Here is a 56919-nt window from a genome sequence, read left to right on the forward strand (position 1 = left end):
AGCCGGTAACAGCTTTCAACGAGTCCAAGGGAATTGCAGAAAACTGCCCCGGTATGGTCCCTTGGATCTGTCGAGATGTTGTTGGTCGCTATCATTGTTGGTCCGACCGTACACCAGCCTATTGGTTCGAAGCATTACCTGCCCACGGCAGCAAGCTTGTTGGTACTCCCACTGCTGCGCCAAATTCAATGCCGCACAGCGGCTTCGTTCAATCGCAAAAATGAAATTGCAAGATTTCGGGCCTTCAAACCCAAAAAGCTTGCAATCTCAAACCTCGCTCCGCTCCCAAAATCGACTCCCGCTCAACGGCTTGGGAGGTACTTCACTGTCGACTACCTAAATTTAATCCGGAACCGCACTACAGGCGACATGGAACCGGCTTACATCTTTGAGCGCGCTTTCCAAGAGAAGCCGCTGGAGACAGACCATGAACCCGCAAGAACGCCAATTGGTTGACGAACTTTTCAACCGGCTCGCCCAGCTCGAGAGCGCGCCGCGTGATCCCGACGCTTCGGCTGCCATCGCAGAAGGCTTGCGAAAGGCGCCGAATGCCATCTACCCCCTCGTGCAAACGGTGCTGCTGCAGGATGAAGCCTTGAAGCGCGCCAACGCGCACATCGAGCAATTGGAAGCGGCGCACGCGCAGCAACAGCAGCCATCCGGCGGCAGTTTTCTGGATTCTATGCGCGATGCCATTTTTGGACCGGGCAGTTCCGGCCAGGCCGATCAGGCCCAGCAGCGCGGTTCGGTGCCCAATGTGCCGCCGCCTGCAAGCCGCCCGGTATGGAATAGCGGCCAGGTGGCGCAGCAGGCGCAAGCGCCAGGCTACGGCCAGCCGGGCTATGGCGCACCGCCCTACGGCGCGTCTTCCTATGGCGCTCCTCCGTTCGGCGGTGCCGGCGGCTCCTTCCTCGGTACCGCAGCGGCAGCCGCGGCAGGCATGGTCGGCGGTTCGCTGCTGATGAGCGGCATCCGCAACATGATGGGCGGCTCGCATTACGGCTTCGGCGCGCCGACGACGGTGGTCGAGCCGACAACCGTGGTCGAGGACCGCGGCAGCCCGTGGGGCAATCAGCCGGACAATTCGCTGGCGCGTGATGCCGGCATCAACGACATCGGCTCCTCGCGCGAGGGTCGCGACGACAATTCGCGCTCCTCCCTGTTCGACCAGACCTCGAACGATCAGACGGACTACGGCGACGATCGCGACAACACGGACAATGACGATTTCGCCGATAATGGCGACTTCGGCGACGATGACGGCGGCAACGACTACGCCTGAGCGCCGATGATATCTTGAACACGGAAGCGGCCGCTCTTCTGGGTGGCCGCTTCTGCTTTTCCTGACGGACCCCAATCCAGGCCCGTCACCCTTAAGGCGCGAGCGCAGCCAGCCTCGAAGGGCGACGGCCGGCTGCCGCTTCAGGGGCCGCTCATCCTTCGAGCCTCGCTTTGCGAGCACCTCCAGCGACAAACGGCGGAGCCGTTTGCGCGGGGATGACGGTTTGAGATGGGCGCCCGCGTCAGTCCAAAACGATCACGCTCCAGGCGCTCACAGCACGATGACCTTGGCGCCAACATTGACGCGGCCGTAGAGATCGATCACGTCCTCATTGCGCATGCGGATGCAGCCTGAGGACACATTGGTGCCGATGGTCCAGGGTTCGTTAGAACCGTGGATGCGATAGAGAGTCGAGCCCAGATACATCGCGCGGGCGCCGAGCGGGTTTTCCGGCCCGCCTGCCATGTGGCGCGGCAGGTCGGGGCGGCGCGCCAGCATCTCCACCGGCGGCGTCCAATCCGGCCATTCGCGCTTGGCGGTGATCGTCTTGACGCCGGACCAGGTAAATCCGGGACGGCCGACGCCGATACCATAGCGCAACGCCTTGCCGTTGCCCTCGACGAGAAACAGGAACTTGTTCGGCGTATCGATCACGATGGTGCCGGGACCTTCCTTGCCGTCATATTCGACCTCCTGCTTTTCATATTTCGGATCGAACGGAGGCTGCGTCGGATAATAGCCTTGATCCTGCGGATAGAGCTGCTGCTGCGGCTGCGCCGGCGCATAAGCCGGCACGTAGTAAGAGGGCTGCTGTTGATAAATCGGCTGCTGCGGCTGGTAGCGCGGGTCCTGTACCGGCCGGTCGCCGAACAGGAATTCGATGAAGCCGCCGCCCAGGTTTGAGCGCTCGGCATAAGCCGTGCGTATCGGCGCAGTCGGCTGAGGCGGATGGGCGTAGATGACGGTGGGGCCGGGAGGGCTTGCGGCGTCGATCGCCATTGCATGATCAATGCCTGTGCCGAGAAGGGACGCGCCGGCAAGAAGCGCGAGAGAAGTTCTTTTCAACATCGACGTACCCTGTACTGGTTCGTCTGCTCGACTTCGCGGCAAGCGGGAACGCGCTCCGCGCCGCTATGACTGGAGAATTAGATTCAAAACCGCCTCGGTTTGGTAAACGAAAGCCGCCTTTGGATTCACCACGTCCGCAACGAACGGCGGATTCAATCGCTAGCGTTTATTTTCGATGAACGCGGCGCGGCCATGGTTAATTGCGTTCTTAATTGCCGGTTTGCCAAACGATCAGTCCGTCTTTTGCGAGAAGTTCCGGCGTGAACCCGATGTTAAAGAGCGTCTGCATAAGACTTGCGAGGAAGAAAGGTTGGGGGAGCCGTGATGGCTATTCATCGCAAGCGGTATCGGATTGAAGAAGCTATCGGCATCGACGTGCCGACAGTCGAGGAAGTCGAAGGCGGCGACGTCGGTCCGATGCACCGCGAAATCATGGCCGAACTGCGCGCGATCCGCGCCCAGATGGCAGGCCCGAGCAAAAGCGCAGCCGCCTCGGTGCTGGCAGACACGGCCTCGCGCGAAATGGCGGAGACGCAGGCCTTGCTGGAAACCTACCGCGCGCAGATCGAGCAATGCGAGAAGCTCAAGGTCGAGCTCGATCTGATCCACGATGCCATCAGTCGCACCAAGCGCGAGATCGCCGCGATCCACGGCAAGAGCTTTGACGGCCAGGAGATGGCCCGTGTCAATGGCGAACTCGGCGCGGTCGCCAACGGCACCGAGCAGGCGACGCAGCGGATCCTCGAGGCTGCCGAGTTCATCGACCAGGCGGCAAGTGCGCTGGCCAAGGTGAACTCGCCGGACCAGCAGAAGATTCTCAGCGAGGATATCCAGGAGCGCGTGGTCTCGATCTTCGAAGCCTGCAACTTCCAGGACCTGACCGGACAGCGCATCAATAAAGTGATGAACACGATGAAGTTCATCGAGCACCACATCAATGAGATGATGGAGATCTGGGGCGGCGTCGACGCCATCAAGGCGCATGCTCCGCCGATCATCGACACCCGGGCAGAGGATGAAAAATTGCTGAACGGGCCGAAGCTCGAGGGCGAGGCTGGCCACGCCTCTCAGGACGATATCGACGCCCTGTTCGACTGAGCAAGATCGAAATCGCAATCAAAACAAAACGCCGGCCCAGTGCCGGCGTTTTTTTGCGCCGTCATTCCGGGGCGCTGGCGACGCGAGCGAACCCGGAATCTGGAGGTTGTGGCGCGCCATTCCGGGTTCGATGCTGTCGCATCGCCCCGGAATGACGTGCCATGGGACCCAATCAAGCCCGCGGAGCGCAGCGGACATAGACCATGTTGCCGTAGCGGTTGGCGGCGTCCGCGTCGACGAAGCGCGTGATCAGCACGCGGCCGTCGAAGGAAATGACCTCGCGGTCCTGCTCGCCGCCAGGCGGACCGGCCGGGCCGATATAATTCTTGCCGCCGCGGCTGCCCTTCAGCCGCAGTTCCTGCGGGGTCGCCTGGTCGGCCAGATGCATGACCACGCCGCCCGAGGTGCCGGCGCCGATCACATAGGGCTGCTTGCACTGCGCCTTCGCCTGCGCCTCGGTGCGGGCTCGGTCACTGGGATTCTGGTAGGACGCCAGCCCCCATTTGCCGACCAACTCGTCGGGGCGGATGGACGCCGGCAGTTCCGGCTCAACCCCCGGCTCAGGCGCGGGCCCCGGCGTGGAGGTGCCGAGGCTGAAGCTCGAGCACGCTCCCAGAAATATCGACAATGCCGCGACGATCGACAGGTTTCGAACCGGCCGCGCGCACCCCAAACTGACCATGGTATTCCCCCGAACTGGATGGCGGTCGCACCCGCCACCAACCAAGCCTAAAACCGCCGTGGGAGCAACCACTACCGTTCCGTGTTCCGAATTGGTCTCGTTCAACAATATCCTCACTCGTCGTCAAGAAGGGCTTGAGGCCGTTTGCTTGACAGGATCGGCGCCAGGCCATATTTCGGGCGCACAATTAGCACTCCGAGAGCACGACTGCCAACGATACGGCCTAAACAGCGCGAGCGAAGCGCGCAAGAGACGGCCGGTCACTGTTGCACTTTCGAACCGACCTGAGCTGCGAATCAACCTGACCTGCAAAGCGAGCCTGCAAAGGGAAATGCCATGGCTAAATCCAAATTTCGTCCGCTGCATGACCGCGTCGTCGTGAAACGCATCGACGCCGAGGAAAAGACCAAAGGCGGGATCATCATTCCCGATACCGCCAAGGAAAAGCCCTCCCAGGGCGAGATCATTGCGGTGGGACCCGGCGGACGCGACGAGTCCGGCAAGCTGATTCCGATCGACGTCAAGGTCGGCGATCGCGTGCTGTTCGGCAAATGGTCGGGCACCGAGGTCAAGATCGACAATGAGGAACTCCTGATCATGAAGGAGTCCGACATCATGGGCGTGCTGACCTAAGCTTCACGTCCGCGAAATCTACGCCTTCCACTTATCATGCCCGGGCTGGACCCGGGCATCCATCGTTCTCAAGAAAGCTGCATTGCCGGGCCCACGCCGTGCCGAAACGGCTTCGGCCTCGCAGGCGGGTTCAGGCCCGGCAATGATGTGTCGGCAAGCACAAACCTTCCGAATACTGAGGAGTTCAAACCAATGGCTGCCAAGGACGTAAAATTTGCCGGCGATGCCCGCGAGCGCATGCTGCGCGGCGTCGACATTCTCGCCAATGCCGTCAAGGTGACGCTGGGTCCGAAGGGCCGTAACGTCGTCATCGAGAAGAGCTTCGGCGCGCCCCGCATCACCAAGGACGGCGTCACTGTCGCCAAGGAGATCGAGCTGGAGGATAAGTTCGAGAACATGGGCGCGCAGATGCTGCGCGAAGTCGCCTCCAAGACCAACGACACCGCGGGCGACGGCACCACCACGGCGACCGTGCTGGCACAAGCGATCGTCCGCGAGGGCGGCAAGTCGGTGGCCGCCGGCATGAACCCGATGGATCTGAAGCGCGGCATCGACATCGCGGTCGCGGCCGTGGTCAAGGACCTTGAGAAGCGGGCCAAGCCGGTTGCCTCCTCCTCCGAGGTCGCCCAGGTCGGCACCATCTCCGCCAACGGCGATGCGGCGATCGGCAAGATGATCGCGCAGGCGATGCAGAAGGTCGGCAATGAGGGCGTCATCACGGTCGAGGAGAACAAGTCGCTCGAGACCGAGGTCGACATCGTCGAGGGCATGAAATTCGACCGCGGCTATCTCTCGCCCTACTTCGTCACCAATGCCGAGAAGATGACCGCGGAGCTGGAGGACGTCTACGTGCTGCTGCACGAGAAGAAGCTCTCCGGCCTGCAGGCGATGCTGCCGGTGCTGGAAGCGGTGGTGCAGTCGGGCAAGCCGCTCGTGATCATCGCCGAGGACGTCGAAGGCGAGGCACTGGCTACGCTCGTGGTCAACCGCCTGCGCGGCGGCCTCAAGGTCGCGGCGGTCAAGGCGCCGGGCTTCGGCGATCGCCGCAAGGCCATGCTGGAAGACATCGCGATCCTGACTGGCGGCCAGCTCATCTCCGATGAGCTCGGCATGAAACTTGAGAATGTCACCGTCAAGATGCTCGGCCGCGCCCGCAAGGTTGTGATCGACAAGGAGAACACCACGATCGTCAACGGCGCCGGCAAGAAGCCCGACATCGAGGCGCGCGTCGCCCAGATCAAGGCGCAGATCGAGGAGACCACCTCCGATTACGACCGTGAGAAGCTGCAGGAGCGTCTTGCCAAGCTCGCGGGCGGTGTCGCGGTGATCCGCGTCGGCGGCGCCACCGAGGTCGAAGTGAAGGAGAAGAAGGATCGTGTCGAGGACGCGCTGAACGCGACCCGCGCGGCGGTGCAGGAAGGCATCGTCCCGGGCGGCGGCGTGGCGCTGCTGCGCGCCAAGAAGGCGGTCGGCCGCATCCACAACGATAACCCCGACGTGCAGGCCGGCATCAACATCGTGCTCAAGGCCCTGGAAGCGCCGGTCCGTCAGATCTCCGAAAACGCCGGCCTCGAAGGCTCGATCGTGGTCGGCAAGATTCTGGAGGACAAGTCCGAGACCTTCGGCTTCGACGCCCAGACCGAGGACTATGTCGACCTGGTTGCCAAGGGCATCATCGATCCCGCCAAGGTGGTGCGCACCGCGCTGCAGGACGCCTCCTCCGTCGCCGGCCTTCTGGTGACGACGGAAGCCATGGTTGCCGAACTGCCGAAGGAGCCGGCGCCGGCCGTGCCCGGCGGTGGCGGCATGGGCGGAATGGGCGGCATGGGCTTCTGACCCGGACCTGCCAAAAAATGAAATCGAAGGCCGCGGGCGGCCTTCTTTTTTAGGCACGTCGCTCTTAAAACATCACCTGCTGACCTGCCCGGAATCGATGGAACAGGAACGTCACATGCGCGCGCTATTGCTTGGCCTGAGCGGCCTATTGATCACGTGGTCGGGTATTGCTCTTGCGGATACGAAGCTCCCCGCCAAGATCACTCCCGGCGCGAACGAGATCAGATATTTCACTTCGATCGACGGGCTGATGGAAGGCAATGCCGACGCGATCCTGAAGGAGACGCGGCAGGGTAAGGCGGTCAGCGCCGCCGTGCTCGACGTCTGCTATCCCGTGGACAAGAATTCCGATCGCAAGGACCGGTTCGTCGTCAATCTTGCCGTCAACGGACCGACGCTGTCGGGCACGACGCAGAGCCTCGTGGATAAGGCGCCCGTGACGGTCAAGCTGACGCGCAGGCCGACCGGCGACACCTTCGAATTCCGCGGCCAGATCGCCATCGGCCAAGATGTGACCGAGGTCGCCTCGACCGACAATTCCGACATCAGCGAGCGCGAGTTCCAGGACAGCCAGTCCACCGACGACGGCATCACGCCGCAGCCGAAGGACTTCACCGAAGTGTCGCCGGAGTCGGTCGGGGTGCGGGTCAAGCTGGATGCGGCGCTGGATTTCTTAAAGAGCCTGAAAGGCCAGGACGTCGAGGTCGGCGTGAGCAGCCTCGCCGTCACCTGCGACGCCATGCGTGCGGGTCAGCAGACCATCAATCTTTCTGTCGACCCCGAGCGCGCGCCAGGCCTGATCGAGAAGGCCAGGTCCTTTCCCGGCGTGACCGCCGCCGGATGGACGACCGGCATGGTCGAGATGGATCGTGCGATCCGTATTTCCGCCGCGGACTGGCGCGACGGCGGCAAGCTGAACAAGGACAAGCTCGCAAATGCGATCGCCAATGTCCTTTCGAAGACGCTTGCGGCGAAGCTCTCCGCGTCGAACTGGAACAGCACCACCGGCAAGCTGAAGCTGAGCTTCAAGCGGCCGAGCCAGCTCTATCCTGCCCTCGGCCTCACCGAGACGGTCGACGTGGTCGGCCTTGTCGCGCCGGACCGGCCCGGCGCGTCGGACCGGCTGATGCTGTGGATCGGCACTCCCGCGATCTCGACCAACGATGAAAACGCCGGCGCCAAGCTCATCCTGTCGGACGATTCCTCCGGCGAGGAGGAAGGCGATCAAAAGGACGATTCCGGCTCGATCGAAGCGCTGGCCAAGGAATTGAAGGGCCAACGCTGGGATGCCGATAAATCGACGTGGAAATAGGCGAGGCGGCTGAGGCGTGATCGCAACGAAATCTCAAACCGATCCGTATCCAGCCACATCTCAATTCGTGTTGATCCGGAAGCGCAGCGTTTTCGGGCCGATGAAGGACACCAGGTCGCCCTCGCGCTTCCAATTGGTGACCTGGCTCAAGGCGGCGATCAGCTCATCGTCGGCCTGAGCGCGATCGGGTGGGCAGGCACGATCCTGCATCGCGCCGGCGACGAAGATCACGGTGTTGCCGGCGATCGAGAACTGGCCCTTGCCGCCCTTGCACCACAATTCGAGAACGGTTTCGCCATTGTCGCCGATATCGAGATCGGGAATCCGTTTCGAGCCGGGCTGAGGCAACGCATCGAGTTGCATTTCCATTCCGAAGGGAAAGCTGTTGTCAGCGCGCGCCGAGACAAGAGTTGCTGTGGACGCGAGCAGGGCCAACGCCGCGCTCGCTTGGACAAGAGCTGACTTCACCAAAACCATACGACCTCGCGAATCCTTTCCGCTATGCTTGGTCATTCCGGCGCGCCCGCAAAACGCGAGCGAACCCGCAATCTCGAGGTTCCCCGATGCGCGATTGGGCATCAGGTTCGCGCTTTGCGCGCCCCCGAACGACGCATGAGAGATTGCGCCCTTCTATTGGATGGATGAGGCGTTGAACAGGCTTCAAAAAGCGAAACCCAACAAACAGATCCCCGCGGCACCGGCGGCACCGCGGGGATTGTTGTTACGACATTCGTCGCTTGTGCTCGCAACGACGCCCTGACGCCTCAGAGCTTGGCGATGCCTGGGAAGAAAAGATAGCAGGCGACGCTGATCACGATCAGGTAACAGAGCAGCACCAGAGTCCACATAAAATTGTGCCTGATGACTTCACCTTCATTGCGCACGAAGCGTGTGGTCGACACGCCGACGCTCGCGGTTTGTGGCGCGATCGGCTTGCCGATCTCCGAGCCAACGGAGTTGACGGTCGGCAGCAGCAGCGGCGGAAAGCCCAGGATCTGCCCGACCAGCGCCTGGAACTTGCCGAACATCGCATTGGTGGACGTGTTGCTGCCTGACAGAGCGACGCCGATAAACCCGAGAATCGGAGCGACGACGATGAAAGCGGAGCCGATAGACGAGAACGCCTTCGCGAGCGAAGCCGCCATGCCGGAAAAATTGTACACATAGGCCAGGCCGAAGATAAACACGCCCACAAGCAAGGCGCCCCACATCTGCGTCCAGGTCTTGTTCCAGATTTCGGCAAGCTGCTGTCTGTTCACGCGCAGCAGCAGTGCGACGACAATCCATGATGCAAGGATGGCCGAGCCCCCGACAAACGGCGTCCAGTTGAAGATCGCCGCGATCGTCGCTCCCTCGGCGATCGAGGATGCCGCGGTGACCTGCGTGTGGAACAGCACGATGCTTGGCAGCTTGGACCACGGGCCTGTCCAGGCGACCACGATGATGATCAGCACGGCGATCGGCAGCCAGGCCTGAACGACGTCGCCGCCGGAAAGACCATGGCCGGCCCCCGTGCCAGTGCTCGTCAACGGCGCACCGCCATAGCCTCGCATCTGACTGGGCTGCCAGACCTTGAGCAGGAGCAACAGGCAAACAAAGCACACGATCGCCCCCGCCACGTCAGGCAGATAGGGACCGAGATAGGAGCCGACAGGCAATTGGCCGGCGATATAGGCGAGCGACCCGACCACGGCCAGCGGCCATGCCTCCCACATGCCTTTCTTGCCCGATACGAGATAAAGCAGGATCCACGGCGGCAGCAGCGCCAGGATCGCGACGATCTTGCTGATCGAAGCAGACAGCGCGAGCAATGGATAACCAGTGACGGCCGCGAGCGCGATGATCGGTGCACCGAGTGCCCCGTAGGAGACAGGTGCGTTGTTAGCAATGGCTGCAACCCGGATCGCATCGAGATCGGGAATGCCGAGGGCGATCAGGATTGGCGCGACAAATGCCCATGGATAACCGAAGCCGACAAGGCCCTCCAGGAGCGCGCCGAATGCCCAGGCAAACAGGATGGTTTGCACGCGGATATCCTGCGTTGCCTGCGCGATCAGCCAACGTCGCAGCTTGTCGAACGTGCCGGTGACGACCAGCGTGTTGAAGAGCATCACGCCCCAGAACGTGATCCAGTTGACGTTCCATACACCTGTCGCGGCGCCGTAGAGATAGGCGCGGATGCCCTCATCGAGGGGCATGCGCCAGACCCAGAGCCCGAGCGCAAGCGTAATAAGCGAACCGACGAGCGTCGCAATCCAGGCCGACCAGCGAAGCGCCGCCAGCATGAAGAGCAGCGCCGCGACGGGAACCAAGGCGACGAGCCAAGTGATGAACATATTGCCGGTAGGATCGAGAATTTGCTTGAACATTGCGCTTCCTCCCCACGCCACTATGAGCGCCCGGCCGGCGTGGACGGACCGGGCGGCCTGGCGTGGTTTGCGGAGGGCCTTGGTAATGTGCGACGTGAGCTTAAGAATTCGGCACACGGCCAAACTCTGCTCAAAAGCTCGCGAAATATGAAGGCGCGCCACCCCTCGCCGTGAAGGCCATGCTAGGGTTGACTCCAAGGCCCGGACAAGCCAACGCGAACCGCGATACTTACGACTTTAGTCTAGGCAGAGCCCCGTTGGGCCGAATTCAGCCTGTCTTTCAGGTCCTTAAATCCGCACCCCAGGAGATGCTGATCTGTGAAGAAAATCCGCTCGACACTTGCGATCGTGTGGCGCATCGCCGCCCCCTATTTCCGCTCCGAGGACAAGCTGGCCGGTCTTACGCTGCTCGTAGCCGTGATTGCGATCGAACTCTCGCTGGTGGCAATCGATGTGGTGCTGAACCAATGGTACAATAGATTTTATAACGATCTTCAGGAACGGAACTGGAATGGCTTCGTCTGGGAGATCGGCTTCTTCATCGTTCTCGCCTCGCTCAACGTCGCCCTCTCGATCTATCAGCTCTATCTCAATCAATGGCTCCAGATCCGCTGGCGGCGCTGGATGACCAGCCGCTATCTTGGCAGATGGCTGCACGAGGCCAATCACTATCGCATGCAACTCACCGGCGATGCCGCTGACAACCCGGACCAGCGTATTTCCGACGACGTGAAGATGTTCGTCGAGCAGACCATCGGCATCGTCGTGGGCCTGCTCAGCGCGGTCGTGACGCTCGCCTCGTTCGTCGTCATTCTGTGGGGCCTGTCGAACGCGGCGCCCTTGCATTTGGCCGGCCAGGACTGGGCGATTCCCGGCTATCTCGTGTGGTGCGCGCTGATCTACGCCGTGTTCGGCACGGCGCTGACGCAATGGATCGGCTCCCCGCTGGTGAACCTCTCGTTCGAACAGCAACGCTATGAGGCCGACTTCCGCTTCAACCTGGTACGGGTACGCGAAAACTCCGAACAAATCGCGTTGTTGCGTGGCGAGGGCGCCGAGCGCGAACGGCTGTCGGAGCGCTTCGGACGCGTCGTCCACAACTGGTACCAGATCATGAGCCGCACCAAACGGCTCACGGCCTTCACTACGAGCTACTCGCAGGCCGCGGTAATCTTCCCCTACGTGCTCGTTGCACCAGCCTATTTCGCCGAGAAGATTCAGCTCGGTGGCCTGATGCAGACGGCCTCCGCCTTCGGCAGCGTGCAGAAAGCACTGTCGTTCTTCGTATCGATCTACCGCTCGCTGGCCGAATGGCGTGCCGTGGTCGCCCGTCTCGACGGCTTCGAAATGTCGATCGAGAGCGCAGCAACGCTGCCGTCTAGGCCGCCCTCGATCGACGTGGTCCCGTCGGGCAGCGATACGATCGACGTGGCACAACTGATGGTCCGCCTGCCGAACGGCCTGCCGCTGATCTCGGCTGACAGCTTCAGCATCGCAGCGAACGAGCGCACGCTGGTGACCGGGCCCTCGGGCGCCGGCAAGTCGACCCTGTTCCGCGCCATTGCCGGTGTCTGGCCGTTCGGCAGCGGCTCGATTGCAGTCCCGGCGCATGCGAGTCTCATGATGCTGCCGCAGCGGCCGTATTTCCCTGTCGGCACGCTTCGGGCCGCGATCGTCTACCCGGCACAGCCGGGCGAGTTCAGCACCGAGCAGATCACCGATATCTTGGCCGCGGTCGGCCTTTCAAAGCTCGAGCCGCGCTTGGACGAGGAGGAACACTGGAATCGGATGCTCTCGCTCGGCGAGCAGCAGCGGCTGGGGTTGGCGCGGGCGCTGCTGCACGCGCCGCAATACCTGTTCCTGGACGAGGCGACGGCTTCCCTCGACGAAGCCGCCGAGGCACGGCTCTACCGGATGCTGGAGGAGCGCTTGCCGGCGACCACGATCGTCTCGATCGGCCACCGCTCCACGCTTGCGGCATTCCACGAGCGCAACGTGGTGCTGACCCGCGAGGGCGACAGGTACGCGCTGCAAAGCCCAAGCAAGGAAGAAGTGAAGCCCTCTTTGGCCGAATAGCCCCCTCACCGCGCGGCCGAAGTCAAGGCTGCGGCGCGCGCATCTCCGGGGCCAGTCAAACGAGGAAAGCAAAGGGGCGGCAGATCTCTCTGCCGCCCCTTCCACAATCTTTCGGTGAAAGCTTACTTTAGGTTGGTGATCGCCGTCAGGTCGGCGGAGAGCTTGGCCACGCCGGCCGCGCCGCACCAGTTGGAGCCGAAGCCACCCGGATTGATCGCGGTGATGAAGGCCGGGTTGAAGTCCTTGGTCTGGAAGTCGCTGGTGAAGGCGTTGCAGGAAGCCTTCGACAGGTCGGTGTCGTAGTAGCGCAGATCCAGCGTAAACACCTTCCAGGTGAAGCCGACGCCGACGTTCCAGGTGTTGTAGCTGGGCTCAGGAATACCGGCGGAGTAATTGGCCAGCACGCTGGTCACACCATAGAAGGCGTCCGACGTTCCGAGCCACTGGCGGCCGAACTCGCCGGAGACGTACATGCCGACGCCGCTGCTGCCGAAGATCGTGCCCGGCGCGGTCCACTTGGCGGTCACCGAGGAGTAGTTGCCCCAGGCGCCCAAGTTGAGGAAGTTGGGCGAGTAGTACTCGTTGAAGCCTACCGACCACTGGTCGTTGATGGCGATATTCAGCTTGCCGTAGCCTTCGAAGAAGCTCGCATCGCGCTTGGCGACGTTGCCGTTCGGCAGACTGCCGTTGAGCACGCAGTTCAGCTCGGAGCCCGGGATGCCCGAGCCTGGGAAAGCGCCGGCGTTGAAGCACTGTCCACCCGGATAGAGGTAGCCCCACACGCCGAAGTCGAAGGCGAAGATGCCGAAGGTCGGACGGATACCGCCATAGACATCGATTTCGGCCGCCGCGCGGTTCGGGAACGAGATGCTCTCACCCGACACGCCCAAGTAGAGCTGCAGGTCCTTGTTCACGTTGTACCGGGGCTCGAAATAGGCCGCCACGGAGGCCTGGTGGTTCGACTGGGTGATACCGCGGAAAATGTAGTCGTTCATGATGGCACTGCCGAAAGCAATGTCCCATGGTTCAAATGCCGGCGGCGGCGGCGCCTTGAGCGCCTTCGTTGGCAAATCGGCCGCGAAGGCCGAGCCGGAAACCATTGCTAGCGCCGTTGCTAACAAAGCGACTTTCTTCATGACAATCCCCATCACAGTCCAAGTTCAGCCCGACCTTGGCGGCGCCCCCCGGGGGCAAGCGGTATCCGGCTGCGGCCCAAAATCTCAGTGCTCGGCACTGTGGAACGGAGCATCTTTACCGTGAAGCCAAAAACGCAAGCATCTGCCGACTTTTTAGGCGTTCCGCTGAATCTAGCGCAGGTTGTTTTCATGTGTGGCATTCCGACAACAGCTTTGAGCGTCACCGTCCGGAAAATCACGGAGATCGATCGCGCCTCAGCCCGGACAAGCCACTCGCATTCGCCGCTGCGAATCAGCCATCGCGAATCATGCGCAAGGTGAGAAGAGCTATCGGACAAGTGAAAAGGCCGCGGCGAAGACCGCGGCCCCGGGATCGCAAGTTGCATCGCAAAGCCTGAGCTCAAATGCCGGCTCGCGCCTGAGTTGAGCCGATCCGATTGACCGCACCTGGCCCTTTCGAAAAAAAATCGGCTCAATCTCGCAAGACAGGATCTCGCAAGACCCGGAGCGCGACGGCGATTCGACTGAAGCACCTCGCGCTCCGGCATACGTGCGTCGGGCGCTGCGAGCGACTGCAGCTATTGGCCCTGGTCCTCTCCACCCGTCGAAGCACCGTCGCCCCATGATTGCGCGGGGCTTTGGCTCGGCGTGGCCCAGCTCGGGGCCGGCTCTTCCGACTCGGGAGCCGGGGCAGGAGCAGGCTTCGGAGCAGCCGATCTCTTCTTGGCCGCGCTCTTCTTCGGAGCAGCTTTCTTTGCAGCCTTCTTGGCGGATTTCTTCGGCGCCGCCTTCTTTGCCGCGGCTTTCTTTGCCGACTTCGCCTTTTTCGCCGACTTCTTCGAAGCCCTCTTCGCCGCCTTCGCAGCTACAACCTTCTTCTTTTTCGCCTTCTTACCCTTCTTGGCCTTTTTCCCTTTAGCCATCGTGGTCCTCCTATTGCCGCCGATCAATGTGCAATCGGGCGCTTCAAGTCGTCCGCATCTTTGGCCGGGCCAATTCGATCATTCCGATCCTGGCCGGGGACCGCCTGTCGCCCAATCGAGAAGCTCAATGGTGTGGACGACAGGAACTGACGTGCCGCCGGCAATCTGCACCATGCACCCAATATTGCCCGCCGCAATCATGTCCGGCTTGACGCTTGCGATGTTGGCGATCTTGCGATCACGCAGTTGGCTCGCAATGTCAGGCTGGAGAATGTTGTAAGTCCCCGCCGAGCCGCAACACAAATGGCTCTCAGGCACATCTTTCACCACGAATCCATTCTTGGAAAGCAAATCTTTCGGAAGAGCTGTGATTTTCTGTCCATGCTGCAGCGAACATGCCGAGTGATAGGCGACGACGACGCCGCTTTGTTGCTGGCAAGGCCTGAGCTCAAGGCCGGCAAGATACTCGGTGATGTCCTTGGCGAGCGCCGAGACCTTCGCGGCAGGCGCGGCAAAATCGCGATCGGTGCGCAGCATATGCCCATAGTCCTTGATCACCGTGCCGCATCCGGAGGTCGTGATCACGATGGCATCGAGCCCGCCGCGCTCGGCCTCGGCGGTCCAGGCCGCGACATTGGCGCGCGCCCGCGCCAATGCATCGTCGTCGCGGCCCATGTGATGGGTCAGCGCGCCGCAGCATTGTTCGTCGGCGACCAGCACGACTTCAATGCCGTGGCGGGTCAAAACATTGATGGCGGCCTGGTTGATTCGCGGTGCCAGCACCTGTTGCGCGCAGCCCTGCAGCAGCGCGACGCGTCCGCGCTTCTCTCCTTGGGCCGGAAATACGCTGCCTGCGGCCGGTCCCGGCGCCGGCAGATGGCTCGGCGAGAGCGCCAGCATCGCCCTGATGCGACGCAGCAAGGTCGGGTTCGCCTGGCGTCCTTTGGGGGCCGGCAACAGCGCCAGAAGCGGACGTGCGAGCCGTCCCAGCCGAGTGGCGGCGCGGAAGGCGGCGGGCCGGGGCAGCACGAAGCCAAGCACCTCGCGCAGCAGCCGCTCGGTCAGCGGCCGCTTGTACTGCTTTTCGATTCGCACCCGCGCCTGGTCGACCAGATGCATGTAGTGCACCCCCGACGGACAGGTGGTCATGCAGGCAAGGCAGGAGAGGCAACGGTCGATGTGCTTGACCACCTCGTGGGTCGGCGGCTTCTCCTTCTCCAGCATCTCGCGGATCAGGTAGATTCGCCCGCGCGGGCTATCGAGCTCGTCCCCGAGCAGCACGTAGGTCGGGCAGGTCGCGGTGCAGAAGCCGCAATGCACGCAGGCCCGCAGGATCTTGTCGGCTTCCGCGACATCGGGATCGGCGAGCTGGGCAAGGCTGAACTCGGTTTTCATGCGCCCTCCCGCGTGAGCCGGCCGCGATTGAAGATGCGCTTCGGATCGAAGCTGTTGCGGATCCGCTCGCTCAAACTCGCAAGCCCTGATGGTTGCGGGTGGAACACGTCGATCGCGCGACGGACCTGCTCGGACCCGCGGATCAGGGTCGCGTGCCCGCCGCCCGCCTCGGCGCGCCGACGCACCACCGCGGCCTGCGCGTCCGGCTTGGGCGGCAAGGCCGCCCAGATCAGGCCCCCGCCCCAATCGTAGATGACCTCGCCCCCGGTCTCGCGGGCAAGCGCCTGGCCAAGCGCGCCACCGGAAGCCGGCGGGCAGACGATCCGCCAGACCGGCCACACCCCAAGCGGCCCGTTTGCGGCGAAGGGGCGCACGTCGCGGATGGAATTCCAGACCTCCGCGGAGGCCTCATCCTCCAGGATCTGCGCCGTTCCGAACGGCTTCAGCGCGTCGGCAAGGGACCTCGCACGATGACTGGCCGAGACCAGGATGCCTTCGAGCCGCAGCAAGGTCACGGCCTCCTTGGGCGAGCCGACGCCATTAAGGCCTGGCGCCTCGCCGCGCAGCGCCGAGGCGGGCAGATGTGCCGCCGCCGAGACGTCAAAGGGCGAGCCCAGCGCCGTCGTCATCGCGCGATTTGCCCCGAGATCGTCAAGCGCGCGCAGCACCAGCGTGCGCTCGGCCTCCGGCCGCGGCATAACCTTCAAGGTTACCTCGGTCATGACCGCGAGCGTGCCCCAGGAGCCCGCAAGCAGCTTGCAGAGATCGTAGCCGGTGACGTTCTTCACTACTTTGCCGCCGGTCTTGAAGCTGTCGCCGAAGCCGGACACGGCATGCGCGCCCAGCAGGTGGTCGCGCACGCCGCCGGCCTTGATGCGGCGCGGCCCCGCAAGTCCGGCACCGATCATGCCTCCAATGGTTCCACGTTCCGGCGTTCCCAGCAGAAAGGCGGTATTGACCGGCTCGAAGGCGAATTGCTGGCTCTTGGAATCGAGCAGCGACATGACATCCGAAAGCGGCGCGCCGGCCTGGATTGTGATGATCAGCTCGTTCGGCTCATAGGAGGTCACGGCATTGAGTGGTGACAGGTCGAGCACCGCATTGGTAGCCATCGCCTGCCCGATCAGCCGCTTGGAGCCATGGCCGATGATTTCCAGCGGCTGCTCGCCGGCAATCGCCGCGCGCACCGCATCTTCGACGTCCTTGGCGTCTCTTATTTTCAGCGTGTCCACGGCCTAAGCGCGTAGCGAAATTCTCCGCCGAAATCAAATGGAAGGCTCGGCCGCTCGGGTCGCCCGCCTCCCGGGGACGCCGCACCATTACTTCGATCGGCATCGAATCATCTTCGATGATAATTCGCCATATATCGAATTGTATCCGCCGGAACGGGCCATTCGGCCTGTAACCGTCCGGGACGGATCAACAGGAGAAACCGCCATGGATCGATATGCAATCGAGGACAGAACCATCAGCGAGGCCGTCAGCGACGGCGGGGTGCTGGTGGTCGCACAATGGGAAGCAAAGGAGGATCAGGCGGACAAGGTCGCCGAGATTCTGGACCGTTTCCTCCCGCAGGCACAGGCTGAGCCTGGGGCAAAACTGTTCCTGATCAGCAGGGCCAAGGACAACCCGGCGCAGTTCCTGTTCTACGAATTGTTCCGCGATGAAGCCGCCTTAAAGGCTCACCAGGAAAGCCCGCACTTCAAATCGTATATTGCGGGTCAGGCACTTCCGCTGCTGACAAGACGCGAACGCACGCAATACGCGCTGCTGTGAGGCTAACGTAAGTCCTGGGATATCGAACGTCCGGGGGCTCGAAATAGACGAAATAGAGAGGGCTGGCCATGATCGCCTTGGCTTGGGGCGCGGCTTGAGCCCTCTCGCTTGTCGCGGAACCCGATAAACCACCTGTGCCGACCTGTCTTCGCACTTCGACCACCGTCGAAGCGTAGCGAGAAACCGATACTTCGTCTTGCGAGTTGGGCCGACGAGCGCAGACGAACCACGCAAAGGAGAGAAGATCCAGATGACGGATGCGCCGAAACTTGACCCGCGTGAACAGCATTTCCGCATTCGGGGCCCGCGCGAGGGGTTGTCGCTCTTCCTGCGGTTCCTGCCGGCAGCGAGCACGCAATTTCAGCCGCGGCGCGCAGTGCTCTATGTTCACGGCGCAACCTTTCCGTCGGCCCTGTCGATCGCGCATCGCTTCGATGGTCGATCCTGGCGCGACGCGCTGAATGCCGCGGGCTTCGACGTCTGGGGTCTCGACTTCTATGGTTTCGGTCACTCCGACAGCTATCCGGAGATGGATCGGCCGCCGTCCGACAACCCTCCCCTCTGTGTGGCGGAAGACGCCGCAAGGCAGCTCGAAGCGGCGGCGCGCTTCATCCTCGCCCATCAGGACATTGGCCGGCTATCGCTGATCTCGCACTCCTGGGGCTCGATGCCGGCCGCCCTGTTCGCGGGCGTCCACCCGGCGCTGGTCGAGCGTATCGTGATGTTTGCGCCGATCGCGCAGCGTGGTCCGCGCCGCTATGAGACCCCGCCCCGCTTTCCGGCCTGGCGCATCGTGACCCGCGAGGATCAATGGAATCGCTTCATCGAGGACGTGCCCGCCCATGAGCCGCCAGTGTTATCCCGCCGCCACTTCGAGGAGTGGGGCGAGCGCTATCTCGACAGCGATCCGATGAGCCGCTCCCGCGACCCCGCGGGCGTGAAGACGCCGCTCGGTCCGTTCAGCGAGATCATCAAGGCGTGGCATGGCCAGCTTGCCTACGATCCCTCGCAGGTGCGCGCGCCCGTTGCGATCATTCGTGGCGAATGGGACGGATTGATGCTTGATGACGATGCCCGCTGGCTGTTCAATGCCTTCACGCAGAGCCCGGTCAAACGCGATATCAAGATCAGCCGGGGCACCCATCTGATGCATCTGGAAGCGATGCGACCGACGCTTTGGCGCGAGAGCATCGACTTCCTGCGCGGCGAGGATGTCGCGCCGGTCCCTCCTGAAACCGAAGAACCGGTCCCCTCCTGAAACAGAAGAAAAGGAGACGACAATGTTTTCCGTGATTTTCGAAGTCCTCCCCGCCAAGGGCCAGAAGGACGGATATCTAGAGCTCGCGAAACACTTAAAGCCGATCCTGGAGTCGATCGACGGCTTCATCGACAACGAACGATTCGAGAGCCGCCGCAGGCCCGGCTGGGTGTTGTCGCACTCGACCTGGCGCGATGAAAAATCCGTCGTGCGCTGGCGCACGCAGGGCGAGCACCACATGGTCCAGGAGAAGGGCCGCTTCGAGATTTTCGAGGACTATCATTTGCGCGTCGGCGAAGTGACTTTCGACAGCAATCCGCCGCCGCAATCTGGGATCCAGGAGCTGCGCTTCGACCAGACGGAGATCGGCCTCGCAAAGGTCGCGACGCTCACGGAGATCACGCCGGCCAAGGACGCAACCTTCGCGGCGCAAACCGATCTCTTGCCCGCCCATCTCGGGCTCGACCTGAAAGGCGCCGCCGTCGTTGAATATGACATCTTCGAAAGCATCTACAATCCGGGCAAGCTCGCGCTGCTGGTCGGATGGAAGGACGCCGAGGCCGCCAGCGCCTGGTCACCGACCAATATCAATGGCATCGAGAAACTGCGCCATCGCCGCATTCGCATCGTCCGCGACTATGGCCGCTTCGATCGCCGTGAAGCGCCGCAGTTCTATCCTGATGTCAAGGGCGCACAGACCCAGCACGCCGAGCCCGCGCATTGAGGGCGTGGTCGGAGGGCACCGATGGCCTCGTCCCGATTGTGAAGATATGAAGTCGACTAGTCTTAGTGCGTCGGTAAACCCTCGTGGTGAGGAGGCGTGAATGCGCCGTCTCCGGACGATGCTGCGCATTGCCTGGAGAACCACGAGGCCCGATGCCGGCCTCATCCTTCGAAGATGCTTGGCTCGCGCAAGCTCCTCGGGATGAGGGGATAGAGCCGCTTATGACGCTGTTAACTCAGAACCGCGGAATATCGGGAAACGCCAGCTTGCCGCCATGCACATGCATGCGGCCAAGCTCGGCGCAGCGGTGCAGGGTCGGGAATACTTTTCCCGGATTGAGCAGACCCTGCGCGTCGAAAGCGCATTTGAGCCGCTGCTGCTGGTTGAGGTCGACTTCCGAAAACATCTCGCCCATCAGGTCGCGCTTTTCGATGCCGACCCCGTGCTCGCCTGTGAGCACGCCGCCGAGCTCGACGCAAGCCCGCAGGATGTCGGCGCCAAAGGCTTCGGCGCGCTCCATCTCGCCAGGCTGGTTGGCATCGTACAGGATCAACGGATGCAGATTGCCATCGCCGGCATGAAAGACGTTGGCCACCTGCAGACCGTATTTCGCCGAGAGGTCGCGGATGCGCGAAAGCGCCTGCGGCAGCTTGCCGCGCGGGATGGTGCCGTCCATGCAGAGATAGTCGGGCGAGATCCGTCCCACGGCAGGGAACGCCGCCTTGCGGCCGGCCCAGAACAGGTTGCGTTCGGCCTCCGAATTTGAAATCCGGCAAGAGGTCGAGCCGCAACCGACCGCGATCGCCTCCACTCGCTTGATCAGCTCGTCGACCTCGATCGCGGGACCATCGAGCTCGATGATGAGGAGCGCTTCGACGTCGAGCGGATAGCCGGCATGGACAAAGGCCTCGGCGGCGTGAATCGCGGGCTTGTCCATCATTTCCATGCCGCCCGGGATGATTCCGGCACCGATGATCCGCGCCACGCATTCGCCGGCCGCCTCCACTTGCGCGAAGCCGACCATCAGCGCGCGCGCCGTCTCCGGCTTCTGCAGGATGCGCACGGTGACCTCGGTGACGACCCCGAGCAGGCCTTCGGAGCCGGTGATGATGCCCATCACGTCGTAGCCGGCATTCTCGGCCGCCTTGCCGCCGATGCGCAGGACTTCGCCCGTCATCAGGACGATCTCGCAACCAAGCACGTTGTTGGTGGTCATGCCGTATTTCAGGCAATGCACGCCGCCGGAATTTTCCGCGATATTGCCGCCGATCGAGCAGGCGATCTGCGAGGACGGATCGGGTGCGTAGTAGAAGCCGGCATGCGCGACCGCCTGGCTGATCGCGAGATTGGTGACGCCGGGCTCCGTTACCACCACGCGGTTATCGAAATCGATCTCGCGGATGCGCTTGAATTTGCCCAAGCCCAACAGCACGCCATCGGCAAGCGGCAGCGCGCCACCGGAGAGCGAGGTGCCGGAGCCGCGCGGCACCACCTTGATGCCCTGTTCGTGACAATATTTCAGCACGCGCGACACCTGCTCGGTGGTCTCGGGCAGCACCACCACCATTGGGGGCTGCCGGTACGCCATTAGGCCATCGGACTCGTAAGGCAGCATCTCGGGTGCGGAGGAGATCACGCCTTCGCCGGGCACGATCGCGCGCAAGCTCGCCACGATCTCATCGCGCCTTGCGATGATCGCGGCATCCGGTTGCGGCATCATGATGGACATCGAACTCTCCGCGCGTTGAAATTTAGCTCACTGAATCAAGCATATCCGTGCCGCCTTGAACAGGCCACGAAACGCTGCGAATGCTGCAACTGCTCACAGTCCGCCCTAAGGATGAGTCGCGATGCGGTTTGACGGACTTGTCGCGACCATCGCCCCTATGCAAGAAGGGCGCGCGGAAATCCTCCCCCTATAACCCTCCTGGAAACCTCAAAGAGCCCATGCCATGAAGAAATTGACCTCGAGTGCTTTGGTGGTCATCGCGTCGGCAGCGACCGCCTCGGCGGCGCTGGCGCAGGACGCCGCGGCCGGCAAGACCTCATTCAACAAGTGCTTGCCGTGCCACTCGATCGGTGAAGGCGCCAAGAACAAGGTCGGACCGGAGCTCAACGGGCTCGACGGCCGCAAGACCGGCACCGCACCGGATTACAATTACTCCGACGCGAACAAGAACTCTGGCATCACCTGGAGCAAGGAGACCTTCCTCGAGTACATCAAGGACCCCAAGGCGAAGATTCCGGGCACCAAGATGACCTTCGCGGGGATCAAGAACGAGAAGGAAGCCGAGAACCTCTGGGCCTATCTTTCATCCTTCGACAAGGACGGAAAGCAGAAGCAGTAACGTCGGCTTCGTCCAAACCAAAAGCCCCGAGCGCGCCCGGGGCTTTTTTGTTGGCGCAAGAACTAAGCTCGGCGGGCACGGCGCTGCCCGCGCTCTCGCCCACCCTACGATTTGGATCCGACCTGCTCGATCATCGCCTCCACCTCGGCCATCACGACATCGGGCGCCGCCTGCTGCACCATGTGGCCGACGCCGTCCAGCACGATCAATCGCGTATGCGGCACCGCACGGGCGAAGGCGCGCGAATGAATATCGGTGGATACCGTCTTGTCGACGTCGCCCGATATCACCGTGATCGGCACCTCGATATCGCCGTAGCGCGGCATTTGCTCGATGACCGCCGCCTTCAACGTGATGAGGTCGCGCGCATTGGCCAGGAATTCGCGCGGCCGCAGCAGCAGCGGTATCGCCGTGTCCCTGATAAATCCGCCCGGCATCGCCTGGGGCAGAAACACATTGCGCGCACCTGGGCCGGTCAGGAACAGGCCCAGCGGCAGGGTGATCGTGTAGGCAAGCAGCGGCCCGATCAGCGGCGTCGTGACCATCCTGTTGTACCAGCCGACGCCGCCGCGCCAGGGATGCGTCACCGGCGCCAGCATGACGAGGCCGGCGAGCCGCTCAGGCGCGTCCAGCGCCATCCGCGCGCCCAACGCGCCGCTCCAGGAATGCACGACCAGGATGACGCGGCCGATTCCCATTTTCTTCAGCGCCTGTCCGATCATCCGGGCCTGGATCGCCGGGGTCGAGTCGGCGGCGCGGGCGCGGCTGCTCCAGCCGTGCCCGGGACGATCGATCAGGAGCACGCGGTGGCGCCTTGCCAGGAGGTCGCCGAGCGGGCGGCGCATCACTTCGAGGTTCGAGCTCGCGCCATGAACCATCACGATCGGAGGCGCGGACGCCTCGCGCGGCCCCAGATCGAGCACATTCAGCCGCGCGTCCCCGACATCCACTATCGTCCCGCGCTGTGGATAAGTCTGCTGCAGGAGCCATACGCCGGCCTGTGTGAACAGCGCCAATAGCAACAGCGCTCCGATAACAACTATTGATATCATTGAGCTTATCCGGACCATCCGCGCTGCAGGCCAACGCCGCGGCGAAGCGGAGCCGGCTTCGCGGCGAACGCATCTGGGCGTCTCGTTTCAGTGCCCCGTCATACAGGCGTCGTCGGCCTTTTTATAACCATGGTCGGCACTATTTCTGACGGCGGGCGCAGACCATTCGAGACGATCACCGCCACGCATTTTCCACGTCATCCACAGGAACACCAAATCCGCGCCGGTGATTGGTTCTCAGGCAAATGGGAGGGAGTATTCATGAGTTTCCGATCGAGCGACGCCACCATCGACGAGATCGTGGCTAACTGCAACGGCGATCTCCGCGGTGCGGTCAGAGCCTTGCTGCTGGTCAACGAGCACCTGGAGGCAGAGCTGGCGCAGCTCTACGCCGCGGCCGCTCACAGCGGTCTGACGGAGCGGCGCAATAACGTTCTGCACTAGAGCATGATCCGGAAAAGTGGAAGCCGGTTTTCCGAAAACATCATGCTCAAACAAAGAGATGAGATCATGATCCGATTCCGTCTAATCGGATCATGATCTGAATGGCCACGGTTCACTTCCCGGCGGAGTCCTGCTGAGGCGTGGGCTCCTCTTTTTCCGGTGGACAGGCATTGATGGTCGAGCGGGCCAGCTTCGCATCGCTTTGCGACCTGTAAGGGCCGTCCGCGAACCAGATGTTGCCGCCATCCACGACCGGATTGCGGGTGACGATCTCACATTTGCTGGTGGCGTGGCTTCCGACCACCCAGAACATGTTATCGGCGTAGGCAGCCGTCGCAGACGCGACCATCAGGCCCGCCGCCAGCATCACGCGTGTCATGGCTTGGCTCCCTGTGGAGACCGAGAGGTTCATTGGCTAGCGGGAAACAGCGCCGCTGACAATCAATGGCTATGCGGCAGGTTAACGCGGCGCGGCTAAAGCATCACCCGGAAAAGCGTGCAGCGGTTTTCCGAACAGACCTGCTCAAACAGCAAATCCAGAAGCGCGATGACGATTCAGCCTGATCTCGTCGCGCTCTAGATATCGCGGCCTTCGACCTTTTCACTGAGTTGCTTGACGAGTTCGGGCACCTTTTCCAGATGCGGGTTGATATCCAGCGCCTTGCGGAAGGCATCAAGCGCCCGCTTGTCGTCGCCAAGGTCCTGCATGATCATGCCGAGCCCCGCGAGCGCACCGAAATGACGGGGCTCGCGGATCAACACCTGTCCGATATCGGCCAGCGCGTGGCCGTAGTCGTTCTTGAGATAATAGAGCGTGGCCCGCCGGTTCCAGGCCTCGACATAGTCGGGGCGCAGCTTGATCACGGCATCGAGCAGTTTGATCGCGACCTGAGGCTGCTGTTCGTCCGTCGCGACCTTGGCGCGCGCCATCAACAGCGCCGCGGTGTCACTTGGCGTCTGCATCCAGAGCGCCCAGATCCGGGCCTCGACATGTTTGGCGCTGATCTCGTCCGGCGCGGCCTTGAGCGCGCCGAACAGGAAATCGAGTCCTTTGGACCGGTCGGCGGGAACGTTGGGGAGCTTGGCCGGCGCTTCCGGCGGTTTTTTCTTGGCCGGATTAAGCTGGTCCTGCGCAAGCGCGGAGATCGGCAGCGCAGCCATCGCGGCGGCAAGTCCGATGGCGGTGACGTAGCGACGAGGCCCCAAGTCTCTCTTCAAGTCTCTCTTTAGGAATCTCATCGCAAAAGTGTAGACGCAGCCAAGCCGCCTTGCAAAGCGGCAAGGCGTCAAAGAGCCGTGAGAAAGGGCTATTTTACCGCTGGAACCGGGCTACGTCGGTTCGGCCTTGTCAGCCCTGGCGCGCCTTGAAGCGGCGCTGGACCTTGTTGATCACATAGACCCGGCCCTTGCGGCGAACCAGGCGGTTGGCGCGATGGCGGCCACGCAGCGATTTGAGCGAGTTACGGACCTTCATGGCAAAATCCTGATGCTTCCAAAGGCCGTGTTCGACAGGCCGGATTTGGCAAAATAGGGATTATCCCGCCGACGGACGGCCGCCCGGGATGGCGCGGTTTCTAAGCCATGACCGGGCCAAATGTCAATCCAAATGGGCCGGCTTGCAAAATGGGTCGGTTTGACGCGGCTCCGCACCGGCGGCCGGCCGCCTTGCCAAATTGATTATATGGTATAATCAATTTGCGGAACGCGAAAATCAAGCCGCCCGGGACGGAAAGCCAATGCCCAAACTGACGCTGCCCAATATCGACGAGGTCGTGGCGATCGACATCCACACCCATGCCGAGGAGCCCTGCGGGCTGCACGGCGACGATGGCTACGACGATTTCCAGGCCAGGATGGCGGAGTACTTCAAGTCGCCGCACAAGCATCCGCCGACGGTGCCGGAGACCGCCGCCTATTATCGCGAAAAGAAAATCGCCGCCGTAATCTTCCCGGTCGATGCCGAGCGCGAGACCGGTTTCCGCCGCTACAACAATTACGAGATGCTCGAGGTCGCCTCGCAAAATCTTGACGTCCTGATCCCGTTCGCCAGCATCGATCCGCACAAGGGCAAGCTCGGCGTGCGCGAGGCGAAGAAGCTGATGGAGGATTACGGCGTCCGCGGCTTCAAGTTCCACCCGACCATGCAGGGCTTTTATCCCAATGACCGCCTCGCCTACCCGCTCTATGAGGCCATCAATGACGGCGGCGCGATCGCGCTGTTTCACACCGGGCAGACCGGGGTTGGCAGCGGCATGCCCGGCGGCATGGGGATGCGGCTGAAATATTCCAACCCGATGTACATGGACGACGTGGCGGCGGACTTCCCCGACCTGAAGATCATCCTCGCCCATCCGTCCTTCCCCTGGCAGGAGGAGGCGCTGTCGGTCGCGACCCACAAGCCGAACGTCTACATCGACCTCTCCGGCTGGTCGCCGAAATACTTCCCGCCGATCCTGGTGCGCTACATCAATTCGATCCTGCAGGACAAAATGCTGTTCGGCTCGGATTGGCCGGTGATCACGCCGGACCGCTGGCTCGCGGACTTCGCAAAGCTCGACATCCGCGAGGAGATCCGGCCGAAGGTGCTGAAGGCCAACGCGAGGAAACTGCTCGGCATCTGAAGCGATGCCGGGTTGGTGATGGCCGGAGCGGCGGCTGGCCCTTGCCGAAGCCTGCCAAGCCTAGCATCCTTTCCGCGCGCTCCTGCCGGGAAAGCCCGGCGATGGCCCCGCCGCAAACGGCGGGTCACATCGACAAGATATCGGTGAGGAAAGATGAGTATCGAAGCTGTCGTGTTCGACGCCTACGGCACGCTGTACGACACCCAGTCAGTCGCGGCGGTCACCGAAGACACCTTTCCGGGCTATGGCGACCTCATCACGCAGATCTGGCGCATCAAGCAGCTCGAATATAGCTGGCTGCGCTCGCTGATGGGCCGCTACGAGAGCTTCGCCGTCGTCACGCGCGATTCGCTCGCCTATACGCTGCGCGTGCTCGGGCTGACATATGACGGCGGGGCGTTCGAGCGCATCATCGAAAAATATCTTCATCTCGAGCTCTACCCTGATGCGATGGCCGCGCTCGGTGCGATGGGCGACCGCAAGCTCGCGATCCTCTCCAATGGCAGCCCGGACATGCTGAACGCGCTCGTCCGCAATACGGGGCTCGACGGCGTGCTGGCGGCGACCATCAGCGTCGATGCCAACAAGATCTTCAAACCGAATCCTGCAACCTACAGCCTGATCGAATCGACACTTGCCATTCCGCCCGCTTCCGTGCTCTTCGTCTCCTCCAATCCGTGGGACGCCTGCGGCGCCAAGGCGTTCGGCCTCAACGTCGCATGGATAGAGCGGGTCACGCCGGAGGCGATGGCGCTCGCCTGCGTCGAAAACGAAACCATGGCGCCACTGACCCTGTTCAAGGCGCTTCGCACCCAGATGGATGAGCTTGGCTTTGTCCCTGATCACCGCATCCGCGCGCTTTCGGAATTGCCTGAGATCGTAGGGCGCGCATGAGTCTGGAATCGGTTCGCGCCTTCTTCGCGCAAAAGGCGCCCGACATCACAGTCATCGAATCGCAGGTCAGTTCGGCCACCGTTGCCCTTGCCGCCGAAGCCTATGGCGTCGAGCCCGCGCGGATCGCCAAGACCCTGTCTTTGCGGATCGGCGAACGCGTGATCCTCATCGTGACCAGCGGCACCTCACGCATGGACAACAAGAAGGTGAAAGCGCTGTTCGGAGGCAAACCGAAGATGCTTGCGCCTGACGAGGTCGCCGAGATCACCGGCCATGAAGTCGGCGGCGTCTGTCCGTTCGGGCTGGTGACCGACTTGCCGATCTATTGCGACGTGTCGCTGCAGGCTTTCGACATCGTGGTGCCGGCCGCGGGCTCGACCCACAGCGCGGTGCGCATCAGCCCGTTACGGATGGCGGAATTGGTTGACGCAGAATGGGTCGATGTCTGCGAGCATCGTCTTGCGCCGGTCACCTGAGCCGGCCATTGTTACGGAATCTTGTAGAGCGCGATGTGGTTTGGTTGAGTCGGCGCCTGCCGCGGATTGGGTTCACCTCCGCCGTAGTAGGGAGAGGTGAACCGTCGAGACAACCGACCGAACCTAATCTCATCACGCGCTAACTGCCGCGCTTTCGTCCTTTCGCAAAATGACGCGTCAAGAACTCAGCGAGCACCTCGACGCGTGCCGGCCGGGGACCGCCGGGCGGCGTCACCAGGTGCACAGCGCCTTCCGGCTGTTTCCAGCCTTTGAGGATCACCTCGACCTCGCCTGAGGCGATCGCGTCTCCGACAATGAATTCCGGCAGATCGGCAATGCCGAGGCCGGCGATCACCGCAGGCAGCACCGCCTCGCCATTGTTGACGCGCAACTGCCCTGCGGGGCGCACGCTCGCCTCCTCCCCATTTGCATTGGTGTAGTGCCAGACATTCGGCGTGGAGAGATAGGCGTAACCGAAGCATTTGTGCTGGGCGAGATGCATCGGATGCGTGGGTCGGCCATGGCGTTTCAAATAGGAGGGCGCGGCAACTGTGTAGCGTGGCATCGCGCAGAGCCGCCGCGCGATCAGAGATGAATCCGGCAGCCGCGCAATGCGCAAGCCGGCGTCGAAGCCTTCGCCGATCAGATCGACTGTGGCGTCGCTCAAATGCAGATCGATCGAGACCTCAGGATATTGCGCGAGGAACTCCGGCAAGAGCGGCGCCACCGCTTTCACGCCGAAGGTCATGGGCACCGCGAGCCGCACCAAGCCGCGCGGCGCGGTCGATTGCGCGAGCGTCTCGTTCTCGGCCTCCTCGCCGTCGGCGAGCAGGCGCGCGGCGCGGACCGCGAGCCGTTGCCCGGCATCGGTCAGGGCGAGCCGCCGCGAGGTGCGATTGAACAGCCGCGCGCCCAGCCGCTCCTCCAGGCGACTGACCGCCTTGGAGACGGTCGCTTTCGAGACCGCAAGATCGCTGGCCGCCGCCGCAAACGACCGCAACTCCACGACTTTCGCAAAAATCGCCAGCGCCTCGAAATCCGGAAGCTTTGCCACTGGTCAGCCTCAAGCAAATTAGGAAACAATGAGTTTCTATAGTTTCTATTTCTACACCAGGGGCGAGGACATATCCAGAGGCCATCGAAATGTCAGGCAATGGAGCAAGCCAATGACCAAGAAGCTTTCAGGCAAGGTTGCGCTCGTCACCGGCGGCTCGCGTGGCATCGGCGCAGCGAGCGCCCGCGCGCTCGCCGACGAAGGTGCAAATGTCGCGATCAGCTATGTCGCCTCGCCCGACAAGGCTGAGGCCGTCGTCGCGGAATTGAAGGCCAAGGGCATACAGGCCGCCGCCTTCAAGGCGGATCAGGCCTCTCCGGCCGATGTCGAGCAGTTGGTGAACGAGGTCGCAAAGCGGTTCGGGCGGCTCGATATTCTCGTCAACAATGCCGGTGTCGCCGCTGGCGGCGCGGTCGATGATCCCAAGGCCGACACCGCGGCGCTGGCACGGCAGGATGCGATCAATGTGCACGGTGTGATCGCGGCGATCCGCGCGGCCTCAAAGCTGATGGGCGAGGGCGGGCGCATCGTCACCATCGGCTCGATGCTCGCGGACCACATCGCGTTCCCGGGTCTAGCCGACTACGTCTCCACCAAGGCTGCGGTCGTCGGCTACACCAAGGGCGCCGCGCGCGATCTCGGGCCGCGCGGCATCACCATCAATGTGGTGCAGCCGGGCTCGATCGACACCGACATGAACCCGAAGGACGGCGGCGACTTTGCCGAGGCGCAGCGCGCCAAGCATGCGCTGCAGCGCTTCGGACGGCCGGAAGAGATTGCGGCCGGCGTCGTCTTCCTGGCGAGCCCCGAAGCGTCGTTCGTGACCGGCTCGGTGCTCACCATCGACGGCGGCTTCACCGCGTAATCGCTCCCGTTCACGCCAAACCGCCGGGCGCGAGCGGCGCCCGGCATCACCAGGACATTCATTGAAGGATACATGCCATGATCGAGGTCAGACCTTTCGCCAAGCTCGGCAGCGCCGATCACGGCTGGCTGAAGGCCCGCCACCATTTCTCCTTCGCCGGCCACTATGATCCCGGCAATTTGGGCCATGGCGCGTTGCGCGTGTGGAATGACGACGAGATCGCGCCGAACACCGGCTTTCCCGCGCATCCCCACGCCAACATGGAAATCATCACCTATGTGCGCGAAGGCGCGATCACCCACAAGGACAGCCTCGGCAATACCGGGCGGACCGAGGCCGGCGACGTGCAGGTGATGAGCGCTGGCAGCGGCATCCGCCACTCCGAATACAATCTGGAGCCGAACACGACGAAGATCTTCCAGATCTGGATTGAACCGACGGTCTCCGGCGGCCAGCCGACCTGGGGCTCGAAGCCGTTCCCCAAGGCCGATCGCTCCGGCAAGCTCATCACCATCGCGAGCGGTCTTGCCGAGGACAAGGACGCGCTGCCGATCCGCGCCAATGCACGGGTGCTCGCCACCACGCTGAAGGCCGGCGAAAGCGCGGAATATGCGAGCGGCAAGACGCGCAATCTCTATTTGGTGCCCGCGGCCGGCGCGGTGGAGATCAACGGCATCCGCGTCAATGCCCGCGACGGCGCCGCCATCAACGGTGAGGACAAGCTCAGCATCAAGGCGCTGGAGGACAGCGAAGTGGTGCTGGTGGACGCGGCTTAACCCCTTCCCTCCCTCTTCATGCCCGGGCTTGTCCCGGGCATCCACGACTTATCTCATGCTGAAGCAAAAGACGTGGATGGCCGGGGCAAGTCCGGCCATGACAGCGGAGCCAGTTGACCCATTGCCCACTCAACCCCAGGAGAACCATCCATGACCAAAGTCCTCGTCCTCTACTACTCCGCCTACGGCCATATCGAAGCGATGGCCAATGCAGTCGCGGAGGGCGCGCGCGAGACCGGCGCCACCGTCGACATCAAGCGCGTGCCGGAGCTGGTGCCGCCGGAAGTCGCGAAGGCGTCACATTACAAGCTGGACCAGGCCGCGCCGGTCGCCAAAGTCGAGGACCTCGCCAATTACGATGCCATCATTATCGGTACCGGCACCCGTTTCGGACGCATGTCGTCGCAGATGGCGAATTTTCTCGACCAGGCCGGCGGCCTCTGGATGAAGGGCGCACTGCACGGCAAGGTCGGCGGCGCCTTCACCTCGACCGCAACCCAGCATGGCGGCCAGGAGACGACGCTGTTCTCCATCATCACCAACCTCTTGCATTTCGGCATGGTCGTGGTCGGCTTGAACTATGGCTTTGCAGGGCAGATGAAGCTCGACGAGATCACCGGCGGCGCGCCCTACGGCGCCACCACCATCACCGGCGGCGACGGCAGCCGGCAGCCCAGCGCCAACGAGCTGGCCGGTGCGCGCTATCAAGGACGCGTGATCGCGGAGACCGCGAAGAAACTGCATGGCTGATGCGTTTGGGGCGGCATTCTCTCGAGCGGATGCCGCCCCCATCTACCCCGAGCGATCAGCAACGCGGCGGATCGCGCTGTCATGTCAAGGAGTAGAGGCTCTCGCTCGCCAGGCCGCCGGCCCCGTGGTGGGCGGTGCGTTGTAGGGACGACGGTTATAGCTATGGTCGAAATTCTCTTTATGGCTCAATTGGTGCGCAGGCCGCTGCAGGCCATGGCGCGGCGCTGGTATTGCCGCGGGCTATTCCAGGCCACGCGCGGCCGGCTGCGCTGCGCCGAATGCACGCGTTCGTGATCCGATTTCACGAGACGCGATCACGGACACCGTAACCAGGGCAGAGAAACCAGGACAGGCTCGCCGGCGTAGATGAGCATGTTGGCGTTCGCCCGCGGTTGAATAGCGCTCAGCTTTTCGTCGCCTCCGTTTGCTCGCCCTTGGCCCCCGCAGTCGACAGCCACCAACCATCACCTGCATACCAGCACGTATCATCGGGGGCTCCGTCGAGCCGCAGCGAACGGACGCGATCCCAATCTTTCGAAAACGCCTCGGTCAATCGACGGCCTGCCTCTTCGTCCTGCAGGCCCGCGCAACCGATGAACTGGGCACGGCCAGCGAACCGTGCCGCCCACACGGACTCTTGATCAAGACGCTTGACGAGCAACATGCCGCCGAGCACGCCCGCCGGCGCTAAGGGGAACAAGAGCCGTCCTCGCGGACGCAAGGCTTCGAGCCACGCTCGGCTGGGATGCGCGGCGCCGGCGCAAACATAGATCAAGTCAGCGCGCGGCAGGTTCGGCCCGACGCCCGATTGCGTCCGCACCTCCACCTGAGGAAAATCTTTCAGATTGTCCCGAGCCCAGGCCGACAGCCCCTCATCAATCTCATAGGCGCAGACCCGGCCAGCGTCACCGACGAGATGCGCGAGAATGGCGGTGTAGTAGCCGCTACCAGTCCCAACCTGCACTACGGTTTCGCCCGGTTTGATGTTGCAGGTGGCAATCCAGTACGCGTGAGCGCTGGGCATGCCAATATTGATCTCACGCTCACGATCCAATGCTACCAAGAGGTTCTGGTACAGGAACGCCGGATCGTCGTCGGGCGTCAGCACGTAAGGCTGGCCGCCTATCGTGACCCACCACGGGCCCCGCCCGGCAAATGGCTCGCGCTTCACCGAACGGAACGCCTCCTCAATTCGCGCTTCATTGAGCTTGGCGGCAGCGCAAATCAGCTTGGCATAGAACGCGCGAAGCTTTTCCGATCTGTCTTCCATGGCATCTGTCCAGCTTCTCTGATTACCGACACCGGCTTTGCCGCAAATCGATCCCCTGCGTGCGCTGATCTGCGAGGCAGATTGGTCGAAAATTCGAAAATACTTTTCAGGATGGCAAATATGAAAGCTTGGAGTTGTGGGCACCTCCTCGCTCTCGCATCACCGGCCGCCTGCGCAGGGTGCACGGGTTCGTGATCCATCCTTAGCGGGCGAAATGCTGGCAGCTCGCAGGAACAAGACTACACTCGTTCCGTTCGAGTGTCGCGCATCCGCGCGCGTGGAGATGGCCCATGAGCAACAAGCCCGCGTCCAAAAGTTCGAAGGACAAGTCCGGCGTTACCCATCCCGGCATGATGGGTGACGGAACCGAAGAGCAAAATCTCAACGAGCCGGGCGACCCCGCTGCCCGCATCAAAGAGGACGAGGTCGACGAGGCTTTCGGCAAGAAACCGAAGAAATCCAAATAGTGTAGCCAGCCAATTGGCGTATAAAGGGCCGGGCCATTGGGTCCGGCCTTTCTTATTGGTGATGGCGGCCAGATCGGCCTGTGGTGCGACATGAGCAAGACGCTGCAAACGCCCTGGCCCGAATTACCCACCGCTGCGTGGCGCGAGACTTGCGCGACCTTGCATCTCTTCACCCAGATCATCGGCAAGGTCAGGCTGTCGCGTACGCCCTGGCTGAACCATTCCTGGCATGTGACGCTTTACGTCACCGCGCGCGGGCTCTCGACCTCGCCGATTCCCGATGGCGCCGGGATCTTCGAACTCGAGCTGGACTTCCTCGATCACACGCTGCGGATTTCCACAAGCGGGGGCGACGCGCGGAAATTCGCATTGGCGGGACATTCCGTCGCCAGCTTTTATGCAAAGGTGATGGCAGCACTGGCCGAGCTCGGCATTGATGTCGAGATCGACGAGATGCCCAACGAAGTGCCCGCCCCCGTGCGCTTCTCGCAGGACACAGGCCACGCGTCCTACGATGCCGACGCGGTACGCCGGTTTTTCCAGATCCTCATCAACGCCGATCGCGTGTTCAAGCTGTTCCGCACCGGGTTTCTTGGCAAGGCGAGCCCGGTGCACTTCTTCTGGGGCAGCTTTGATCTTGCGGTCACGCGCTTCTCCGGCCGCCGCGCGCCGCGTCATCCCGGCGGGGTGCCGTACTTGTCCGACGCAGTTGCCGTTGAGGCCTATTCACACGAGGTCAGCAGCGCCGGCTTCTGGCCGGGCGGTGGCGCGATCGATTACCCCGCCTTCTACTCCTATGCCTATCCGGAGCCTGCAGGATTTCGCACGACCCGCGTGAAACCCGATGCGGCTTTCTTCAGCGAGGCGCTTGGGGAATTCGTCCTGCCCTATGACGCTGTGCGCATGTCAGACAATCCCGATCAGGTGCTGCTGGACTTTCTGCAAAGCACTTATGAAGCCGCCGCGGACGCAGCGAAATGGGATCGCACGGCACTCGAATGCCCGGTTGGCCAAATCGGCGTGGCGCGGGAAATCCCGTAAGAACACCCGCGCGTCGTGGTCAGCTGTCGAAGATCGCCGCCTCAGTAAAGGCGAGGTCGCCAAGCCGCGGCGGTTTTGGACCTTTTGCGTATTTGCGTCCGCGCTTTTCCGAATACCAGCCAACCACTCCCGGGACGGGACAGTTCGCGTCAAAACGAATCAGCAGGCCGCCACGCCAAGCCAGGAAGCGTCCGAGGTTGCCGGCAAAGCGCCTGAGATCGCCGATGTCGCGGCAATAGATCAACCGGTACACCGGAACGAGATTCTTCACACGGTGCCTCTGGAAGACGAAGGGATGGCAATTGCGCCCCTCGCGCACCGCGAGGCTGAGACAGCCGAATGCTGCGTGCTGGCGCAGCAGATCGGCCTCATAGCGCGTGAGCCTGCATGCATGCTCTTCCGAAAACAGCTCCACGCTCGCATCGGGCGCGGAGCTCGACAGCGCCAGCGCGCCATACACCTGTCCCTTGCAATAAACCGAAAAACCCTGGGCTTCGACGGTGGACCAGGTATGCGGCGCCGGCGTGATGTTGAAATAGGTCACGTTCTTGTCGCGCGTGGCCGACCTGACCAGCAGCGAGGCAAAGGCCCTGTAATCAGGCTCGACATACCAGCTCGACACGTTGCACCTGACGAGGGTTTCCTCGCCGGCAACGACATTCGAAAACAGCAGCAGAATGACGCCAACGGGCGCGCCGGCCCTATCGAGACAATATCCGAACGCGGGATAGCCGTGGGGTCGCGAGCGTCGCCCCTGCCGCTGCAACCCGCGCAGCCAATACTCCGTCGAACGAAATGGAAAGCCGCGGGCCAGCAGCGCGGCAACGGCAGCCAGATCCGACTCGACGATCTCGCGAACGCGCAGCTTCGCGGCCGGCGCCGACTGGCTGCACTGACGATCCAACTGCATGGTCCCGGCTCTAAACTGCACCGAACTGATACGCTTTAAAGAATAGTGCCGCGTCGAAGGACGCAGCCAATTTGAGGCAAGCTCGCCATGAGCAAATTGCGCTCCCGGACCGGGCTCCCGCAAGCGCGGGTTTCGCCCGCTCGTGCGTTTACCTTAATGCAATATGGGCCCCATCTCCCACGCGGCTTACGAGCGCGGAATGCGGATCATGTAGGTCTCGTTCTCATCCAAGCCGTCGAGCACGAACTTGCCGCCGTTAACCGGAATGCGGCGCCGCAATCCCTCCCATCCCCATAGCTCGATCGTCCGCGCCCACTCGGGCAACGTGATCTCCAGCTCTCGCCCCGGCCGGTCCGTCCACTCCGGCAGGTTCTGCCAGACGATGAGCTCGGCATCCGCCCCCGCCAGGCGATAAAGACCGCGCGGTTTGTCGATGGACTGAATCGTCATGTCGCCGGCAAGCCGCAGGACCATGCGCAAGACGACAGCGCGGATCTCGGGGGACCAGGAGCTTTCCGTTGCGGCCATCGCATAGGCCGGGCCATCGACGCGGCTGGTGTCGCCGAGATTCCAGGGAAAGGCGAGCGCCGTCATCGGCGAATGCCCGTCAGCGCCGACCACGCTCACCTGATCCCAGAACGCGCTGAGAAACAGTTTTGCGGCGAGCTTCGAATCCTCCCATGCGCCGAGGCGCGCGACGTTGAATTCGGTCGCGTAGAACTTCACGTCGCGCTTCAGCCCCATCGCCTGCTTGACCCGATCGAAGCAGGTCTGCACCGAGAATTCGCGCCCCTTCGTCATGGGGAACCATCTGGCGTTGTAGTAGGTGTGCAGATCGATGCCGTCGAGGCGACCCTCTTCGAGCAGATCGGCGATGGCAGGACCGTAGCCGCGCAAGGTCGCATCGCGTTGGGAATTGCAGGTCGCAAAACCGCCAGGCACCACCTTAAGCGCGGGATCGACGCTGTGGACCCCATCGGCAAGGCCGGCCAAGGCGTCATGATAGGCTTCGCGCGGGATGTTCGCCAGGACGTCCGGCTCGTTGATCGCGGTGAAGATCGTCGCGCCCCAGCCCGTAATTCCGTTCTCCCTTGCCCATTCCCCGTCGGGGCGGAAACGCCTGGCCATCGTCTGTCCGGCGACAAACCAGTCATGATACGAGCCGATCGGCTGCGGCGGTGTCAGCGTCTGATAGCTGCCGTCATATTCGAGCAGGATAATCGGCGTGATGTGGTTCGCATGCGCCTCCAGCATCTCCGCATCGAAATCGTGAGGTGTGGGGATCCGGTCGAGCGTACGCCAGCCATACGAATTCATGCGCCCCATGCCGGCGCCGACGCCGTGCAGGGCCGAATAGAGTTGCGCGATCGGAGGGCGTCCTGCGAGATGCGTCACGAGATTGCCGCCGCCGATCCTCTCGCGCAGGCTGTCGCCTGCGGCGGCATTTCCGCTCGCTGCAAGGAAGGCTCCAACGAGGAGCGCGATGCTTGCCACGGCCCGGGCCATGGCGGCCGGACCGCCGCCTTGCGCGGCTCGCTTCGCAGGCGCCTCAGCCTGATGTGAGAGCCCGTTTCGCAACGCCATTACTGCCGCCCTGCTTTCAACGCTTGCAATGGCCAACCGCTTCGGCAGCAGCCTTGCAGGCAGTATCGACCGCGGCGGCGACGGCTTCATACGTGAAACGCGCCTGCACATTCGCGCGCGCCGCAAGCCCTTTTGCTTGCAGCAGCGCCGGATCCTGCGCGATGGCCTTGAGCAACTCACTGAGCCTTGCAGGATCCCGTTCCGGCACGATCCAGCCGCCGTCGCCGACGACGTCGGGTATGGCCCCGGAGGTGGATCCGATCACCGGCACGCCGCAGGCCTGTGCCTCGATGATCACCCGGCCGAACTGCTCGCGCACGGCATTCGTGGTGCGGGTGAGCAGCACCAGGGCATCGAGGCTTTGCAGGAAACTCGCGACTTCCGCCGGCGGTCCCCAGCCCCTGAAACTCACGCGGTCGCTTAAACCCAGTTGCTGAACGCGCTGGCGCAGCTTCGCTTCCTGCGGTCCTTCGCCCATGATGCTCAAGGAGACCGGCGCCCGGTCCATGGCTAGCGCATCCAGCGCATCGTCCAGGCCCTTCTCTTCGACCAGCCGTCCGACATAGCCGATCCTGAAGAGACCGTTGCGCTCCGCCGCCGATTTCGGGACGGGTGTGAAGGTCGTCAGATCCACGCCATAGCCGATCGGCGTCACCGGTCCGCGATAGCCACGCGCGCGCACCACAGCGGTCGCATCCGGGCTGCGCGACAGCACATGGTCCGTGTGCAGCAGCAGATATTTGCGAATGGCCTCGAACGGCGGCGGCAGGCGCTTGAGGATGTTCTGGTCGACCTCCAGCACGAGGCCTGCGCGTGCCCTCAACATTTGCGCCTGCAGCGCGACGATACTCCAAGGCTCTTCCCAGAGATGGATCACGTCGGGATCGAGCTTGCGGAGCAATCGGCGCAAGCCGGGGTAGAAGTGCAGGTACCAGTTCATCGGCCCCGCATGCGGGAGGCGAATGGGCAGGACGTGAGTCGTATAGCCGATCTCCTGGCGCGGCTCGGCTACGACGGTGCGGCCGAATTCCTTCCAGACCGCGGGCAGGACCAGATGCAGTTCAATATCGTTGCGCGACGCGAGATAGCGGTAGCGCAACCGTCCGGCCGCGTTGCTGACGGCCGGATGGGCGATGGAGACAATGCGAAGCGGCGCCGCGCTAGACACGTCCGGCGATCCTCGCGGCCGTTCCGGCGACGCCGGTCAGATGCATCTCCATCGCGGCCAGGTTGCGGTGGCCGCCATTGATGGTGTTGCGGGGCAGGCTGAAGCGATCCCGACCGTAACGGAGCAGGCCCTTGCGCGTGGTCGCCGCGCTCAAGAAACCCGCCTGCCGTGCCAGCGCGAAATCGCGCGGACCGCAATCGACGGAGCGCCCATAAGGAAAGGCGAAATGCTGCACGTTGATGCCAAGCCGCTCGTTCAAGCGCCTGCGCGATCCCTCGAGCTCGGCAACGGCCGCCTCGGGCACGAGCGAGGAGACCCGGGCATGACTGACCGTGTGAGCGCCGATCTCGATCAAGGGATCCTTCGCGAGAAGCTCGAGCATGTCCCAGGAGATCGCGTGTTTCCAATGCATGGCATCGCGATCGATGCCATTCTCCGCGCAGAAGTCCGCATAATGTCTGGCCGCGTCCGGCCCGTCCCACCAGGACGCGATACGCTGATATGCCGTTCGTCGCGCCTCAGGCGTCGCAAGCCGGACAGTCTGCCCTCCGAGCATGACGCGATCGCGTTCGAGCAGCGCCTGTTCGAGCCCCACCGACCAGAGCGGCACCGTTCCATCCGGGATGCCCGTGGTCACAAACAGCGTGAGCGGCACGTTGTGCCGGCGAAAGACCGGCGCGACCAGCTCGAACGTATCGCGATAGCAATCGTCGATCGAGAAATTCACGTAACGGCTGTCGTCAGCCTCGCGCGCCGATCGCAACACGGCTTCGCCGATGGTCACCACATCCCATCCCTGCGCCACGAGATAGCCGAGAAAGCTGTCGAGAAAATCGATGTCGAGATAGAAATTGCGGTTCGGCAGCTTGTCCCAGAGCTGCGAGGACGCGGCGCGGTGAAACGTGAACAGGCACCCTCTCGGGCCCAGCACCCGATCGGCTGCCCTGGCGATCGGCAGTGCGAGGGCGTTGGCCGCGAGCATCGCTGTCGACAGCGCGATCAACTCTGCTGCCCTTTCACATGCAATGCACAGTGGACATGGCTCAGGGCCGAGTGAGCCGCCGTCGGCATCAGAAAGCCGACGGCGCTGGAGCGACGCATCGACGGCTGGTGAACGCTCACGCCGTCGCCCCCGCCTGCAGCTTGCGGATCACCAGCCCGATCGCGTCGAGCATGCGCGTGACGCTGTACCGCGCGCGGGCGCGGCCGGACGCATACTCCAATTGGCCGCTGAGCGCATCAGGCTGCGCGAGGACGGAGGCGATCGCCTTGGCCAGCGCCTGGGAATCATTGGGCGGCACCAAAGTTCCGGCCCTGCCGCCGTCCAGAATATCCGGGGCAGCGCCGGCATCGGTTGCGATCACGGGCACGCCGGCGAGCATCGCTTCGACCAGAGTCCGCCCGAACGGCTCGGGATCGATGGACGGATGCACCATTGCGTCCACGGACTTCATCAATGTCGGCACGTCGCGCCGGTGACCGAGGAAACGCACCCGGTCGGCCAGGCCGCGCTCGAGCACCATCTGCTTTAGCTCTGCCGCGTAAGCCTGCTCTCCGAACAGCGCGTCACCGACAACGATGCAGCCGACGTTCGGCAACGTGGCGAGCGCCTCGATCAGCACATGCTGCCCTTTCCACGGGGCGAGCCGGCTGAAGACGCCGACCAGAGGCCCCGCCGGCAGGCCGAGCACCTTTCTGAGCTCACTCCGCGATCTCGGCTCGGGCGGCAAGGCAAGCCCGTTCGGCACGATTTCGACCAGATCGCGTCGGCCGCCGGCCGCCATGAAAGCGGCCGCCGCAGCCTGCGAGGGTACGATCACCTTAGTGGCGCGTGCATTCGCAAGCGCAACCTGCACCCGCCGCTGCACGGCGCCGAAATGCTCGGGGCTGATGATGTCGTGCAAATGCCAAATCAGCGGGCGCCTCACCAGCATGTTAGCGATCGCCGCAAGCACGAAGGCCTTCTGCGAATTGGCGTAGACGATGTCGTGGGTCCGCGACGCCCGCGCGATCTCGACGACGATTGCTGCAAGGCGGCCTGCCAGCGGAAGCGCCGTCAGCCAGGAGCTGTCGCGGCGGAATTGCGACAGGCCCTGCCCCCATTTCGATGTAATCAGCGTGAGCTGTTTGTCGGCCAGCGCCTTGCTCAGGGGACCTTGCTCGAACAGGAAGGCCGAAGACCGCTCTCTGCCTTCAACGACGTCGAGCAGGATCAGCTCGGCGCCGCCGATCTGCCCGGTGTGGTCCACGAACAGCACGCGTTCGGCCGACATCACCCTGCCCTGGCATATGCTTCGACTGGGATGGGCCGCGGCTCGGGCGCGGCACTGCGCTGGGGCTCCGCCATGGTGACCGCGATCGCGATGTTTGCCGCACCATGCGCTTTCGCCGCCGCCACCGCCGATGCGCTGCGGCCCATCAGCGAGCCATCGCCGCGCATGCAGAGCAGCACGTTATCCACGCCGGCAAGATAGCGGGATTTGCGCGACGGCAGCGCGCTGTCGATCAACACGACATCATAGCCATCGACCCCGGAGAGCAGTTCGGCAAGCTTCTTGCGCAACAGCAGCTCCGCGGTCTTGGCGGAGCCGCCGCCGGCGACCAGCACGTCAAGATTCGGGTCGGCTGTCTGAACGACAGCATCGCGAGCAGGAATTGAGCCGGCCACGACTCCCGCCAATCCAACACCACCATTAACCGCAAGCGCCTGCGCGAAAGCCGGCTTGAGCAGATCGCATTCTACGGCGAGAACGCGACGATCGGCGGCGGCAAGATGCCGCGCCAGCGCCAATGTGGTTAACGACTTGCCCTCGCCATCCGCGAGAGAGGTCAACACGATCCGCCGCCCGGGCTTCTCTTCTCCGATGCGAAGCTCTTGCGCGAGCTGCTCAAGCGCCCCCTGAAAGCCGGCATCCGCCTCAGCCAGTCGCAACATATCCGCAGCCGTCGGCTGAAGATGGTTCTGGAGGATGGCCCCTACGGCAGATACGGGCCGCGGCTTGCTCAGCTTGGGGATGCGGGCAACGATCGGCACGCCGGCGATCATCGCGAGCAGCGATCCGCCTGCAGCCGGCACGGACGCATGAGCCGTGACCTTTCTCAATTCTCGCACAGAGGATGCGACCCTCGCCAGCGCCGTCGCAGCCTCTTCGCGCGCAGCCGGCGCCGCCGCAAGTTCGCCATTCTGCGGCGGCGGATAAAGCTGATCGGCCAGCAGCGCCGCGGCGATGCCGAGGATCAGCGCCAGCGTCGTGCCGGCGGCCAGGAACGGGATCTTCTTCGGAAAGAACGGTTTGTTCGGCAGCTCGGCCATGCTAACGAGGCGCGTGCTGCCCAGGAGCACGCGCCGCTCGGTCTCCAGCTCGCTCGCCTTCTTGTAGAGATCGGCATATTGCTGCCGCTTGATCTCGGCGTCGCGCACCATGCTTTCGATCGACGCCTCGTCGAGGGTGGCGGAGCCCGCTTGCGCCTTCGCGGCGTCCATCTCCTTTTTCAGCGAGGTCACCAGCGCATCGCTGGCATCGAACGTCTTTTGGGCGCTGGCCGCGATGTTCTGCATCTCGTCGGCCATACGCTGCTGGATCAGCGCCTGCTCATGGGTGAGGGCCAGGATCGACGGATGCTTGGGCCCCAGCACGGCGGTTGCGCTGGCAAGCTGCGCACTCACGGTCGTCAGTTGCTGCTTCAGGTCCGCCATCGTCCGGCTCGAGAGCACCGAAGGCGCGTCGGTCGGCCCTCGGGCCTGTTCGGACTTGATCTCCTTCAAACGCGCCAAGGCCTCCGCGCGCGCCGCCTCCGCGGCCGCGAGCTGCTGGCCGATGCTGGTCAGGCGTTCCGAGGTGATCGGCGCGTTGGCGCCGCGCATCAGCCCCTTGTTGCGGCGGAACTGCTGAATCTTCTCGTCGGCGTCCCGGAGCTGGCCATCGAGCTGCTTGAGCTCCTGCCACAACCAGGAGGTCGCAACTTCGCGGCTGTTGGCGCCTTCATTGCGCTGATCCTCAAGGAAAGCAGTCGTCAACGCATTCGCAAGCCGCTGGGCGACGTCGGGAAGCGGAGACTGATAGGAAATGTTGATGACGCGCGAACGGCCGGCAGAAGCCACACTGTAACGGCCTCCGATATAGTCGATGAAGCTCGCCGCGTCCGACGGCAGCTTCTGGCACCGCTCGGCGGAGCCCAACAGCGAGCCATACTCGCATTCCTCGACCACCGCGGGAACGACCCCGGGCGCGTTCATCACTTGCCGCAGCAGGCGCGGCGAGCGGATGACCAGGAGCTGGCTTTCGAGGTCGGCCGGATCGCCGATCTTCTGCGCCCAGGCCGGCGAGCTGTTGCGCACCCCGGGCTCCTGCTCCGCGACGATGACGGAGGCTGTCGCGAGATAACGCACCGGGAGGACGACGAGCGCGAGGATGGCCGCGCCGATCGTCGCGAGAAAGACAGCCGAGAACACGCGCCTGCGGCGCCACAACCTGTTGAAAGCGTCCAGGCCGGATAAGGCTTCGGTTATGTGCGCGTGCCTCATCTTATTCTCGACTGCATGCGGTCTATGCGATCAATCGGGACAGCGCGCGGCCCTGACCGTTCGCCTGGAACTGCGCCAATTCCTCATTGACGGCGGAGACAAACTGCCTGCGGAAACGCTCCGCCGAAAAGAGAGCGGCGCGCTGCCGGCAGTCCAGGCGCGAGATGCCGTGTTCGCTTGCAACGAACGAGCGGACGCAATCCGCGATCGACTGCGGATCGGGAGCGTCAAAAAACATGCCCGTCGCATGGGGACCGGCTCCCAGCACGGACTCGCGCACGCCCCCACGCCCCAAAGCCAGGACCGGGGCGCCCTCCGACTGGGCTTCGACCGGTATGATGCCGAAATCCTCTTCCGCGGCGAAAACGAACGCCCGCGCGGTCGCCATCAGATCGCGCAGGTGCTTGTCCGAGACAAAGCCCATGAAGGTCACATTGGGGCCTGCCAGCTTCTTCAAGCGCTCGGCCTCGGGCCCATCGCCGGCCACCACGAGTTTCAGATCCGGCATCATGTTGAAGGCGCGAATGATCGGCTCGATCCGCTTGTACGGCACGAGCCTGGAGGCCGCGAGAAAATGATCGCTGACGGGAAGGATGGCATCACGGTTTGAAAGGCTCACGGGCGGGTAGATCACCCGCGCGTCGCGGCCGTAGATCTTCTTGACGCGCCGCGCGACGAATTGCGAATTGGTGAAGATCGCATCCGGGCCGTGCGCGGTCCGCACGTCCCACATCCGCATGCGATGTAGGATGGTCCGCGCGATCAGGCTTTTTAAGCCGGCGTCATAGCCGCTTTCCTTCAAATACACGTGCTGCAGGTCCCAGGCATATCGCATCGGCGAATGCACGTAGGAGACATGGAGCTGGTCGGGGCCCGTGAGCACGCCGCGCGCCACCGCGCAGCTCGAGGAAATCACCAAATCATAACCGGACAAATCAAATTGCTCGATCGCGAGCGGCATCAGCGGCAGGTATTTACGATGATGCTTGCCGAGCATCGGCATCTTCTGCAGAAAGCTCGTGTGCGACTTCTCAAAGCCGAGCTTCTTGCGGTCCTCGGGCTTGAGCAGATCGAACAGCGTGAAGACATCCGCGCTGGGATAACACTGCAAAATCTCACGCAAAACTTGCTCGGCTCCGCCGATGACGTAGAGCCAATCATGAACAACAGCAACGCGCATTCCGGTCCCTGATTTTCGGGGCAATTTAATAAAAGCCTTAAGGGACCCATGGGTACGCACAACTCAATCCTAAATTCCTAGTTAACGTACCCTGGATTCGATCGCAGAATCTTAGGCCTGTCCGGTAACCAATCGGCGGCGTCGGTTGCGAATTCGAGAGCGCGTGCGCCGAAGGGACTTGAGCCTCAACGCAAAGCGAAAAGCGCTGCAGTCCAAGGCCTTCGCAGCCTCGAGCGATGATAAAGTTGCTTGGTTAATAGTGTCTTGCGCGAGCTCGGCAGGGTTAATTCGCGGTTGTGCAACCTGCGAAAAGCGCAGTGCCACTGCGTCGAACGCATCAAGGCTGCACCGGACGGGCGGCCCGATCTGTCCGGTCGCCGAATCTTCTTTGGTCGCGCGCTCATCAAGATTGGAGCCGTGCGATCGCCCTCCAACGACGATCATCCGCGACGCTTAAAACCAGGCGCCGAAAGGCTCGCGCACGGACGCGGCGAGTCTTTCGACTATGGTTCGTTGCCTTACAGCGGCTTGATCTGGACCTTGCGGAATTTCACCACGCCAGAGCCGTATTGCAGCGCGAACGGTCCGGCGTTCAGATGCGTTGAGTCCTGCACGTCGGCGGTTTTCTGGCCATTCAATACGACGACGAGATGCGGACCCTGTGCGGTGATCTCATAAGTATTCCACTTGCCCGCGGCCTTCGGCATCGGATCGACCTTGGCCACGTCGACGATGGCGCCGGTGCCGTAGGTCGGGTCCGGCCGCTTGTCGAAGATGTTGACCTCGTAGCAGGTCTTGCTGCCGATCTTTTGCGGATCGTCGCACCGGATGAAGATGCCGCTATTGGCCTCCTCGTCGACCCAGAACTCGGCTCTGATCTGGAAATCCTTGTAGGCGTTCTTGCTGACGAGATAGGCGAGATCCTTGCCCTCGAGCTTGTCGGCGGTCAGCGCGCCGTCCTTCATCGTCCAATTGGCCTTACCGACCTCGTTCCACTCACCCTTGTTGTTTGCATCGAGCAGCGTGACCCAGCCGCCTTCTTGGCCCGACGCCATTTTTGTGAATAGGCCTGTTGCGGCACCGACCAGCAAGACCGCAGCAAGCATCGAAAAGCGTTTCATGAGCGAGAGCCTCCCCTTGTGTGTTGTTGGCGGTGCAACCTAGCATCACCGCCGGCGCGGTAAATGGATTTCTCATGTTGCAAATGCACGCTGAGCAGCCCACCGGTGCATGCCCCTCGGCTTGCAGGACACGAATGCAAGGGGCTAGCATGCGGGCACGATCCGCCGGCCATTCCGGCGCAAGAAAACTCCTAGGGGAAACGCCATGCACGCCAGCAAACGGGTTTTGCGTTGTTTCGCGCTCCCGCTCTCGTTCGCCGCGATGTTGAGTATCGGCTCTGCCGCCGAACTCAATCCCGCCGCGGTCGTCTACAAGCTGCCCGACCAGATTCCCTGGGGCCCCGTCGATGCGCGGGGCGCGCAAAATGCGGTCGTGGTCGGCGATCCCTCAAAGCCCGGCTTTTACATCGTCTATACCAAGTGGACCAAGGGCAATCATTTCAGCCGCCCGCACTTCCACCCCAACGACCGTTACATCGCCGTGCTGCAGGGCACCTGGTGGGTAGGATCGGGCGCCAAATTCGATCCCGAGCACGGCACCGTGCCGATGCCCGCCGGCAGCTTCGTCACCCATTACGGCAAGCAGGTGCATTGGGATGGCGCCAAGGACGAGGACACCGTTCTGCTGATCATGGGCGAAGGCCCGGCGACAGCGACCTCGGTGGCGGAGGAGAAATAGCGTGATTCACGCTGGCCGCCGTCGGCTGCGGCGGCGAAGCAGCGGCATCGAGATCGAGGACGCCACCTGGGACAAATTGCGCGCTCGCGCCGGCCTGGCGGCTCGCCGATGAACTCGATCTCGCCTGACGGAGGAGAGCAGCATGACACGGCAAATGGCGATGGTCGGCTTCCTGCAGGCACAGAATTGCACCAACCTGCCGTGCTCATGGCGGCATCCAGACTCGCGCGACGATTCGATGTCGGCGGACTACTACCAGGAAATCGCCCGCATTCTCGAAGCCGGCAAATTCCACATGGCTTTCTTCGACGACCGGCTGGCGATGCCGGATCGCTACGGCAACGATCACGCCCACACCGTCGAATACGGCATCCGCTGCGTGAAGATGGATCCGCTCATCGTGCTGACCACCATGGGCATGGTCACCCAGAAGCTCGGCCTCGCCTCGACCTGCTCCACCACCTACTTCGAGCCGTTCGACGTGGCGCGCCGCTTTGCCACGCTCGACCTGATGACAGGCGGCCGCGCGGCATGGAACGTCGTCACCTCGGTCAATGACGGCGAAGCGCTCAATATGGGCAAGGCGACGCATCTTGAGCATGATCTGCGCTACGACCGCGCTGATGAGTTCATGGAGGTGGTGCTCGGCCATTGGGATAGCTGGGAAGACGGTGCGCTGATCATCGACAAGGCAAGCGGCCGTTTCGCCGACCCGACCAAGGTCAAGCGGCTCGATCATGACCGGCGCTTCTTCAAGTCGCGCGGGCCGTTCACCGTGCCGCGCTCGCCGCAGGGTCACCCCGTCGTCATTCAGGCGGGCGCGTCCGGCCGCGGCCAGCGCTTTGCCGGCCGCTGGGGCGAAGTCATCTTCACCGCGGCACGCAATCTTGCCAGCGCCAAGCAAGGCTATGACGCGATCCGCAACGAAGCCGCTAGTTGCGGCCGCGATCCCGACCAGATGTTCCTCTGCAACCTGACGACACCGGTGTGCGGCGCGACCAAAGCCGAGGCCGAGGACAAGATGGCGGTGATCGAGAAGCTGCCGCTTCAGATCGATGCGCTGTCGCTGCTGGCGGAGGGGTTGAATTTCGATTTCGCCACTAAGGACATGGACGAGCCACTGACATCAGAGGAGCTCGCGAGCATGCAGGGCATGCTTGGCATCCGCGATGGCGTGCTGCGGACATCCGGCAAGGCGAATCCGACCACGCGCGATTTCATCGAGTTTTCCGGCCGCGGCCAGACCCAGGACGTGATCGTCGGCGGGCCGAAGGAGATCGCCGACAAACTGGAAGAGATGTTCGTGAACCGCGGCTGCGACGGTTTTGTCATCGCGGCCACTTACGTGCCGGGCTCTTACGCCGATTTCGTCCGTCACGTCGTGCCGGAATTGCAGCGCCGCGGCCTGTTTCACAAGGAATATGCCGGCAACACCTTGCGCGAAAATCTGGGGCTGCCGCGGCCCGCAGCCGGCGTCTGGAAGACGCAGCCACGCGTCGCCGCGGAATAGAACTGCCCTGACTGCCATCGAACGGGCGAGACGACTTCCATTAGCTCTCGGCGCCGGCATTTAAGCGAGCGGTTTGAGGGATGACGCCGCCTCGCAGGTGACCACCTCATGTCCGTCGTCACATGCGTCGCCGTGATCCCACCGCCGACAATGCTGGCGCAGCATCTGCATTTCGGCTCTCAGGACTACAGAGTTGGTCCGCTTCAATAGGTGGTTGCCTGCTATTTGATTCCGTAAAATTACGGGTTTCTCATTTTTTCCTGCCGCGGTAGCGATTATTCCTGCCGCGGTAGCGATCTTAGCTCAACGGCGGATACTTAAGAACTGCGCTGGGGGACAAAGTTGGAGGACATGAAGGCGGAGTTGGACTTGCTCATGGAACGGGCGGCTGAATGCGCGCTGATCAGCAGTCAGACGAGCGACAAGAAAAAACGAGATCTGTTTGCAAAGCTCGCGGAGCACTACAGCGTGCTGGCCTCCGAATTGGAACGCGCCATCGCAGAGGCTCAACACGGCGCACAATGATGGGCACGGCGCACGCCCGCGACATCGTGCGCCGGGCGCTGCCCCTTTGCTCCAACTACCCCTTTTATGGATAGGGCTTGGCGCCGATCCGTGGACGATGACGTTCGGCTATCGCAGACCAAACATAGGTTTGTCTGCGATGATTGCCGCTACCGGGGCGCCGAGGTCAGGCCGAATTGGCGGACGATGGCCGGGCTTTGCTCGACGTCTCAATCGCTGCGGTTCCGTGATCGCGGCGCACGCACAATTCGGGCAGGTCGAGATCGATGTAACGCCACGAAACCGGAATTTCAGCCAGATGATCTCGAATGGTCCATGACAAAACGGACATTGGTCCCTCAGATCCAAATTCGCCATGTCACCCTCCTTCGATCAAACAAGTTACGAGACCGGCTGAGCTTGATGCCCCTACGAGCGCTTGAGAGCTGGTATCGGCAGAGCGCAGAAATGTTGCGTGGGTTATCGTCAGCGCGCGCGATGCTGTCATCACGCACTCCCGGCAGCCTCCAAATCTGCGATCTGCTCTTTCAGCAGAGTAATTATCTCGCGCCGATTCGCGGTGTTCGAGATGTAGTTGCAGCGGCGGACCGCCCCACCCATCGGAAAGGCCAAGAGCACGAACCCGAACTTGCGATCGTAGCCACGTGACCTGCCGTTGAACCATTCGTCGAGCAACGAGGCGAGCACGCGCAGTTGTTCGCGAAACCGCGCCTCGATTGGTCCATTGCCAAGCATGTCATTGGGCATTGCGGGAGATCTCCGTACTATTGAACGTGGCGCCACCGCATTCTTCGCTTTGAAGCGTGAAAAGTAGACGCTTCAGCACCACAGGCCGCGTCGCCTAGATGCCGTGTGAGCGGATATGGCCTAGCTTAAAGGGGGCGCAGCTAGGACCGCCTCCACACACCTCCATCGGATCATCTTCAAAGAGACTTGGCGCGCATTAGCCTATGTAAATGCCGTTCATCTTGCCATTGCCAACGACTGGGTCTTGCTGCACTGGTCTAGGCCTTGCCTGAAGTTGACCGAGGCGTTAGCGAGCCGCAATCGCACCATCAGGTTGCATTTCGCACGCTGGAACATTCGGCTCCCTCCGTTATTCCTACGCGCATGAGCGAGTCGAGCATTGGCGAGAAACGAGCCATAAACATCCTCCGCGAATTGCATGCCGCCGAGGAGAAATTGGTGGGCAGGGTGGTCGTCATGGCCGACGGCAAGGCTGGAGCGATCGATCGCGTCTACCTGGATGACGTGCACGGGCTTCGTATATCGATCAGCGGGCATGACGGCCAATGGCCGATTTCGACCGTGAAGTTCATCCAAAGCTGATGCCCCCTCACGACCTGAAGTTCACCGAGGAAGGACGCGGCGGTTGCCTAAGGAACGCAAGATGGCATTTTCCGCAGCGCCTCGCATGTTAGACGATTTAGATCGGCTGCGTGAATGGGCAACTGCATCCGCCGAGGAGTCTGAATTGCTTCGCTTGCGCTCGCAATGATGCCGCAGGGTGGGTGCGCATGCCCTTCATTCCCTCAGCTCGGCGGCTGCTCCAAAATCGAACAATCATGATGGGCACGGCGCTTGCGCGCCTTTGCCCACGCTACAAGATCATCAACTCGCGCGCCCGAGACAAGGCGATTGCGAACTCTCCGCAACCAGCGTTTCAATCAAGCTCGCCGCCGGCAGATTCCGGATCAGCGGCGCGGCTTGGCCGGCCCATAGCGGCACGAAGTCCGTGCGTGGGCCTTTGCCACCGGCCTCTGCCAGCGCTCGCGTGAGGCTGAATTGAGCCGGAAACTCGAGCGCTTCCGCATCTCCCATTTCATCCGTCAAGCGGTTGCGCAAAGCGCGCGCTGGACGCCCGGTGAAAACGCGCGTCACCCGCGTGTCTTCGTCCGTGGCGCGAGACTAGGCCTCCCGATACACATCGGAGACCGCCGCCTCCGGACAGCCTAGAAACGCGGTGCCGATTTGTACGCCGCTGGCGCCGAGTGCAAATGCGGCAGCGATCGCGCGGCCATCGGCGATCCCCCCGGCAGCGATCACCGGAACACGCACGGCGTCCACCACCTGCGGCACGAGCGCCATGGTGCCAACAAGCCCGACGCCGTCGCCCGAGGTGAAGGTGCCCCGATGCCCGCCCGCTTCGACGCCTTGCGCGATGATGGCGTCGGCACCTTGCGCCTCCAGCGCTTTCGCCTCGGCGACCGTGGTTGCCGAGCTCAAGACAATGCACCCGGCCCGCTTGATTTGCGCCATCGCCGTGGCGGGCGGCAGGCCAAAGTGGAAACTGATCACACGTGGCCGCACCTCCAGGATCAGTTCAAGCCGCTCCTCATCGAACCGGGGCAGCGGGTCGCTTGGCTCCGGCACCGAGCCGAGGCCAAGCAGGCCATAATAGAAAGCAAGGCGCGCGCGCACGCGACCGGCCGCCTGCGCGTCAATGCGCGGAGCCGGATGGGCGAAGAAGTTGAGATTGAATGGGCGATTGCTGGCGCGCTGGATCTCCTGGACCTGGTGTCGTGCGCCATGGATCGGCAGCGGCCCGCACCCCAGAGACCCAAGCGCACCGGCATTGGAAACCGCCGCGACCAGCGCGGGTCCGGAAACTCCCCCCATCGGCGCTTGAATGATCGGATGGGTGATACCAAGCAATTCAAGAAGGTCGGTACGCGGCCATTGAATGCTCCGCGAAACCCGCTCGCACGGAATGGACGGTATCTTCCTGATCTGATTCATCATCACAATGTTCCTATCCTGACCAGCCAAGCCGTGAATCGGCTTTGCATCGGGTCCATGGATGTAGGAGAAAGGAAGCGGCCTATCGTGAAGATTCTTGCTGTTTTTGGATTTGTTCAGGGAGCGAGTTGCCGCAGCGAAACGCCGTACACGCGTCTGACCCAGCGAGATAAGTGACTTTGATCGGCAAAACCTGTGCTCAATGCAATTTCGGCGAACCCTGTTCGCCCCTCGCGAACGAGTCCGATTGCATGCTGCAATCGGAGATGCACGACATAGCGGTGCGGCGACATACCCACCGACCGGCTGAACACGCGGCAGAAATGGAATGGGCTGCGCTCCGCGATCTCGGCCAGTGCGGCGATTTCGATGGGATCATCGAGATGGCTGAGAATATAGTCCTTGATTCGAGCGAGCGTCGCTTTGCCGAGCATGCCGCGCGGCCCGCTCGCGGTCCCCGATGTATGGCGAGCCACCAGGCCATCAATGAAGGTGTTGGCGACCTCATTCCAGTAATGCGGCCCGTTCGGATAGCCGGCCGCACCTTCCAGCGCCAAAACGCGCGCAAGGTCGAAGAGCGCTTCGTCGTAGCCGGACAAGCGCTCCCTTAATTGCGCTCCGACCTTCCAACTCTCGGCAGCCGCGAATGCGAGCCGGCTCGGATGAATTGCGATCATCAGCACATCGAAGGCTTCCTTGACGTCAACAGCACACGACATATCAGCAGGATGGATCGCAAACGATTCGACTGAGACGTCGCTGCGAGAGTCCTGTGATGACAGCTCGCAGTCGAGGCGAACCCAAGGATTCATTTGAAATTTGACAAGGTGCTGTTGCAGCAGCGCCCGATGATGGCCCCCGCTCGCAAACCGCACGCGGAGGACGGAGACGCCGCTTTCGCCGGGGGCGCTGCTCGCGCCCAGCAGCGTGGGCGTCTTACCGCCGTCGTCGACTGTTACGTAACCTTCCCACCAAGGTTTCATCCGAGGGCTCTTCCACGGTGACGTTTCGTTGTTGTCGCCTGGTCAAACCATATAGTCGCCGACTCCGGCATCAACATCGAGTGAATGTTGCAACCGTAACGAATCGGCGCGACTGGTCGCGTATTTGCAATCAAGACGTGGCTGAGCTTCACGGCCTCGTTATCTCGAAACGTGCGGCCGGATCGGCAGCGCGTGAACGGGCAATCATCGGGATGACGCTGCGTTGGCCGGCCGATTGCTCGTCGGGCGAATCGGTTCAGTTTTGTCGACGCTCAGTTCATTGGATCGATTTCAGGGCCCTCGACATGGCGTGCGCCGAAAATCGAATTTCGCAAAGCCGTTCAAGCTGATTTGGGTCGTCCAGATCTTCCCGTAAAAATAATTCGCTTTGCGTTCGCCCCAAATCAGTCGCATCCTGCCCGCGTCCCGCCTCGATGAAGAGGGACGTACGCGTCGTCACGGACGTTGAAGCGGGATGCGGTGGACGCGACGGTGCTGTCTGACGAGCGGCATCAGCGCGGACGGCGAAGTCGTGTGGTCCTGGCGCGCCCATGCAGGCGCCAAGCCGGCCGCGATACTTACGCATCGCGCCGGCGACGGTGGCAATCAAGCTGGTTCACCGGGGAGAGCCCGAAGTAAGCCGTAAACCACTGCGCAGGGAAGGCCGGTGTGATCACCGCCTGTACCTGTGGTCAACGCGCGCTCGCGCAAATTTCTTTTGCGCGGGGGCCCCGGTTGCAGCGGCCACCCGGCCTTCCCTCCGCCCTCTGTATTTATGAGGGCAACGTTCTTGGCACAACTCGGGCGCAGATAGCGCCGCGAGAAGGCGAAGCTGTGTTGTCATGCTCTTTGACAACCGAATTTGGACGTGGTCGCGCGCGGTGCGATCGCGATGATCGCCTCGCCCCGCTTGCGGAGGCGAGGTGAGAGGCAGCAACGCGCACCATCATTTCCGCGCCCGCTTGGTCTCGAACGGCAAGGCCACGCCGGTCTTGATCTCCTTCAGGATCATGTTGGTGCGCACATAGCGGATGCCGGGAAGGCGAAACATGAACGTGTCGAGGAAATCGTTGTACGCCTTCATGTCACGCACGACGACGCGCAAATGATAATCGGCGTCACCCGTCGTCGCAAAGCACTCCAGGACCTCGCTGCGCCGGCTCACTTGCGCGACGAACTCGTCGACGAATTTTGCGTCGTGCCGTTCCAGCGACACGTGCAGGATCGCGGAGGTCGCAAACCCCGCCTGCTCGCGGTCGATCAGTGCGGAGTAGCCATGGATCACACCGGCCTCCTCCAGCGCCCGCACGCGACGCCAACAGGCGGAGGTCGACATGCCCACGGCATCGGCCAACTGCTGATTGGTCGCGCGGCCGTCCTTCTGCAGTTCGGCGAGAATCCGCTGGTCTTGCTCTTCAACCACGAAACGGCTCCGTTTCGGCAAACTCTACAAATTGGGGGTCAATATGCAAAATTACACCGGATCGGACCGAGGACGAGCAACGAATAGGTAAGACCTGCCAGCATCAAGGGATTAGCGTCGGAATTCGACGCCATTGATGTCGGAGGTCGGCCATGGACGACAGACTCTCCCTCGACCTCTATCAGCTCTCCGATCGCTACGACCGCGAAGTCGGCCGCGTGTTCCTGACCGGCACGCAGGCGATCGTACGCATCGTGCTGGATCAGGCGCGGCGCGATCGGGCGGCCGGACTCGACACCGCAGGCTTTGTCTCCGGCTATCGCGGCTCGCCGCTCGGCGGCATCGATCTCGAGCTCTGGCGTATTAAGGATCAACTGAAGACTCATCGCATCGAGTTCCTCCCGGCGGTTAACGAAGACCTCGCCGCGACAGCGGTGCTGGGCTCGCAACAGGTCGAGACGCAAGCCGACCGGCGGGTAGCCGGCGTGTTCGGCCTCTGGTACGGCAAGGGGCCCGGCGTCGATCGATCCGGCGATGCGCTGAAGCATGGAAATGCCTACGGCTCCTCGCCACATGGCGGCGTGCTGGTGGTGGCCGGCGACGACCATGGTTGCGTGTCATCCTCGATGCCGCACCAATCCGATGTCGCCTTCATGAGCTGGTTCATGCCGACGCTGCATCCTGCGAGCGTCGCCGAATATCTCGCCTTCGGTGAATATGCCTACGCGCTCAGCCGCTTCTCTGGCATGTGGGTCGGCTTCAAGGCGATCTCCGAGATCGTAGAATCCGGCGCCTCGGTCGAGCTGCGTCCGCCGCGCTTGTTCCAAAAGCCCGATTTCACGCCGCCACCCGGCGGCTTGCACTATCGCTGGCCCGATCTGCCGGGGCCGCAGATCGAGGAGCGGCTGGAGGCGAAGAAGCACGCGGTCTACGCATTCGCAAAAGCCAATCCGATCGATCGCCGCATCTACGACATTCGGGACGCGAGCTACGGCATCGTCACGACAGGCAAGGCTCATCTCGATTTGATGGAGGCAATGCGGCTGATCGGCCTGGACGAGGCGGCGTGCCGCCATTTTGGCATCGACATCTACAAGGTCGGCATGGTCTGGCCGCTCGCGCTCCATGACGCGATGGCCTTCGTCACCGGCAAGCGCGAGATCCTCGTGGTCGAGGAAAAGCGCGGCATCATCGAAAGCCAATTCAAGGAATATTTTTACGACTATCCGGGCGCAAAGCCCGAGCGCATGGTCGGCAAGCACGACGAGACCGGCGCGCGGCTGATATCCTGGATCGGCGAATTGTCACCGCGCGCGCTGGCGGACGTGCTGGCACGCCGGCTCGATCCGATCTTCCCCGAGCTGCAGCTCGCGCACCGCGTCGCTGCACTGACGCCCGAGCAGCAGCGCGTCATCACGGTGCAAGGCGCGACGCGCACGCCTTATTTCTGTTCCGGCTGCCCGCACAACACATCGACAAAGCTGCCCGAAGGCTCGAAGGCGCTGGCCGGCATCGGCTGCCACTTCATGGCGAGCTGGATGGATCGCGAGACGTCGTCGCTGATTCAGATGGGCGGCGAAGGCGTCAACTGGGCGGCATCCTCGAAATTTGCCGGACACAAGCACATCTTCCAGAATCTCGGCGAAGGCACCTATTACCATTCCGGCTCGATGGCGATCCGCCAGGCGATCGCGGCCGGCGCGAACATCACCTACAAGATTCTCTTTAACGACGCGGTGGCCATGACCGGCGGGCAGCCCGTCGATGGTCCGATCAGCGTTCATGCCATCGCCCACAGCGTCCGCGCCGAGGGCGTATCGCGCATCGCGCTGGTCTCGGACGATCCGGCGAAGTTTGCGGCGAAGGATTTTCCGCGCGGCGTGACCATCCATCCGCGCGAGGAACTGGATGCCGTGCAGCGCGAACTGCGCGAGATCTCCGGCGTCACCGTGCTGATCTATGAGCAGACCTGCGCCACCGAAAAGCGCCGCCGGCGCAAGCGCGGCCAGGTGGCAGACCCTGCCCGCTTCGTCTACATCAACGAGTTCGTTTGCGAGGGCTGCGGCGACTGCTCGGTGGAATCGAACTGTCTCAGCGTCGAGCCCAAGGAGACGCCGTTCGGCCGCAAGCGGAAGATCAATCTCTCCACCTGCAACAAGGATTTTTCCTGCCTCAACGGCTTCTGCCCGAGCTTTGTCACGATCGAAGGCGGCAAGCGCCGTGCAAAAACGGCTTCCGATCTCGATCCGCTCGCGCGCGCAGCCACGCTGCCGATACCCGCGCTGCAAAATCTCGAGAAGCCCTATGATCTCCTGGTGACCGGGGTCGGCGGCACCGGCGTCATCACCGTGGGCGCGCTCATCGCCATGGCGGCGCATCTTCAAGGCCGCGGCGTCTCGGTGCTCGACTTCACCGGCTTTGCGCAGAAGTTCGGACCCGTACTGAGCTATCTGCGCCTCGCGGCGAGGCCGGATCAACTGCATCAGGTGCGGATCGATCAGGGCGCTGCCGATGCCCTGATCGGGTGCGATCTCGTGGTGAGTTCGTCGGCAAAAGCCTCCGGCACCTACCGCAAGGGCATGCGCGCCGCGGTCAACACCGCGGAGATGCCGACCGGCGATGTAGTGCGCCATCGTGATGCGGATCTCGCGAGCGCGACGCGCCTTGGCGCGATCGAAAGCGTCCTCGGAACAGGCAACCTGAAGACGCTCGACGCCAATGTGCTCGCCGAAGAACTGCTCGGCGACTCCGTTTATGCCAACATGCTGATGCTCGGCTTTGCCTGGCAGGACGGGCTCGTCCCGGTCTCGCTCTCCGCGCTGCTGCGCGCGATCGAGCTCAACGGCGTTGCGGTTGCGCGTAACAAGCAGGCTTTTGCATGGGGCCGCATTGCCCGAAGCGATCCGGGTTTTCCCCCCAACGCCGTACGCCGCGCAAAATCTACTCCCGAGACCCTCGACGAGGTCATCGGACGACGCAGTGCATTCCTCGCGCAATACCAAGACCGCGCCTACGCAGCTCGGTACGAGGCAATCGTCGCACGAATCCGCCGCGCCGAGCGTGAGCTCGGCAGCGAAGCCTTAACCGATGCCGTTGCTCGCTCGCTGTTCAAGCTGATGGCCTACAAGGATGAATATGAAGTCGCGCGCCTGCACATGGAGAGCGGCTTTCTGGACACGTTGCGGAGCGAGTTCGAGGGCGATTTCAAGATCAGGTACCACCTCGCGCCACCCTTCCTGCCTGCAGAAAAGGATGCGCGTGGGCGGCCGCGCAAGCGCGCCTTTGGTCCTTGGATGCAGCTTCCGCTCAAGCTGCTCGCGCGCCTGAAATTCCTTCGCGGCACCCCGCTCGATGCGTTCGGCTATACGGCGGAGCGGCGCGCCGAGCGGGAATTGATCGCATGGTACGAGCGGCAAATCGAAACCATGCTTGGCCAGCTCTCGCTTGGCAAGCTTCCTGATCTCGTCGCAATCGCCAGAGCGCCGCTGGAAATCCGCGGCTACGGTCCGGTGAAGGCGGCCGCCATCCCCAAGGTGAAGGCCGACGTGGCGCGGTTGACGGAGCGCCTGACGTGACGACTGGCGTTCTAGGAACGAACCGCCACGCTGCGATCGGCCGCGGGCGAAATCCACGCCAACAGCGCGGTTGCGATCACCGCAACGACGATGTTGAGGATCAGCGCGCCGAGGCCGACATAGAACGTGTAGGTCGCCCCGCCGACGCTGATGCTCGCAAGTGGCTTCAGGCCATTGCTCCAGGCCGTCCACGAGCCCCACGCGATACCGGCAGCCCAGCCGAGCAGCAGGCCTTCCGCGCGGAACCAGCGGGTATAGATGGCGAAGACCAGCGCAGGAAATGTCTGGAGGATCCACAAGCCGCCGAGCAGTTGCAGATCGAGGGCATACTGCACCGGCAGGAACAGCGTGAAGGCCAGCGCCCCGACCTTGACGATCAGCGAGGTGATCTTGGCGACCGAGGCCTCGCCGGCGTGAGTGATGTTCGGATCGAGATAGGTCTTCCAGACGTTGCGCGTGAACAGGTTGGCGGCGCCGATGCTCATCACCGCCGCCGGCACCAAGGCGCCGATGGCGATGGCGGAGAAAGCAAAGCCCGCAAACCAGGACGGGAAAAGCGTCTTGAACAGCATCGGCACCACATCGTTCGGCGAGGCGACCTGGATGTGTGCGGCATGGGCCATGTAGCCGAGCAGCGCGATCAAGCCGAGCAGCAGCGTATAGGCCGGCAGCAGGATCGCATTCTTGCGGATGGTATCGGCAGACTTGGAAGCGAACACGCCGGTCAAGGTGTGCGGATACATGAAGGCGGCAAAGGCCGAACCGAGCGCCAGCGTGGCATAGGCCAGCATCTGCGAGTCCTTCAGGATCAAGCCGGTGGCCCCACCCTTGGCGTCAAAAGCGTCACCTGCAGCGGCAAACACCGCGCCATAACCACCGAGCTTCGCCGGCACGATGATGACGGCCGCAAGCACCACGATATAGATCATGGTGTCCTTCACGAAGGCGATCAGGGCCGGTGCGCGCAGGCCGGAGCTGTAGGTGTAGAGCGCGAGGATGATGAAGGCCGCAACGATCGGCAGTTCGCCGGAAAGCCCCATGGCCTTGATGACCGCGCCCATCCCGACGAGCTGCAGCGCGATATAGGGCATGGTCGCGACGATGCCGGTGACGGCGACGGCGAGCTCGAGGGCGCGCGAATTGTAGGTCCCGTGTACGACGTCGGCCGCGGTGACATAGCCCTTGGCATGCGCAGCCTTCCACAACAGCGGCATGACCGCGAAGACAAAAGGATAGACGATGATGGTATAGGGCAGCGCGAAAAAGCCGTAGGCGCCGACAGCATAGACCAGCGCGGGAACCGCGATCACGGTATACGCGGTGTAGAAATCGCCGCCGACCAGAAACCAGGTGATCCAGGTGCCGAATTGC

At 62.8% G+C, this 56919-nt stretch carries 53 protein-coding genes and 1 pseudogene (1 of these 54 only partly in view); 25 read left to right on the top strand and 29 right to left on the bottom strand.

All coding sequences use genetic code 11. The annotated features are described in order from the left end of the window. Positions 1-224: hypothetical protein (locus F758_RS51425; RefSeq protein ID WP_210200100.1), on the top strand; the 224-nt coding region annotated here is incomplete at its 5' end. Between the two features lie 203 nt (positions 225-427). Beyond that, on the top strand, positions 428-1282 hold the full coding sequence (locus tag F758_RS0125375; RefSeq protein WP_024510516.1) for a DUF2076 domain-containing protein: 855 nt from the start codon (positions 428-430) through the stop codon (positions 1280-1282). Positions 1283-1552: 270 nt separating this feature from the next. Here F758_RS0125375 and F758_RS0125380 read toward each other — a convergent pair whose 3' ends face one another. Further along, positions 1553-2350: a L,D-transpeptidase gene (locus F758_RS0125380; protein WP_024510517.1), complete on the bottom strand. Its 798-nt coding sequence runs from the start codon at positions 2348-2350 to the stop codon at positions 1553-1555. A 324-nt stretch (positions 2351-2674) separates the two neighbouring features. Between F758_RS0125380 and F758_RS0125390 the strand changes: the two genes are divergently transcribed. Further along, entirely contained in the window at positions 2675-3448 is a 774-nt protein-coding gene (locus tag F758_RS0125390) for a protein phosphatase CheZ (RefSeq protein WP_024510518.1), read from the top strand. Between the two features lie 172 nt (positions 3449-3620). Here the strand turns inward: F758_RS0125390 and F758_RS0125395 are convergent, their stop codons facing one another. After that, entirely contained in the window at positions 3621-4130 is a 510-nt protein-coding gene (locus tag F758_RS0125395) for a hypothetical protein (protein WP_024510519.1), read from the bottom strand. 336 nt (positions 4131-4466) lie between these two features. On the opposite strand from F758_RS0125395, the gene F758_RS0125400 reads away from it, so the two are divergent. From F758_RS0125400 to F758_RS0125410, 3 genes are all read left to right on the top strand, one after another. Then, positions 4467-4763 carry a co-chaperone GroES gene (locus tag F758_RS0125400; protein ID WP_024510520.1) on the top strand — a complete coding sequence of 99 codons (297 nt, stop codon included), beginning with the start codon at positions 4467-4469 and terminating at the stop codon, positions 4761-4763. Between the two features lie 192 nt (positions 4764-4955). Then, positions 4956-6599: a chaperonin GroEL gene (groL, locus tag F758_RS0125405; protein WP_024510521.1), complete on the top strand. Its 1644-nt coding sequence runs from the start codon at positions 4956-4958 to the stop codon at positions 6597-6599. Positions 6600-6714: 115 nt separating this feature from the next. Beyond that, positions 6715-7911: a hypothetical protein gene (locus F758_RS0125410; protein ID WP_024510522.1), complete on the top strand. Its 1197-nt coding sequence runs from the start codon at positions 6715-6717 to the stop codon at positions 7909-7911. A 60-nt stretch (positions 7912-7971) separates the two neighbouring features. Here the strand turns inward: F758_RS0125410 and F758_RS0125415 are convergent, their stop codons facing one another. Beyond that, complete coding sequence (locus tag F758_RS0125415; protein ID WP_024510523.1) at positions 7972-8388, bottom strand: META domain-containing protein; 417 nt, start codon at positions 8386-8388, stop codon at positions 7972-7974. Positions 8389-8675: 287 nt separating this feature from the next. Beyond that, positions 8676-10280: an L-lactate permease gene (locus F758_RS0125420; protein WP_024510524.1), complete on the bottom strand. Its 1605-nt coding sequence runs from the start codon at positions 10278-10280 to the stop codon at positions 8676-8678. Positions 10281-10598: 318 nt separating this feature from the next. On the opposite strand from F758_RS0125420, the gene F758_RS0125425 reads away from it, so the two are divergent. After that, the gene (locus F758_RS0125425; RefSeq protein WP_024510525.1) at positions 10599-12356 is read left to right on the top strand and encodes an ABC transporter ATP-binding protein/permease; all 1758 of its coding nucleotides are present in this window, start codon (positions 10599-10601) and stop codon (positions 12354-12356) included. A gap of 122 nt (positions 12357-12478) precedes the next feature. Here F758_RS0125425 and F758_RS0125430 read toward each other — a convergent pair whose 3' ends face one another. From F758_RS0125430 to F758_RS0125445, 4 genes are all read right to left on the bottom strand, one after another. Next, positions 12479-13492, bottom strand: a complete 1014-nt coding sequence (locus F758_RS0125430) for a TorF family putative porin (RefSeq protein ID WP_024510526.1) — start codon at positions 13490-13492, stop codon at positions 12479-12481. Between the two features lie 578 nt (positions 13493-14070). Beyond that, positions 14071-14415: a hypothetical protein gene (locus F758_RS0125435; RefSeq protein ID WP_024510527.1), complete on the bottom strand. Its 345-nt coding sequence runs from the start codon at positions 14413-14415 to the stop codon at positions 14071-14073. 78 nt (positions 14416-14493) lie between these two features. Continuing rightward, positions 14494-15810, bottom strand: coding sequence for a glycolate oxidase subunit GlcF (gene glcF / locus F758_RS0125440; RefSeq protein ID WP_024510528.1), 1317 nt, complete (start codon positions 15808-15810; stop codon positions 14494-14496). After that, positions 15807-17042, bottom strand: coding sequence for an FAD-binding protein (locus tag F758_RS0125445; protein WP_024510529.1), 1236 nt, complete (start codon positions 17040-17042; stop codon positions 15807-15809). The genes glcF and F758_RS0125445 overlap by 4 nt, the downstream gene beginning before the upstream one ends. A 37-nt stretch (positions 17043-17079) precedes the next feature. Between F758_RS0125445 and F758_RS0125450 the strand changes: the two genes are divergently transcribed. From F758_RS0125450 to F758_RS0125460, 3 genes are all read left to right on the top strand, one after another. Beyond that, on the top strand, positions 17080-17586 hold the full coding sequence (locus tag F758_RS0125450; protein WP_245286591.1) for a putative quinol monooxygenase: 507 nt from the start codon (positions 17080-17082) through the stop codon (positions 17584-17586). Between the two features lie 250 nt (positions 17587-17836). Then, positions 17837-18844: an alpha/beta hydrolase gene (locus F758_RS0125455; RefSeq protein WP_024510531.1), complete on the top strand. Its 1008-nt coding sequence runs from the start codon at positions 17837-17839 to the stop codon at positions 18842-18844. 22 nt (positions 18845-18866) lie between these two features. Further along, positions 18867-19568 carry an antibiotic biosynthesis monooxygenase family protein gene (locus F758_RS0125460; protein ID WP_024510532.1) on the top strand — a complete coding sequence of 234 codons (702 nt, stop codon included), beginning with the start codon at positions 18867-18869 and terminating at the stop codon, positions 19566-19568. Between the two features lie 235 nt (positions 19569-19803). Here F758_RS0125460 and F758_RS0125465 read toward each other — a convergent pair whose 3' ends face one another. After that, positions 19804-21297, bottom strand: a complete 1494-nt coding sequence (locus F758_RS0125465; RefSeq protein ID WP_024510533.1) for an FAD-linked oxidase C-terminal domain-containing protein — start codon at positions 21295-21297, stop codon at positions 19804-19806. Between the two features lie 223 nt (positions 21298-21520). Between F758_RS0125465 and cycA the strand changes: the two genes are divergently transcribed. After that, positions 21521-21916 carry a cytochrome c-550 CycA gene (gene cycA, locus F758_RS0125470; RefSeq protein WP_024510534.1) on the top strand — a complete coding sequence of 132 codons (396 nt, stop codon included), beginning with the start codon at positions 21521-21523 and terminating at the stop codon, positions 21914-21916. 104 nt (positions 21917-22020) lie between these two features. Here cycA and F758_RS0125475 read toward each other — a convergent pair whose 3' ends face one another. Then, positions 22021-22968: an alpha/beta fold hydrolase gene (locus F758_RS0125475; RefSeq protein ID WP_024510535.1), complete on the bottom strand. Its 948-nt coding sequence runs from the start codon at positions 22966-22968 to the stop codon at positions 22021-22023. Positions 22969-23229: 261 nt separating this feature from the next. Between F758_RS0125475 and F758_RS0125480 the strand changes: the two genes are divergently transcribed. Then, complete coding sequence (locus tag F758_RS0125480) at positions 23230-23412, top strand: hypothetical protein (protein WP_024510536.1); 183 nt, start codon at positions 23230-23232, stop codon at positions 23410-23412. Positions 23413-23524: 112 nt separating this feature from the next. On the opposite strand, the gene F758_RS0125485 is transcribed toward F758_RS0125480, so the two are convergent. From F758_RS0125485 to ykgO, 3 genes are all read right to left on the bottom strand, one after another. After that, a complete protein-coding gene (locus F758_RS0125485) occupies positions 23525-23791 on the bottom strand; it encodes a hypothetical protein (RefSeq protein WP_024510537.1) in 267 nt (88 codons plus the stop codon). A gap of 197 nt (positions 23792-23988) precedes the next feature. Beyond that, positions 23989-24573 carry a tetratricopeptide repeat protein gene (locus tag F758_RS0125495; protein WP_198026566.1) on the bottom strand — a complete coding sequence of 195 codons (585 nt, stop codon included), beginning with the start codon at positions 24571-24573 and terminating at the stop codon, positions 23989-23991. 187 nt (positions 24574-24760) lie between these two features. Next, a complete protein-coding gene (ykgO, locus tag F758_RS0125500) occupies positions 24761-24886 on the bottom strand; it encodes a type B 50S ribosomal protein L36 (protein WP_006611362.1) in 126 nt (41 codons plus the stop codon). 262 nt (positions 24887-25148) lie between these two features. Here ykgO and F758_RS0125505 point away from each other — a divergent pair, with 262 nt between their 5' ends. The 3 genes from F758_RS0125505 (at position 25149) to F758_RS0125515 (ending at position 27403) form a co-directional block, all read left to right on the top strand. Further along, a complete protein-coding gene (locus F758_RS0125505) occupies positions 25149-26033 on the top strand; it encodes an amidohydrolase family protein (RefSeq protein ID WP_024510539.1) in 885 nt (294 codons plus the stop codon). A gap of 153 nt (positions 26034-26186) precedes the next feature. Continuing rightward, positions 26187-26927 carry a haloacid dehalogenase type II gene (locus F758_RS0125510; protein ID WP_024510540.1) on the top strand — a complete coding sequence of 247 codons (741 nt, stop codon included), beginning with the start codon at positions 26187-26189 and terminating at the stop codon, positions 26925-26927. Then, positions 26924-27403 (top strand): YbaK/EbsC family protein, encoded by a 480-nt coding sequence (locus tag F758_RS0125515; RefSeq protein WP_024510541.1) that lies wholly within the window; start codon positions 26924-26926, stop codon positions 27401-27403. The genes F758_RS0125510 and F758_RS0125515 overlap by 4 nt, the downstream gene beginning before the upstream one ends. A 139-nt stretch (positions 27404-27542) precedes the next feature. On the opposite strand, the gene F758_RS0125520 is transcribed toward F758_RS0125515, so the two are convergent. Next, complete coding sequence (locus F758_RS0125520; RefSeq protein WP_024510542.1) at positions 27543-28457, bottom strand: LysR family transcriptional regulator; 915 nt, start codon at positions 28455-28457, stop codon at positions 27543-27545. 112 nt (positions 28458-28569) lie between these two features. Between F758_RS0125520 and F758_RS0125525 the strand changes: the two genes are divergently transcribed. The 3 genes from F758_RS0125525 to wrbA all read left to right on the top strand — a co-directional run bounded on the left by F758_RS0125525 (position 28570) and on the right by wrbA (position 30848). Continuing rightward, a complete protein-coding gene (locus F758_RS0125525) occupies positions 28570-29322 on the top strand; it encodes an SDR family NAD(P)-dependent oxidoreductase (protein WP_024510543.1) in 753 nt (250 codons plus the stop codon). 77 nt (positions 29323-29399) lie between these two features. Then, positions 29400-30098, top strand: a complete 699-nt coding sequence (locus F758_RS0125530; RefSeq protein WP_024510544.1) for a pirin family protein — start codon at positions 29400-29402, stop codon at positions 30096-30098. A 150-nt stretch (positions 30099-30248) separates the two neighbouring features. Then, the gene (gene wrbA / locus F758_RS0125535) at positions 30249-30848 is read left to right on the top strand and encodes an NAD(P)H:quinone oxidoreductase (RefSeq protein ID WP_024510545.1); all 600 of its coding nucleotides are present in this window, start codon (positions 30249-30251) and stop codon (positions 30846-30848) included. 403 nt (positions 30849-31251) lie between these two features. Here wrbA and F758_RS0125545 read toward each other — a convergent pair whose 3' ends face one another. After that, entirely contained in the window at positions 31252-32118 is an 867-nt protein-coding gene (locus F758_RS0125545) for a protein-L-isoaspartate O-methyltransferase family protein (RefSeq protein WP_024510546.1), read from the bottom strand. 290 nt (positions 32119-32408) lie between these two features. On the opposite strand from F758_RS0125545, the gene F758_RS50935 reads away from it, so the two are divergent. Both F758_RS50935 and F758_RS0125555 read left to right on the top strand, forming a co-directional pair. Continuing rightward, a complete protein-coding gene (locus F758_RS50935) occupies positions 32409-32585 on the top strand; it encodes a hypothetical protein (RefSeq protein ID WP_198026563.1) in 177 nt (58 codons plus the stop codon). Between the two features lie 90 nt (positions 32586-32675). Next, entirely contained in the window at positions 32676-33626 is a 951-nt protein-coding gene (locus tag F758_RS0125555; protein ID WP_024510547.1) for a DUF5996 family protein, read from the top strand. 19 nt (positions 33627-33645) lie between these two features. Here the strand turns inward: F758_RS0125555 and F758_RS0125560 are convergent, their stop codons facing one another. From F758_RS0125560 to F758_RS0125595, 8 genes are all read right to left on the bottom strand, one after another. Further along, entirely contained in the window at positions 33646-34536 is an 891-nt protein-coding gene (locus F758_RS0125560; protein WP_051387044.1) for a hypothetical protein, read from the bottom strand. A 186-nt stretch (positions 34537-34722) separates the two neighbouring features. After that, a complete protein-coding gene (locus F758_RS0125565; RefSeq protein WP_024510549.1) occupies positions 34723-36120 on the bottom strand; it encodes a hypothetical protein in 1398 nt (465 codons plus the stop codon). Positions 36121-36136: 16 nt separating this feature from the next. Then, entirely contained in the window at positions 36137-37288 is a 1152-nt protein-coding gene (locus F758_RS0125570) for a glycosyltransferase (RefSeq protein ID WP_024510550.1), read from the bottom strand. Next, positions 37281-38270 carry a polysaccharide deacetylase family protein gene (locus F758_RS0125575; RefSeq protein WP_035723059.1) on the bottom strand — a complete coding sequence of 330 codons (990 nt, stop codon included), beginning with the start codon at positions 38268-38270 and terminating at the stop codon, positions 37281-37283. Before F758_RS0125575 ends, F758_RS0125570 begins: the two co-directional genes overlap by 8 nt. Before the next feature lie 136 nt (positions 38271-38406). Continuing rightward, the gene (locus tag F758_RS0125580; protein ID WP_024510552.1) at positions 38407-39564 is read right to left on the bottom strand and encodes a glycosyltransferase family 4 protein; all 1158 of its coding nucleotides are present in this window, start codon (positions 39562-39564) and stop codon (positions 38407-38409) included. Beyond that, a complete protein-coding gene (locus F758_RS0125585) occupies positions 39561-41813 on the bottom strand; it encodes a GumC family protein (RefSeq protein WP_024510553.1) in 2253 nt (750 codons plus the stop codon). Before F758_RS0125585 ends, F758_RS0125580 begins: the two co-directional genes overlap by 4 nt. Before the next feature lie 22 nt (positions 41814-41835). Then, complete coding sequence (locus F758_RS0125590) at positions 41836-42993, bottom strand: glycosyltransferase (RefSeq protein WP_024510554.1); 1158 nt, start codon at positions 42991-42993, stop codon at positions 41836-41838. A 518-nt stretch (positions 42994-43511) separates the two neighbouring features. Then, positions 43512-44114: a 3-keto-disaccharide hydrolase gene (locus F758_RS0125595; RefSeq protein ID WP_024510555.1), complete on the bottom strand. Its 603-nt coding sequence runs from the start codon at positions 44112-44114 to the stop codon at positions 43512-43514. A 205-nt stretch (positions 44115-44319) separates the two neighbouring features. On the opposite strand from F758_RS0125595, the gene F758_RS0125600 reads away from it, so the two are divergent. From F758_RS0125600 to F758_RS49820, 3 genes are all read left to right on the top strand, one after another. Next, positions 44320-44793, top strand: a complete 474-nt coding sequence (locus F758_RS0125600) for a cupin domain-containing protein (RefSeq protein WP_024510556.1) — start codon at positions 44320-44322, stop codon at positions 44791-44793. A gap of 142 nt (positions 44794-44935) precedes the next feature. Continuing rightward, entirely contained in the window at positions 44936-46303 is a 1368-nt protein-coding gene (locus tag F758_RS0125605; protein WP_024510557.1) for an LLM class flavin-dependent oxidoreductase, read from the top strand. 342 nt (positions 46304-46645) lie between these two features. Next, a complete protein-coding gene (locus F758_RS49820) occupies positions 46646-46828 on the top strand; it encodes a hypothetical protein (protein WP_024510558.1) in 183 nt (60 codons plus the stop codon). A 486-nt stretch (positions 46829-47314) separates the two neighbouring features. Here F758_RS49820 and F758_RS0125620 read toward each other — a convergent pair whose 3' ends face one another. Further along, positions 47315-47575 (bottom strand): hypothetical protein, encoded by a 261-nt coding sequence (locus tag F758_RS0125620; protein ID WP_024510559.1) that lies wholly within the window; start codon positions 47573-47575, stop codon positions 47315-47317. Between the two features lie 264 nt (positions 47576-47839). Between F758_RS0125620 and F758_RS0125625 the strand changes: the two genes are divergently transcribed. Continuing rightward, positions 47840-48157: a PRC-barrel domain containing protein gene (locus tag F758_RS0125625; protein WP_502689182.1), complete on the top strand. Its 318-nt coding sequence runs from the start codon at positions 47840-47842 to the stop codon at positions 48155-48157. Between the two features lie 282 nt (positions 48158-48439). Here the strand turns inward: F758_RS0125625 and F758_RS44535 are convergent. The 4 genes and pseudogenes from F758_RS44535 to F758_RS0125645 all read right to left on the bottom strand — a co-directional run bounded on the left by F758_RS44535 (position 48440) and on the right by F758_RS0125645 (position 51973). Further along, positions 48440-49570: pseudogene (locus F758_RS44535) on the bottom strand (NAD(P)H-dependent flavin oxidoreductase). A gap of 113 nt (positions 49571-49683) precedes the next feature. Then, positions 49684-50286 (bottom strand): helix-turn-helix domain-containing protein, encoded by a 603-nt coding sequence (locus tag F758_RS46645; protein ID WP_198026564.1) that lies wholly within the window; start codon positions 50284-50286, stop codon positions 49684-49686. A gap of 541 nt (positions 50287-50827) precedes the next feature. Then, the gene (locus F758_RS49825; RefSeq protein WP_157450156.1) at positions 50828-51160 is read right to left on the bottom strand and encodes a hypothetical protein; all 333 of its coding nucleotides are present in this window, start codon (positions 51158-51160) and stop codon (positions 50828-50830) included. 336 nt (positions 51161-51496) lie between these two features. Next, entirely contained in the window at positions 51497-51973 is a 477-nt protein-coding gene (locus F758_RS0125645; protein ID WP_024510562.1) for an Lrp/AsnC family transcriptional regulator, read from the bottom strand. 152 nt (positions 51974-52125) lie between these two features. Here F758_RS0125645 and F758_RS0125650 point away from each other — a divergent pair, with 152 nt between their 5' ends. Further along, entirely contained in the window at positions 52126-55548 is a 3423-nt protein-coding gene (locus F758_RS0125650) for an indolepyruvate ferredoxin oxidoreductase family protein (RefSeq protein WP_024510563.1), read from the top strand. A gap of 11 nt (positions 55549-55559) precedes the next feature. On the opposite strand, the gene mctP is transcribed toward F758_RS0125650, so the two are convergent. Then, a protein-coding gene (gene mctP, locus F758_RS0125655; RefSeq protein WP_024510564.1) for a monocarboxylate uptake permease MctP crosses the window boundary here: on the bottom strand, positions 55560-56919 show its 3' portion. It continues 140 nt past the right edge of the window; 1360 of the gene's 1500 nt are visible here — the last part of the coding sequence; the start codon falls outside the window, past its right edge; it ends in the stop codon at positions 55560-55562.

This window comes from Bradyrhizobium sp. ARR65 (assembly GCF_000472385.1).
Classification (GTDB): domain Bacteria; phylum Pseudomonadota; class Alphaproteobacteria; order Rhizobiales; family Xanthobacteraceae; genus Bradyrhizobium.

Bases quoted from the DNA above. Each gene is read 5' to 3' on its own strand.
- F758_RS0125475 (WP_024510535.1), bottom strand. From the start codon at position 22,968: ATGATATCAATAGTTGTTATCGGAGCGCTGTTGCTATTGGCGCTGTTC.
- F758_RS0125600 (WP_024510556.1), top strand. From the start codon at position 44,320: ATGCACGCCAGCAAACGGGTTTTGCGTTGTTTCGCGCTCCCGCTCTCG.
- F758_RS0125505 (WP_024510539.1), top strand. From the start codon at position 25,149: ATGCCCAAACTGACGCTGCCCAATATCGACGAGGTCGTGGCGATCGAC.
- F758_RS0125515 (WP_024510541.1), top strand. From the start codon at position 26,924: ATGAGTCTGGAATCGGTTCGCGCCTTCTTCGCGCAAAAGGCGCCCGAC.
- F758_RS0125495 (WP_198026566.1), bottom strand. From the start codon at position 24,573: ATGGCTGCGCTGCCGATCTCCGCGCTTGCGCAGGACCAGCTTAATCCG.
- F758_RS0125435 (WP_024510527.1), bottom strand. From the start codon at position 14,415: ATGGCTAAAGGGAAAAAGGCCAAGAAGGGTAAGAAGGCGAAAAAGAAG.
- F758_RS0125375 (WP_024510516.1), top strand. From the start codon at position 428: ATGAACCCGCAAGAACGCCAATTGGTTGACGAACTTTTCAACCGGCTC.
- F758_RS0125575 (WP_035723059.1), bottom strand. From the start codon at position 38,270: ATGCTCGCGGCCAACGCCCTCGCACTGCCGATCGCCAGGGCAGCCGAT.
- F758_RS0125390 (WP_024510518.1), top strand. From the start codon at position 2,675: ATGGCTATTCATCGCAAGCGGTATCGGATTGAAGAAGCTATCGGCATC.
- F758_RS0125380 (WP_024510517.1), bottom strand. From the start codon at position 2,350: ATGTTGAAAAGAACTTCTCTCGCGCTTCTTGCCGGCGCGTCCCTTCTC.
- groL (WP_024510521.1), top strand. From the start codon at position 4,956: ATGGCTGCCAAGGACGTAAAATTTGCCGGCGATGCCCGCGAGCGCATG.
- F758_RS0125455 (WP_024510531.1), top strand. From the start codon at position 17,837: ATGACGGATGCGCCGAAACTTGACCCGCGTGAACAGCATTTCCGCATT.
- F758_RS0125555 (WP_024510547.1), top strand. From the start codon at position 32,676: ATGAGCAAGACGCTGCAAACGCCCTGGCCCGAATTACCCACCGCTGCG.
- F758_RS0125410 (WP_024510522.1), top strand. From the start codon at position 6,715: ATGCGCGCGCTATTGCTTGGCCTGAGCGGCCTATTGATCACGTGGTCG.
- F758_RS0125420 (WP_024510524.1), bottom strand. From the start codon at position 10,280: ATGTTCAAGCAAATTCTCGATCCTACCGGCAATATGTTCATCACTTGG.
- ykgO (WP_006611362.1), bottom strand. From the start codon at position 24,886: ATGAAGGTCCGTAACTCGCTCAAATCGCTGCGTGGCCGCCATCGCGCC.
- F758_RS0125485 (WP_024510537.1), bottom strand. From the start codon at position 23,791: ATGACACGCGTGATGCTGGCGGCGGGCCTGATGGTCGCGTCTGCGACG.
- F758_RS0125510 (WP_024510540.1), top strand. From the start codon at position 26,187: ATGAGTATCGAAGCTGTCGTGTTCGACGCCTACGGCACGCTGTACGAC.
- glcF (WP_024510528.1), bottom strand. From the start codon at position 15,810: ATGAAAACCGAGTTCAGCCTTGCCCAGCTCGCCGATCCCGATGTCGCG.
- F758_RS0125460 (WP_024510532.1), top strand. From the start codon at position 18,867: ATGTTTTCCGTGATTTTCGAAGTCCTCCCCGCCAAGGGCCAGAAGGAC.
- F758_RS0125620 (WP_024510559.1), bottom strand. From the start codon at position 47,575: ATGCCCAATGACATGCTTGGCAATGGACCAATCGAGGCGCGGTTTCGC.
- wrbA (WP_024510545.1), top strand. From the start codon at position 30,249: ATGACCAAAGTCCTCGTCCTCTACTACTCCGCCTACGGCCATATCGAA.
- F758_RS0125430 (WP_024510526.1), bottom strand. From the start codon at position 13,492: ATGAAGAAAGTCGCTTTGTTAGCAACGGCGCTAGCAATGGTTTCCGGC.
- F758_RS0125595 (WP_024510555.1), bottom strand. From the start codon at position 44,114: ATGAAACGCTTTTCGATGCTTGCTGCGGTCTTGCTGGTCGGTGCCGCA.
- F758_RS0125400 (WP_024510520.1), top strand. From the start codon at position 4,467: ATGGCTAAATCCAAATTTCGTCCGCTGCATGACCGCGTCGTCGTGAAA.
- F758_RS0125450 (WP_245286591.1), top strand. From the start codon at position 17,080: ATGGAAGGCTCGGCCGCTCGGGTCGCCCGCCTCCCGGGGACGCCGCAC.
- F758_RS46645 (WP_198026564.1), bottom strand. From the start codon at position 50,286: ATGTCGTGTGCTGTTGACGTCAAGGAAGCCTTCGATGTGCTGATGATC.
- F758_RS0125395 (WP_024510519.1), bottom strand. From the start codon at position 4,130: ATGGTCAGTTTGGGGTGCGCGCGGCCGGTTCGAAACCTGTCGATCGTC.
- F758_RS0125415 (WP_024510523.1), bottom strand. From the start codon at position 8,388: ATGGTTTTGGTGAAGTCAGCTCTTGTCCAAGCGAGCGCGGCGTTGGCC.
- F758_RS0125545 (WP_024510546.1), bottom strand. From the start codon at position 32,118: ATGGAAGACAGATCGGAAAAGCTTCGCGCGTTCTATGCCAAGCTGATT.
- F758_RS50935 (WP_198026563.1), top strand. From the start codon at position 32,409: ATGAGCAACAAGCCCGCGTCCAAAAGTTCGAAGGACAAGTCCGGCGTT.
- F758_RS0125530 (WP_024510544.1), top strand. From the start codon at position 29,400: ATGATCGAGGTCAGACCTTTCGCCAAGCTCGGCAGCGCCGATCACGGC.
- F758_RS0125565 (WP_024510549.1), bottom strand. From the start codon at position 36,120: ATGGCGTTGCGAAACGGGCTCTCACATCAGGCTGAGGCGCCTGCGAAG.
- F758_RS0125605 (WP_024510557.1), top strand. From the start codon at position 44,936: ATGACACGGCAAATGGCGATGGTCGGCTTCCTGCAGGCACAGAATTGC.
- F758_RS0125480 (WP_024510536.1), top strand. From the start codon at position 23,230: ATGAGTTTCCGATCGAGCGACGCCACCATCGACGAGATCGTGGCTAAC.
- F758_RS0125590 (WP_024510554.1), bottom strand. From the start codon at position 42,993: ATGCGCGTTGCTGTTGTTCATGATTGGCTCTACGTCATCGGCGGAGCC.
- F758_RS0125650 (WP_024510563.1), top strand. From the start codon at position 52,126: ATGGACGACAGACTCTCCCTCGACCTCTATCAGCTCTCCGATCGCTAC.
- F758_RS0125585 (WP_024510553.1), bottom strand. From the start codon at position 41,813: ATGAGGCACGCGCACATAACCGAAGCCTTATCCGGCCTGGACGCTTTC.
- F758_RS0125525 (WP_024510543.1), top strand. From the start codon at position 28,570: ATGACCAAGAAGCTTTCAGGCAAGGTTGCGCTCGTCACCGGCGGCTCG.
- F758_RS0125465 (WP_024510533.1), bottom strand. From the start codon at position 21,297: ATGTCCATCATGATGCCGCAACCGGATGCCGCGATCATCGCAAGGCGC.
- cycA (WP_024510534.1), top strand. From the start codon at position 21,521: ATGAAGAAATTGACCTCGAGTGCTTTGGTGGTCATCGCGTCGGCAGCG.
- F758_RS0125560 (WP_051387044.1), bottom strand. From the start codon at position 34,536: ATGCAGTTGGATCGTCAGTGCAGCCAGTCGGCGCCGGCCGCGAAGCTG.